This window comes from Micromonospora sp. MP36, from assembly GCF_008119785.1.
Classification (GTDB): Bacteria; Actinomycetota; Actinomycetes; order Mycobacteriales; family Micromonosporaceae; genus Micromonospora.
Map to the genome: position 1 here is coordinate 1 of NZ_VSFA01000064.1, position 40,522 is coordinate 40,522.

Below are 40,522 nucleotides of genomic sequence, written 5' to 3' on the forward strand. Positions count from 1 at the left end.
TCAGCTTCAGCGTGCCGCCGTGGTCCCGGTTGGCCAGGTCGATGGCCTCGACGAGCTTCTCGTCGCTGCAGGGCACCTCCCGCGCCCGACCGTGCTCGTCCCGCTCCTCGCCACGCTTGCCCTGGTCCCGGTCCTTGCCGTCCCGGCCCTGCTCGTCCGCCTTGTTCTGCTCCTCGTGGGCGTCCTTCTCGCCGCCCTTGCCGGCATCGCTCGCGTTCTGCGGCGCGGCCGCGTGGTTCTCCGCGACGCGCTGCGCGTCGTCGGACTTGTCGTTGCGAGCGGCGAGGCCACCCAGCGCCGCCAGACCGACGACACCGGTCAGTCCGGCCACGCCGGTAGCGACCCAGATCGCGCGCCGCCTGCTCGTCGGCGGGCTCATCGGGGCCCCGCCGTCGGAAGTGGTTACGTCCTTGGACATCAGAGCCTTCCGCCCTTTCGGTTGCACAAAGGGGTCGCACCACCCCTCGTGGGGCGACCAGCTACAAACCGGTTGTAGCCTCTGATCGACACCGTATGAGAAGGATCCTCACGAGGCGGACGTATCTGAAAAAACCCCACATTCGCCTCACAGGAGGCGGCGGAAGACCGTTCGGCGCGTGCCGGCGAGGAGGGTGCCGAGCAGCGCAAACAGCGGCGGGCCCCACCACCGGCGGCAGAACGACGGAAACGTCGCAGCCGTCGGCGGTGGGGCCCGCCGTCAGGGTCGTACGGCCGGGATCAGCCCGGCAGGCGCGGACCGGCCTCGCGCTGCTCGGCCAGCCACGTCTCCACCTCGTCGGAGCGGCGCGGCAGGCCGGCCGAAAGGTTCACCGGGCCGCCGGCGGTGACCAGGATGTCGTCCTCGATCCGCACGCCGATGCCGCGCAGCTCCTCGGGGACCAGCTCGTCCTCGGGCTGGAAGTAAAGCCCCGGCTCGACGGTGAGCACGTAACCCTCGCCGAGCGCACCGTCCTTGTACATCTCCTTGCGGGCGTTGGCGCAGTCGTGGACGTCGATGCCGAGCATGTGGCTGGTGCCGTGCAGGGTCCACCGGCGGTAGACCGTCGAGGACGGGTCCATCGCCTCGTCCACGCTCACCGGCAGCAGGCCCAGGTCCTTCAGCGCCTCGGCGAGCACCCGCATGGCGGTGAGGTGCACGTCCCGGAACGCCACGCCCGGCTTGATCACCTCGATGCCGGCCTGCTGCGCGGCGTAAACGGCGTCGTACACCTGGCGCTGCAGCGGGGTGAACCGGCCGTTGACCGGCAGCACCCGGGTGACGTCCGCGGTGTAGAGGTTGCGGTTCTCCACGCCCATGTCCATGAGCAGCAGCTCACCCGGCCGGGTGGCGCCGTGGTTGTGCACCCAGTGCAGGATCGTGGCGTGCTCGCTGGCACCGACGATCGAGCCGTAGCCGACGTCGTTGCCGTCGTGCCGAGCGCGCAGCGCGAAGATGCCCTCCAGCAGCCGCTCGGAGACGCTCCGGTCGGCCGGGAGCGCCCGGGCCACGTCCTCGAACCCGCGCACGGTGGCGTCGCACGCCTCCTGCAGCTGCGCGATCTCCCACTCGTCCTTGACCAGCTTCAGCTCGGAGATGGCGATGGCCAGTTCCCGGTCGCGGCCCGGCTGCCCGTCGACCCGGGCCCCGTCGTACGGCCGCACCGCGGCGTCGACCCGGGCGTCGAAGCCGCGCAGCACCCGGGTACGCCCCGGCGCTAGGTCGGCCAGCGCCGCGTCCAGCTCGGTCAGGTCGGCGGTGGGCAGCCCCAGCTCGGTCGACCTCTCGTGCAGCGTGGGCCGGCGGCCCACCCACAGCTCGCCGTTGCGGCTGCGGAAGAACTCGTCGGTCTCCCGCGACGACCGGGGCCGCATGTACAGCGTGGCGTCGCCGTTCGGGCGCAGCACCAGCACGCTGTCCGGTTCGAGGTCGCCGGTCAGGTACGCGAAGTCGCTGCCCGCCCGGAACGGGTGGTCGGTGTCGTTGGCGCGTACCTTCTCGTTGCCGGTGGGGATGACCAGCGTCTCGCCGGGGAAGGCCGCGGCGAGCGCGGCGCGCCGCTTGGCGTAGTTGGGCACCTCGGGGCGGGGACCGACCGGCAGTTCGCTGTCCCGCCAGCCCTGCCGCATGAACGCCAGGAACGCCTCCGGGAAGTCGGGGTCGTGTGATTCGGTGCCGTCCGCCGGCTTGCCCTGCTGGGTCCGCTCCTCGGCCATGTCCGCCTCCTCGAGCCTCGTCGCTGGTGCAGACGGTACCGCGCGCACGGGAGCGGGGAGAGCCTGCGGTGCCGCGACGGCCGCTCCGGCCGCGTGGAAAGATGGCCATCATGTGCGGACTCCTGGCCTTTTTCAGCGCGCGCGGTGACGCCGCTGCCCATCGCGACCACATCGCAAGCGCACTGGAGTGCCTGCACCACCGCGGCCCGGACGAGACCGGGGTCGAGGTGGTGGGCGACGCCTCCGGCCGCTACGCGGACGGCGTGTTCGCGCACAAGCGCCTGGCGATCATCGACGTGGCCCTCAGTCACGAGCCCCTGCCGTACGCGAACGGTCGTTACCTGCTCACCTTCAACGGTGAGATCTACAACTACATCGAGCTGCGGGACGAGCTGATCCGGGACTTCGGCGCCCAGTTCGCCACGAACGGCGACGGTGAGGTGATCGTCGCCGGCTACCACTACTGGGGCGAGCAGGTGCTCACCCGGCTGCGCGGCATGTTCGCCTTCGTGATCTGGGACCGGCAGGAGCGGCGGGCGTTCGGCGCCCGGGACTACTTCGGCATCAAGCCGCTGCACTACCTGCAGACCCAGGACGGCCTCTACCTCGCCTCGGAGAAGAAGGCACTGCTGCCGTTCGCGCAGTCCGCGTACCAGGGCGACGCCGGGATCGACACCGCCAACCTGAGCCACTACCTGACCCTGCAGTACGTGCCGGAGCCGGGCACCCTGCACAAGGGGATCAGCCGGATCGGGTCGGGGGAGTACCTGACCTGGACCCCCGGCGGCCGGATCGAGGTACGCCGGTGGTACCGGCCGGTGTTCCGGCCGGCGCCGGTGGCCGACGAGCAGAAGCTCTACCACGAGATCCGGGAGACGCTGCGGGAGAGCGTCCGGATGCACATGCGCTCGGACGTGCCGGTCGGCTCCTTCCTCTCCAGCGGCATCGACTCCACCGCCGTGGTCGCCCTGGCCCGGGAGTTCAACCCGAACATCCTCACCTTTACCGTCGGGTACGACGTGCCCGGCTACTCCGAGATCGACGTGGCCCAGGACTCGGCCCGGCACCTCGACGTGACCACCATCCCGACCAAGATCGGGCCGCAGGACATGATGGAGGCGCTGCCCAAGATCGTCTGGCACCTGGACGACCCGGTGGCCGACCCGGCGCTGGTGCCGCTCTACTTCGTGGCGAAGAAGGCCGCCGAGCACGTCACGGTGGTGCTCTCCGGCGAGGGCGCCGACGAGTTCTTCGGCGGCTACACCATCTACCGCGAGCCGCTGTCACTGAGCACCGTGAACGGCCTGCCGGGCGGGGTGCAGAAGGGCCTGCGGGCGGTGTCGAAGGCCATCCCCCAGGGCGTCAAGGGCAAGAGCTTCCTGGAGCGCGGCACCACCCCGATCGAGGAGCGCTACTACGGCAACGCCCGGATGTTCACCGAGGAGGAGAAGCAGCACCTGCTGCGTCGCTACGACCCCTCGGTCCGCTACACCGACGTCACCGCGCCGATCTACGCCGAGTGCACCGAGCTGGACGACGTCACCAAGATGCAGTACGTCGACCTCTACACCTGGCTGCGCGGCGACATCCTGGTCAAGGCCGACCGGATCTCGATGGCGCACTCGCTGGAGGTGCGGGTGCCCTTCCTGGACCGCGAGGTGTTCAACGTGGCGGCCGGCATCCCGGTCGACCTGAAGCTGCCGCCGCGCTCCGAGGCCACCAAGTACGCCATGCGCCAGGCGCTGCAGGGCGTCGTCCCGCCGGCCATCGTCAACCGCAAGAAGCTCGGCTTCCCGACCCCGACCCGGGTCTGGTTGCGCGGCGAGATGTACGAGTGGGCCCGGCACGTGCTGGCCACCTCCGGCGCCGGTGACCTTATCGACCTGTCGTACGCGATGCGGCTGCTGGAGGAGCACAAGCGGGAGGAGGCGGACCACTCCCGCAAGGTGTGGACGGTGCTGATCTTCTGCATCTGGCACGCCATCTTCGTGGCCAAGACCCTCGACCCGGGCATCCAACGCAACCAGTCCGCCCTGCTCACGAAGCCGGTGGTCGGCAGCATGGTCCGCTGACCCAGGTGTGCGAAGGGCCCCCGGTCGAACCGGGGGCCCTTTCTCACGTCCCGGCGCGGCCCGAAATGCGCCAGGATCGGGGGTACGACCGACAGAGGAGGCAGGCAGGATGGGCTACGCGGTGGTGCTCGGCGAGGCGTTGGTCGACCTGCTCGAGACCAGTCATGACGGGCAACCCTGCTACCGGCAGGCGATCGGCGGCGGGCCGCTCAACGTGGCGGTGGCGGTGGCCCGGCTGGGCGGCGACGTCGAGTTCGTCGGGTCGCTCGGCGACGACGCGCTCGCCGAGCGGATTCGCGCCTTCCTCGGCGAGGCCGGCGTCGGGCTGGCCGGAGCGGTCACCGTACCGGCGCCGACGGCGTTGGCGGTGGCCACCTTCGCTGGCCCGGAACCGGATTTTCGTTTCTACGGTGAGCCCCGCTCGTACGGGCTGCTCACCGCCGACCACCTGGACGTGGCCCTGGTCGAGGGCGCCGACGTGCTCTACTGCGGCTCGATCGTGCTGCTCCACCCGCCGGTGCTGGCCGCCGCCCGGCGCGCCTGGGCGACCGCCGGGGCGCTGCGGGTGTTCGACCCGAACGTCCGTCCCCGGCTGCTTGACGGGTCCGGCGCGCTGGACGGGCTGCGCGAGGTGGTCGCCGAGTTCGCCGCGAGCGCGCACCTGGTGAAGCTGAGCACCGCCGACGCGGCCGTGCTCTACCCGCACCAGCCGGTGGAGGGGGTCGCCGCGTACCTGCGAGAGTTGGGGGCGGCCACCGTGGTGGTCACCCTGGGCGCGGACGGCGCGCTGGTCGCCGCCGCCGACGACGTGGTCCGCGTCCCCGCCCCGAAGGTCCAGGCGGTGGACGCGACCGGCGCCGGGGACTCGGTGATGGGCGCGTTGATCGCCGAGTTGCTGGCCGCCGGCGAACCGGTGGACCCGGTCGGTTGGCGGGACCGGGTCGCCTTCGCCCTGCGCGTCGCCGGGGTGGTCTGCGAGTCTCCCGGCGGCGCCGTCGCCATGCCCACCCGCGCCGCCGTGCTCGCCCGCTTCCCTGCCTGACCGGCCCCGGTCAGCGGGCGCGGGTGAGGGTGTGCACGGCGGCCAGGGAGAGCGCGGCGGTGGCGGTCAGGACGGCGGCCATCGGCACCGCGCTGCCCTCGCCGCCCAGCCCGACCAGCGGCGCGGCGAGCGCGCCGACCACCGACTGGATGCTGCCCAGCAGCGCGGCGGCGGTGCCGGCGTGCCGGGCGTGCGCGTCCAGCGCCAGCGCGGTGCTGTTCGGCGTCACCATGCCCAGCGAGCCGACGAAGGCCAGCAGGGGCACGGCGACCAGAGCCAGGCTGCCGGCGAGCGCCCCGGTCAGCACCCCGACCGCGGCGACGGCGCTGACCAGCAGGGTGGTGATCAGCAGCCGGCGCGGCTCGAACCGGTCGAGCAGCCGGGCGTTGACCTGCCCGGTGGCGACCAGGGCGAGTGCGTTCAGCCCGAAGACCAGGCTGAATGTGGCCCCCGACACGCCGAAGACGTCCTGGAACACGAACGACGACCCGGAGATGTACGCGAAGAGCCCGGCGAAGGCGAAGCCCTGGGTCAGCGCGTACCCCAGGTAGACCCGGTCGGCGGCCAGCGACCGCATGGTCCGGGCGGTGGCGGCCAGGCCGCCGGTGCTGCGCCGCTCGGCGGGCAGGGTCTCCGGCAGCCGCAGGGCGACCGCGACGGCGAGCAGCAGCCCGATCGCCGCCAGGGTGAGGAAGACCGCCCGCCAGGACCCGAACCGCAGGACCAGGCTGCCGACGCTGGGCGCGGCCACCGGCGCCACGCCGAAGATCAGGGTGAGCCGGGAGAAGTACTTCGCCGCGGCTCGGCCGGCGTAGAGGTCGCGGACCACCGCCCGGGCGACCACCACCCCCATGCCACCCGCCAGGCCCTGGGCGAAGCGCGCGGCGGCCAGCGTGGGGGCGGTCGGCGCCGCCGCGCAGAGCAGCGCCAGCAACGCGTACGCGGTGACGCCGACCAGGACCGGGCGCCGCCGGCCCCAGCGGTCGCTGAGCGGGCCGGTGACGAGCTGGCCGAGGGCGAGACCGATCAGGCAGCTCGTCAGGGAGAGCTGGATCTGGGCCTGGTCGGCGCCGAGATCGCGGGTCATCGCCGGGAACGCTGGTAGGTACATGTCCAGCGAGAGCGGGCCGATCGCGGTGAGGGTGCCGAGCAGCACGAGCAGCGTCGCGCCTCCGTCGCGTGGGTCCGCCGCGACGGTGGACGGCGGCGCGGTCGGCTGGACGGTCTGGCTCAACGCGGTTCCCCCAGGGTCGATGATCGCCGGCTAACCTTAGCTCTGTAGGCAGAACTATTGCGCTGTGAAGTAGGTGACCTTGTGTCGAGCGAGGAGGGCGTCGCCCGGCTCGGCGCCGTGGTGGGGGAGCTGCACCGGCTGCTGCGGCGCAGCGCTGCCGGCCGGGCAAACCGGGAGGTCCTCCCGGAGGCCCAGGTGGAGCTGCTCCTGCTGGTCCGCGCCGAGCCCGGGATCAGCGGCAAGGAGGCGGCCCGACGGCTCGGCACCGCGCCGAACACGGTGAGCACCCTGGTCGGCGACCTCGCCGACGCGGGGCTGCTGGCGCGGGAACGCGACCCGGCCGACCGTCGGGTCGTCCGCCTCCGGCTCACCGACGCCGCCCAGGCCCGGATGACGGATCACGCGGCGCACCGCAGCGCCCTGCTCACCGAGGCGCTGGCCGCGCTGGATCCGGCCGCCCGGAACGCGGTCCTGGGCGCCGTCCCGCAGTTGGACGCCCTGCTCACCCACCTGCGCGGGACCCGCGACGACGACCGCCCGGGCGGGGCCCAAGATCATGCTCGAACCGTGAAGTAGGGGCCTCCCGGGCGGCGAGGAGGCCCCTGTTTCCTGGATCGAGCGCGATCCCGATGTGGCCTCTCGCCGGGCGGCGGCGTCAGGCGGTGCCGTCGAGCTCGGCGTAGCCGCGGCGGGCGGCGAGCAGGCCGGGGCGGGCGCCGAAGGGCGACTCCGCCGCCACCCGCTCGGGCGGGGCGTTGCCGGTGTGGCCGGCCCGGATCAGCCAGGCCTGCTGGACCAACTGGGCGTGCTGGGCCCGGACGAACTCCACGTCGACCGGCGTGCCGTGCCCGGGCACCACGACCGTGCCGGGGGTGGTCAGCCGCAGCAGGTCGGCCACCGCGTCCGGCCACTGCAGCGGGTACGACTCCTCGAAGGCCGGCGGACCGCTCTGCTCCACCAGATCGCCGGCGACCAGCACGTCCGCGTCCGGCACGTGCACCACCAGGTCGGCGTCGGTGTGCCCGTGCCCCGGGTGCCGCAGCAGCACCCGCCGGCCGCCGACGTCGAGCACCGTTTCCTCGCGCACCGGGTGGGTCGGGGCCAGCAGTTCGGTGCCGGTCAGCTCGGCGGCGAGCGCCGGCTGCTCGTCGCGCATCTCCTCGTACGCCGCGCGGCGCAGCTCGTCGGGGCGGTCGCGCAGCGCGGCGGCGGCCAGCTCGTGGGCGTAGACCGGGCGGGGCGGGTCGGCGGCCAGGGTGGCGTTGCCGAAGCAGTGGTCGAAGTGGTGGTGGGTGTTGACGATCGTCCACGGGTGCGCGGTGACCGCCCGGGCGGCCTCGGCCAGCTCCCGGGCCTGTCCGGCGGTGGAGAGGGTGTCCACCAGCAGGGCCGCGTCGTCGCCCACCACCAGCGTCGCGTTGACCTGCAGCAGCGGCTCGCGCAGCAGGTGGACGCCGTCGGCGATCTCGACGAATCGGGCGGTCATGACGCCCGCGAGGCGCGCTCCAGGAAGCGCTGCCGGTCGACCAGCACGCGCTCGACCCGGCCATCGGCCACGATCTCGTCGCCTTCGGCGACCGTCACCTCGAACAGCAGGCGCCGGCCGTCGACCTTGGCCAGCCGGGCCCAGGCGACCACCGTCCGCCCGACCGGGGTCGGCGCCCGGTGGTCCAGTTCGACGCGGAGCCCGACGGTGGTCTGTCCGGTCGGCATCCGCGTCGCGGTGGCCGCCACGGTCGCCGCCTCGACGAGGGCGAGCACCCGCGGCGTGCCGAGCACCGGCACGTCACCGGAGCCGACCGCCTGCGCGGTGTCGGCGTCCGTGACGGTCAGCTCGACCCGGGCGGCGAGGCCCGGCGCGAAGGGCGTCTCCGGCTGCTCCTGCATGCCCCGAGCCTAGACGAGGCGGGGCGGGGACGCCCGCTCTCCGTACCGTCGTTCCTTCGGCCGGCGGGTGGTCGCCGTCAGTCGATTCGTGGCCCGCCGTTAACCTTGACCGCGATGGCCGTCGTGACAGACCCCCAGCCCCCCGCCCGGACCGGTACCACCTCCTCGCCCGACGGCGGACGCCGCCGGGTGGTGGCCATGACGATCTGGGCGCTCGGCTTCGTGGCCGCGTGGTTCGCCATCGGCTTGCCGACCGACCCCGCGTACGCCTTCCTCTGGATCTGGGCGGGCACCATCGCCTGGCACTCCGCCCGGCCGTGGCGCAGCCACCTGCGCTTCGCCCGGGACTGGATCCCGGTGGTGCTGCTGTTGGCCGCGTACAACCTCTCCCGGGGGTTCGCCGACAACGGCGCGACGCCGCACGCCATGGAGTTGATCGTCGCCGACCGGTTCATGCTGGGCTGGGCCACCGGCGGCGAGGTGCCCACGGTCTGGCTCCAGCAGCACCTCTACCGGCCTGAGGTGCACTGGTGGGACGTGCTGGTCAGCTGGGTCTACTTCTCCCACTTCGTGGCGACGCTGGCCGCCGCGGCGGTGCTCTGGCTGCGCGACCGCGCGCGCTGGGGGGCGTACATGCGGCGCTGGGGCTTCCTCTGCGCGGCCGGGCTGGCCACCTACTTCCTCTACCCGGCCGCCCCGCCGTGGTGGGCCGCGCAGAACGGCCTGCTCACCGAGGTCGCCCGGATCTCCACCCGGGGCTGGAAGGAGATCGGCATGCACGGCGCGGGCAACCTGCTCAACGCCGGGCAGATCGCCTCCAACCCGGTCGCCGCCATGCCCTCGCTGCACACCGCGTTCGCCCTCTTCGTGGTGCTGTTCTTCCTGGGTTCGGTGCGGAAGCGCTGGTGGCCGCTGTTGCTCGCGTACCCGCTGGCGATGACCTTCACCCTCATCTACAGCGGCGAGCACTACCTGATCGACGTGCTGGTCGGCTGGGCGTACGTCGGGCTGACCTTCCTGGTGGTCGGCCTGGCCGAGCGCTGGTGGGCGGCCCGCCGGGCGCGGCCCGCGGCGGCCGCCGGTGGCCCGCAGCAGGCCGTGCCGGCCCCGGCCGCCCCGGTCGACGCCGAGCTGCCCGTCGCCGACCCGGTGCCCGCCGAACGCTGACGTGTCGCGGGCCGGGCGCCGGCGCGGTGCCGGCCGGGAACGCCCCGGTCAGCGTCGCCGGCCCCGGTCGGCGTGCCGGGCCGCGTGCGCCCGCGCGGTCAGCTCGGCCGCCAGGTCCCACGCCTCGGCCAGGTCCCGGTCGGGTGCGGCCGCGCCCGACCCGCCGGCGGTGTCGGCGTGCACCGTGGCCAGCCGCAGCCGCCGCTGTGCCGGACCCTGGGTCACCCGGACGCTCTGGATCCGGGCGTACGGCACCAGCGTCAGCTGGCGGGTGAGCAGCCCGGAGCGGGCGACGAACACCCGCTCGTCGAGGCCGGCGCCGACCGCCGCGCGGGTCAGCGGACGCAGCCAGCGCGCCCGCCGTGGCGGCGCCGTCGACGGCAGCGCGGCCAGCCGTACGCCGGGCAGCACCTCCGCGACGATCAGCTCGCCGGTCCGCGCGTCGCCGACCGGCAGCAGCCGGTCCGGCCGGTTCCGGTCGTCCGGCTCGGCGGCCGAGTAGCCGGCCACCTCCAGCCGCAGCCGCAGCCACCCCTTCATCCGCCAGAGCAGGGGCCAGGTCACCCGGACGGTCTGCACCCGGTGCAGCGGGACGGTCTGCACCCGGGTCTCCAGCAGGCCGTTGTGGACGCGCAGCGTGCCGTCGTCCCGGTCGAGCCGGAACGCCCAGTCGTCGAGCACCCGGCGCACCGGTTGCAGCACGACGCCGGCCATCGCGGTGAGGGTGCTGGCCACCGCGATGAACGACCAGGACCCCTCGGAGAGGAACTGCGCCACCACGAAGGCGACGCCGAACGGGAGCAGGAACGCCTGCGGGGTGAGTAGCTGGCTGACCAGCAGGTCCTGGTTGCGTACGGTGTGCAGTCGGCGCCCGGCCGGCGCCGGTGGCGGCGGCGCGCCGGCTGCGGGCGGGACGACCTCGGGCGCGCGGCCGGCGACGGCGAGCAGCCGCTGCCGCAGCGCGCCGGCCTCGGCCACCCCCAGGTACGCCAGCGGCGCCTCGGTCTTGCCCCCGCCGACCACCTCCAGCCGCAGCTCGGCCAGCCCGGTCAGCTGCGCCAGCAGCGGCCGGACCACCTCCACGGCCTGCAACCGCTCCAACGGGATCGCCCGGGTACGCCGCCAGAGCAGGCCCTCGTGCACCCGCAGTTCGCGGCCCACCACGTGGTAGCCGGTGTTCCACCAACTCACCACGGCCAGCACGGTGGCCCCGGCCACGAAGACCGCCACCAGCACGGTGAACCAGCCGAAGCCGACCCGGGACAGCGTCGACCAGGACAGGCCGGCGATGACCACGACCAGGGACTTGGCGCCGTGCAGCACCGGGCTCAGCGGATGCAGCCGCTGCCGCGGCTCCTCGCCGCCGGGCGGCGGCAGGGTGGGACTTCCCGGCCAGCCGGGAGCGGCCCCGGGCGGTGTCCATGGGCCGGGTCCGGGTGGCGTCCACGGGCCGGGGCTGGGCGGGCCGGCTCCCGGCTGGCCGCGCCCCGCGGGCCCGGGCTGTCCGTAGCCGGGCGGCGGGGCGGCCTGTCCGTAGCCGGGGGGAGGCGGGGCGGGCTGTCCGTAGCCGGGCGGTGGAATGGGCTGGCCGTGGCCGGGCGGAGGCGGCCCGGGCCGGTCAGACGGCGGCCAGGTGGGGCCGGCGTGCCCCGGCGCGGGCGGCGCGGGCTGGCCGTACCCGGGGTGGGACCACGGGGCCGGAGCGGCGGGCCGGTCGTCCGCGGCCGGCCGCGGCAGCGGGCCGGGCTCCGGGTCGGCCTGGTGCGGTGCCGGGTCGGCCGGGTGCGGGATCGGGGCGCCGGGCTCGGGGTCGGCCGGGCCGTGGCTCACAGCCCCTCCGCCCGGTCCTCGCCCAGTGCGGTCAGCCGGTCCCGCAGCCGGGACGCCTCCGCCGGCCGCAGGCCGGGCACCCGGGCGTCGCTCGCCGCCGCGGCCGTGTGCAGCTGCACCGTGGCCAGGTCGAACGCCCGCTCCAGCGGGCCCGCGGTCACGTCGACGAACTGCATCCGCGAATACGGAACGATGGACAGCCGCCGGACCAGCAGCCCGTGCCGGACCAGCAGGTCGTTCTCCCGCTCGGCGTAACCCCACGCGTGCACGGCCCGGACGATGGTGACCGCCCGCCAGGCGGCCAGCAGGACCGCGACGCCGAGGACGACGCCGGGCAGCCAGTGGCCGGTGATCGCCCAGGCCACGCCGAGCACCACCAGCGCCACGGCGAACCCGATGCCGAGCCGGATCAGCTCCACCCAGATCAGGTCGCGGGAGATCGGCTGCCACTGGACGGTGTCCGGCCAGGGCTCCAGGGGGCCGGGCCGGGTCGGCGGGCGGCCGGCGAGGTCGTCACCGTTCACCGGGGGTGATCCGTTCCGCTGGCGCACGCGGCCGCCTCGCTTCGCCCGACGTCGGCGCGAGGCGCCCGGTTGCTGAGCTGAATGGTTCCCTCGCTCCGCTCGCTCACGCTTCGAGCGTAGGCGATTCCGGCACCGCCACCACCTCGCGGAGGAAGCCGCGTGCGTCGAGGAACGCCCCGAGGGACTCGCGGTGCTCGGCGCAGGCGAGCCAGGTCTTGCGCCGGTCGGCGTCGTGCAGGCGGGGATTGTTCCAGCGCAGGGCCCAGACGGCGAGGGCGCGGCACCCCCGCGCGGAGCAGACCAGCGCCTCGTCGGCGGGAGTGGGAATGGTCACCGGAGCGAGTCTAGGCCCGCACGCCCGGGAAGCTTAGCGCCGGGCGGCCACGGGGGGAGCCGCCCGGCGACGGGGTGAATCGTACACACGCTGGACCCCTTGTTGTCCACCCGTGTTCAGCGTTTTCCGTGCGGTGGGACGGCGCGGCGAAAATCGTCCCTCTCCCGCCCTCGGCTCTCAGCCGGGCATGACAGTCTTGATACGCACCAGCCGCGACGACCAAGCTGTGGAGGACCGGTGGCCCAGCCGACCACGCCCGACGCCCCGACCCCGACCGAGGCCGTGCCGGGCGCGCCGCCCCCGGCGATCACCACCCCGGCCCAGGACGCCACCTTGCTGGAGCGGGCGCTGTTCGAGATCAAGCGGGTCATCGTCGGCCAGGACCGGATGGTCGAGCGGATGTTCGTGGCCCTGCTCGCCCGAGGGCACTGCCTGCTGGAGGGGGTGCCCGGCGTGGCCAAGACCCTCGCCGTGGAGACCCTGGCCAAGGTGGTCGGCGGATCGTTCGCCCGGGTGCAGTTCACCCCGGACCTCGTGCCGGCCGACATCATGGGCACCCGGATCTACCGGCAGTCCAGCGAGAAGTTCGACGTCGAGTTGGGCCCGGTGTTCGTGAACTTCCTGCTCGCCGACGAGATCAACCGAGCCCCGGCGAAGGTGCAGTCGGCGCTGCTGGAGGTGATGAGCGAGCGCCAGGTGTCCATCGGCGGGGAGACCCATCGGGTGCCCGACCCGTTCCTGGTGATGGCGACCCAGAACCCGATCGAGCAGGAGGGGGTCTACCCGCTGCCGGAGGCGCAGCGGGACCGCTTCCTCATGAAGATCGTGGTTGGTTATCCGACCGACGCCGAGGAGCGGGAGATCGTCTACCGGATGGGCGTGGCCCCGCCCGAGCCGGCCCGGGTCTTCGACACCCCGGATCTGATCGCCCTGCAGCGCAAGGCCGACCAGGTCTTCGTGCACAACGCCCTGGTCGACTACGCGGTCCGGCTGGTGCTCGCCACCCGCGCCCCCGCCGAGCACGGCATGCCGGACGTCGCGCAGCTGATCCAGTACGGCGCCAGCCCGCGCGCCTCGCTCGGCCTGGTGCGGGCCACCCGGGCGTTGGCGCTGCTGCGCGGCCGGGACTACGCGCTGCCCCAGGACGTGCAGGACATCGCCCCGGACATCCTGCGGCACCGGCTGGTGCTCAGCTACGACGCGCTCGCCGACGACGTGCCGGCCGACCACATCGTGCACCGGGTGATGTCGACCATCCCGCTGCCGGCGGTCGCGCCCCGGCAGCAGGCCACGCCGTCGCCACCGGCCGCGCCGCCCGGTGCCGGCTGGCCCGGGCAGCGGCCGTGACGCCACCCACCCGGCTGCCGGCCACCGGCGACCGCTCCGGGGCCGTCCTCGCCCGGTTGCAGCTGATGGTCACCCGCAAGCTCGACGGGTTGCTCCAGGGCGACTACGCCGGGCTGCTGCCCGGGCCGGGCAGTGAGGCGGGGGAGTCCCGCGAGTACCGCCCCGGCGACGACGTACGCCGGATGGACTGGCCGGTCACCGCGCGGACCACGACGCCGCACGTGCGGCGTACGGTGGCCGACCGGGAGCTGGAGACCTGGCTGGCGGTGGACCTCTCGGCCAGCCTGGACTTCGGCACCGGGCAGTGGCTCAAGCGGGATGTGGTGGTGGCCGCCGCGGCCGCCCTGGTCCACCTGACCGTCCGCGGCGGCAACCGGATCGGCGCGGTGGTCGGCACCGGGAGTGCGGTGCCCGCGCCCACCGGCCGGTGGCGGGGCGGCCCGCCGGCCGGCGGCCCGGGCACGCTGCTGCGGCTGCCGGCGCGGGCCGGCCGCAAGGAGGCGCAGGGGATGCTCCGGGCCATCGCCGGGACGGAGATCCGGCCGGGGCGCAGCGACCTCGGCGCGCTGGTCGACATGCTCAACCGGCCGCCCCGGCGGCGGGGGGTGGCGGTGGTCATCTCCGACTTCCTCGCACCGCCGCAGCAGTGGGGCCGGCCGCTCCGTAAGCTGCGGGTCCGGCACGACGTGCTGGCGATCGAGGTGGTCGACCCGCGCGAGCTGGAGCTGCCCGACGTGGGGGTGCTGCCGGTGGTCGACCCGGAGACGGGGGAGCTGCACGAGGTGCAGACCGCCGACCCGGGCCTGCGCCGCCGGTACGCCGACGCGGCCACCGCCCAGCGCGCGGCCGTCGCCGCCGAGCTGCGCGCCGCCGGCGCGGCCCACCTGCGACTGCGTACCGACCGAGACTGGCTGCTGGACATGGTGCGGTTCGTGGCCGCGCAGCGGCACGCCCGGACCCGAGGGACGACCCGATGATCCGTTTTCTGCAACCGTGGTGGCTGCTGGCCGTGCTGCCGGTGCTCGCCCTGGCCGCCGCGTACGTTTGGCGGCAGCTGCACCGCCGGGCGTACGCGATGCGGTTCACCAACGTCGACCTGCTGCGTACCCTCGCGCCCAAGGGGCTGGGCTGGCGGCGGCACGTGGCGGCCACCGCGTTCCTGCTCTGCCTGCTGGTGCTGTCCACCGCGCTGGCCCGGCCGGCGATCGACACCCGGGAGCCGCTGGAGCGGGCCACCGTGATGCTGGCCATCGACGTGTCGCTGTCGATGCAGGCCGACGACGTGGCGCCGAACCGCCTCGAAGCCGCCCAGGAGGCGGCCAAGCAGTTCGTCGGGGAGCTGCCGGAGACCTACAACCTCGGGCTGGTCTCCTTCGCCAAGTCGGCGAACGTGCTGGTCCCGCCGACCAAGGACCGGGCCGCCGTGACCACCGCCATCGACGGGCTGGTGCTGGCCGAGGCGACCGCCACCGGCGAGGCCGTCTTCACCTGCCTGGAGGCGATCCGCTCGGTGCCCGCCGATGGCACGGCCGGCATCCCGCCGGCCCGGATCGTGCTCCTCTCCGACGGCTACCGCACCTCGGGGCGGTCGGTGGAGGAGGCGGCTGCGGCGGCGCAGGCGGCCAACGTGCCGGTGTCCACCATCGCGTTCGGCACCGACTCGGGCCAGGTCGACATCGGCGGGCAGTTGCAGCGGGTGCCGGTGGACCGGGCGGCGCTGTCCCAGCTCGCGGAGACCACCCAGGGCTACTTCTACGAGGCCGCCTCGGTGAGCGAGTTGAAGCGGGTCTACCAGGACATGGGCAGCTCGATCGGGTTCCGGACCGAGCCGCGGGAGATCACCCAGTGGTACGCGGGGATCGCGCTGCTGCTCGCCCTCTGCGCGGGTGCGCTGAGCCTGCTCTGGTCGTCCCGCCTGGTCTGAGGCGGGACGGCCGGCGGGGCGGGCGCTGGGGCCGGCCGGGGTTGTGCCCCGGTCGGCGGTCAGCGACCGCCGGCGAGGACGAAGAGGACGGCCACCCAGAGAGCGGCGAGGGTGAAGCCCAGCGGGGCGACGTAACGGCTCATGGGACTGCTCCGTGGCGACGGGACGGTCCGGGCGGCGCGGGCCGGGACCGCGGGGATGGATCAGGACGTACGCACACGAAGTCGTGACCGGGTTGCTCCGCCACCGGCGGGCCGCGCACCAGGATCGCCCGGCCGGCGGCCGAGGAGGCGGGCGGTGCACCGAGGCGGGAAGCGGGTCAGCTACGCCGACTGAGTCGCGGCTCAGCGGGGCTGACGGTCGGCCCGGCCACGACTGGAAGGATCGCCATCTCGCACGGCGATCACCTCCTCCGGTCGGCGGGGCACGAAGGTCACGGGCGATCCCGCCCGCAAACGGGGATCATCGTACACCCGGCGCGCCGGCACCCCGTACTCGGCCGACCGGTCCGCCCGCGCCGTCCGGCCGACCGCGCCAGCGACGGCTCCCGATCGGGAGCGCACCAGTACCGCCAGGACCAGCGCGAGCAGCGGCAGCCAGCACAGCCGCGCCGCCAGCCAGCCGGGACCGTCGGGCGGGGTGTGCAGCCCGGGCTGCGGGCCGGCGAACCGGGCGGTCAGCGCGCTGACCCCGACCAGGACCGGCTGGTGGCAGAGGTAGACGCGCATGGCGTGCCGGTTCACCCCGCGGACCAGGCGGGCCGGCGCGGGCCGGTCGCCCAGCCGGCGCAGGGCCGGTCCGGCCAGCAGCCCGGCGCCGACCTGCGCCACGGCCAGGGCGATGGCGAACAGCGAGGGCGGGCTCAGGTTCGACCGGCCGGCACCGGGCACCCCGACCGCGCTGGCCGGGTAGCCCAGGGCGAGCAGTGCGGCCAGCGCGACGGCCCCGACGGCGACCAGCGCCACGGCCGGGCGACGCCCGGCGAGCCGTCCCTCGGCGTGCGCCAGCCCGAGCAGGTAGGGCACCGACCACGCGGCGAGGACGGCGACCGGCAGCAGCCAGGGGCGCGCCGCCGGCAGGCGTACGGCGAGGTCCGTCCCGGCGACTACGGCGACGGCGGGCAGCACGCAGCGCACCGGTCCCCAGCGTCGTACGGCGGCGCGCAGCGGCGCGGTGAGCGCGGAGAGGGCGACCAGGGGCAGCAGGAACCACAGCGGGCTGGCGGTCAGCGTCACCGCGACGCTGAGGATGTCGTCCCGGGTGCCCAGCACGATGGCGACCAGCAGCCCGGCGGCGCCCAGGCCGAGCAGCGCCAGGGCGGGCAGCACCAGGCGGCCCAGCCGACGGAGCAGCCACCGCGCGGGGTGGCCGGGAAAGCCGGCCAGCGAGTGGGCGGCGGCGTGACCGGCGGTGAAGAAGAAGAGGCCGAGCGTCTGGAACAGCCAGCTGGCCGGGGCCAGCGCCGGCATGGTGGCCAGCGGGCTGATCTGGTGCACGGTTCCGTCGGGTGTCAGCACCAGGGCGGTGACCAGCCAGTGGCCCAGCACCACGCCGCCGATGGCGTACGCCCGCAGCGCGTCCACGGCGCGATCCCTCATCGCGCGACCCCCGCCCGGGCCTCGCCGCCCAGCACCACCGCGGCGACCGCCGGCAGCGTCGCCGTGCCGGGCACCAGGTAGCCGTCGTGCCCGGCGACGCCGTCGACCGGCAGCGGCCGGGCGCCGAAGGCGGGGTCGCCGGGGCGGGTGCCGTGTCCCAGGCCGGGCAGCCGTACCTGCGGCACCCGGCGGATCCAGTCGGTCGGCGCCTCGGCCGCCCACACCCGGACGCCGCCGAGCTGACCGGCCCGGTCCACGCCGGTGCCGATGCCGCCGAGGGTCACCAGATCGGTGACCTGCGCCGGGGCGCGCCGTGCGGCCCGCCCGGCCACCAGCGCCCCGTAGCTGTGCCCGATCAGGGTGACCGCCGCGTCGGGCCGGTGGGCGGCCAGGGTGCGCAGCGTGCCGAGCAGCGCCGTCGCGCCCCGGTCGGCGCTGGCGGGCCCGGCCGCGGTGAGGATCCCGTCCGGCGCGTCGTAGCCCAGCCAGGCCAGCACCGCCACCCGGGCCGCCGGGTTGTCCGCCCGCAGCTCCCGGTACAGGTCGCGGGCCTGGCGGGCCGGGGCGCGCCGGGCCACCCCGCCGAGGCCGCGGTCGAAGTCCCGCAGCGTGCTGCCCACCCCTAGCACCAGCACCGCGATCCGGTCGGCGGTGGCCAGGTCGCCCAGCACCTCCACGGCGAGGCCGTCGCCGCGCGGGTCGAAGGCCAGGAACTGCCGGCCGTCCGCGGCCCACCGGTCGTACGGCGGGCCGCCCGCGCGAAGCTGTGCGGCCACCGCCGGGTACGCCTCGACGTACGCCGCCGGCGCGACCGGACCGGGCCGGTCCGGTGCCAGCAGGCCGAGTCCGAGCAGCGCGGTCGCCGCCGCCCGGGCGGGTCGGGTCCAGTGCATTCTCGTGCTCCCTCCGGAAGTGGTCCGGCGGAAGCGTGCGGTGCGGGCGGGTCGGAGATCGTCACCCTGCGGACTGGTTCCCGGCGTGCTACCGGGGAGCTACTCGCCGGCGGCCACCAGACCCGTCTCGTAGGCCAGCACGACGGCCTGGGCGCGGTCGCGGAGCTGGAGCTTGGCCAGGATCCGCCCGACATGCGTCTTCACGGTCTGCTCGGCGACCACGAGGTCCGCGGCGATCTCCGTGTTGGAGCGGCCCCGGGCGATCAGCCGGAGCACGTCGGTCTCCCGGGGGGTCAGCGCGGCCAGGTCGGTCGGGCGGGGCCGGCGCCGGCCGGGGCGGGCGGCGAACTCGGCGATCAGCCGCCGGGTCACCGACGGGGCGAGCAGCGCGTCGCCGGCCGCCACCACCCGGACGGCGTGCACCAGGTCGGCGGCGGGGGCGTCCTTGAGCAGGAAGCCGCTCGCCCCGGCGCGCAGCGCCTCGTAGACGTAGTCGTCCAGGTCGAAGGTGGTCAGGATGAGCACCCGGGGGCGGTCGGTCCGGCGGTCGCCGAGCAGTTGGCGGGTGGCGGCGAGCCCGTCCAGCACCGGCATCCGCACGTCCATCAGCACCACGTCCGGGTCCAGCCGGCGGGACGCCTCGACCGCCGCTGCGCCGTCCGCGGCGTCCCCGACGACGAGCAGGTCCGGCTGGGCGGCCAGCAGCGCGCCGAAGCCCTGCCGGACCATCGCCTGATCGTCCGCGATCAGCACCCGGATCATCCGCCTGCACCCTCCGTGTCGTACGGCAACTCCGCGACGACGGTGTAGCCGCCGCCGGGGACCGGCCCGGCGGCGAACGTACCGCCCAGCGCGAGGGCCCGTTCCCGCATCCCGGTCAGCCCGTGTCCGGCGCCCCGCTCGGCCACCGTCGGCCCGCCGGTGCCGGCGGTGTTCTCCACTCGTACGGCCAGGGCGTGCGGGCCGGGACGGACGGTGACCCGCACCGCGGCGCCGGCGGCGTGCCGGGCGGCGTTCGCCAGCCCCTCCTGCACGATCCGGTACGCGGCCAGCCCGACCGGCGTCGGCGTCCTGGCGGCGGGTGCCGGGCTGTCCAGGGTGACCGCGAGGCCGGCCCGCCGGGCGGCCTCCACCATGGCCGGCAGGTCCGTCAGGCCGGGCTGGGGCGCGGTCTCCGGGCCTGCTGTCTCGCTGCGCAGCACACCCAGCAGGCGGCGCATGTCGGTCAACGCCTCCCGGGCCGAACCGGCGACGGCGGCGAACTCGGCCCGGGCCGGCTCCGGCAGGTCGCCGAGGCGGTAGGGCGCGGTCTCCGCCTGCACGGCGATCATCGACATGTGGTGGGCCACCACGTCGTGCATCTCGCGGGCGATCCGGGTGCGCTCCTCCAGCACCGCCCGGCGCTCCTTCTCCCGCTCGCTGAGTTCGGTCTGCTCGGCCAGGGCGCGGCGGCCGGCGCGGTTGCCGCGGACTAGGTCGCCGAGCACCAGCAGGGCCACGACCAGCACCACCACGCCGGCCCGGTGGCTGGGCCGGACCAGGTCGAGGACCGGCACCATGGTGATCAGGCCGACCCAGACCAGCACCGGCCGGTCCACCCGGGCCGCCACCACCGCGAGCACGAGCAGCGACCCGAGCACCAGGACCGGGTTCCACGGCCACGCCTGGCCGGGCGGCGCGTTGAAGGTGCAGGTGAGCAGGGCCACGATGGTGAGCCGCCAGGCGAGCAGCGGACGCCGGGGCAGCGCGAGCAGCGGTGCGACGGTCAGCGCCGCGAACAGGATCGCCACCACCCCGGGCAGCCGTCGGTCGGTCTCCCAGGCCAGGGTGGCGGCGAACAGACCGACCACGGCGAGCAGGCCGGCGGGGCGTGCGTACCGGGCCAGCCGGGGCCAGCGCTGCACCGGCAGCCGGGCGGGCGGGAAGTCCGGCCCCGCGACGGTCCGCCGCAGCGCCTGCCAGGCGGCCCGGACAGGGTGCTTCTCCATCAGCGGCAGCGTACGGGTAGCCCCCGTCACCGTCGTCCCACCAGGGGGTGAGCCACCGCGTCGTACCCCGGTGTGACCTGGCCGCGTTAGCGCTTACCTGCCGGTAACCCCTAGGCTCGCCAGCGATTGGGAGATCAGCTGAGCAGAGGGGGAACCGTGGCCCGTACCGTGCTGGTGACCGGCGGAAACCGGGGGATCGGCCTGGCCATCGCGCAGGCCTTCGCCAAGCAGGGCGACCGGGTGGCGGTGACCTACCGCAGCGGCGACGCTCCCGCCGGCCTGTTCGGCGTGAAGTGCGACGTCACCGACGCCGAGTCCGTCGACGCCGCGTTCGCCGCCGTCGAGGCCGAGCTCGGCCCGGTCGAGGTGCTGGTCGCCAACGCCGGCATCACCGACGACACCCTGATCATGCGGATGTCCGAGGAGCAGTTCACCCGGGTGCTCGACACGAACCTGACCGGCGCGTTCCGCTGCGCCAAGCGGGCCTCGACCAAGATGCTCCGGGCCAAGTGGGGTCGGATGATCTTCATCTCCTCGGTGGTCGGCCTCTCCGGCGGTGCCGGCCAGGTCAACTACGCGGCCAGCAAGGCGGGCCTGGTCGGCGTGGCCCGTTCGATCACCCGCGAGCTGGGCAGCCGCAACATCACCGCGAACGTGGTGGCGCCCGGCTTCATCGACACCGACATGACCGCCGTGCTGCCCGAGGAGCGCAAGGCGGAGATCCACAAGTCGATCCCAGCCGGCCGGATGGCCAGCCCGGAGGAGGTGGCCGGGGTCGTCACCTGGCTCGCCTCGGACGCGGCCGCGTACGTCACCGGCGCCGTCATCCCGGTCGACGGCGGCCTGGGCATGGGTCACTGAGCAGAGCACGGAGGAATTGCGCAATGTCCGGACTTCTGGCCGGTAAGCGGCTGCTGGTCACCGGCGTCATCACCGACGCCTCGATCGCCTTCTCGGTGGCGAAGCTCGCCCAGGAGAACGGCGCCCAGGTCGTGCTCACCGGCTACGGCCGGCTCTCCCTGGTCGAGCGGATCGCCAAGCGGCTGCCCGAGCCGGCGCCGGTGATCGAGTTGGACGTGACCAACGCCGAGCACCTGGCCGGCCTCGCGGACAAGGTGCGCGAGCACGTCGACGGCCTCGACGGGGTGGTGCACTCGATCGGCTTCGCCCCGCAGAGCTGCCTCGGCGGCGGGTTCCTCGACGCGCCGTGGGAGGACGTGGCCACCGCGATGCACGTCTCGACCTACTCGTACAAGTCCCTGGCCATGGCGGCGCTGCCGCTGATGTCGGCGGGCGGCGCGGTGGTCGGCCTCACCTTCGACGCCACCAAGGCGTGGCCGGTGTACGACTGGATGGGCGTGGCCAAGGCCGGGCTGGAGTCCGCCTCCCGCTACCTGGCGCTGCACCTGGGCAAGCGGGGCATCCGCAGCAACCTGGTCGCCGCCGGCCCGCTGCGCACCATCGCCGCCAAGTCGATCCCCGGCTTCGAGCAGTTCGAGGAGGCCTGGGCCGAGCGGGCCCCGCTGGGCTGGAACCTCACCGACCAGGAGCCGGCCGCCCGGGCCTGCCTGGCGCTGCTGTCGGACTGGTTCCCCGCCACCACCGGTGAGATCGTCCACGTCGACGGCGGCTACCACGCGCTCGGCGCCTGAGCCGCGAGGCGGGGCCCCTGTTTGACGTTCCGGCGGAGGAGGGGGCCCTGCCAACGCCCCGACCCGGGGTGGTCGCGGGGCCGTCACGGCCGTCGGGGGAGAATGGGCGCATGGCGTACGACGCGTTGGTGCTGGTCTCCTTCGGCGGCCCGGAGCGGCCCGAGGACGTGCTGCCCTTCCTGCAGAACGTCACCCGGGGGCGGGGCGTGCCGCCGGAGCGGCTCGCCGAGGTCGCCGAGCACTACCTGCACTTCGGCGGGGTGTCCCCGATCAACCAGCAGTGCCGGGACCTGCTCGCGGCGATCCGCGCGGACTTCGCCGCCAACGGCGTCGACCTGCCGGTCTACTGGGGCAACCGGAACTGGGACCCGATGCTCGCCGACACCGTGGCGCGGATGCGCGACGACGGGATCAAGCGGGCCCTCGCCTTCGTCACCAGCGCGTACGGCGGCTACTCGTCGTGCCGCCAGTACCAGGAGGACATCGTCGCCGCCCGCGCCGCGGTCGGCCCGGACGCCCCGCTGATCGAGAAGCTGCGCCAGTTCTGGGACCACCCCGGCTTCGTCGAGCCGCACGCCGACGCGGTACGCGTGGCGCTGGCCCAGCTCGACCCGGCGAAGCGGGAGACCACCCGGCTGGTGTTCACCGCGCACTCCATCCCGGTCTCGGCGGCCGCCACCGCCGGCCCGCATGGCGGCCGGTACACCGCCCAGCTCGAGGAGACGGCCCGGCTGGTGCACGCCGCCGCCGCGCCGGACCTGCCGTACGACCTGGTCTGGCAGAGCCGCTCCGGGCCGCCGCAGGTGCCGTGGCTGGAGCCGGACATCAACGACCACCTGGCCGCCCTCGCCGAGCAGGGCGTGACCGGCGTGGTGGTCAGCCCGATCGGGTTCGTCTCCGACCACCTGGAGGTGGTCTGGGACCTGGACACCGAGGCGCTGGAGACGGCCAAGCAGCTCGGCCTGGACTTCGTCCGCGCCGCCACCCCGGGCACCGACCCGCGCTTCGTGGCGATGGTCCGCGAGCTGGTCGGAGAACGCACCGCCCCGGCCGGCGAGCGGCCCGTCCGGCGCCTCGGCGAGCTGCCCATGTGGGGCACCTGCCCGGCGCTGTGCTGCGTGCCCCCGGCCCGCCGGCCCTGAGCCCGACCGACCTCCGACACCCCTGGGGACGACAGATGCATGACCGCAAGCCGGTGCAGAGCTGGCTCACTGACATGGACGGCGTGCTGGTGCACGAGGGCCAGCCGGTGCCCGGTGCGCCCGAGTTCATCAAGAAGCTGCGCGCCTCCGGCAAGCCGTTCCTGGTGCTGACCAACAACTCGATCTACACCCCGCGCGACCTGCAGGCCCGGCTGGCCCGGATGGGGCTCGACGTGCCGGAGGAGGCGATCTGGTCGTCCGCGCTGGCCACCGCCCAGTTCCTGGCCGACCAGCGGCCGGGCGGCACCGCGTACGCGATCGGTGAGGCCGGGCTGACCACGGCCCTGCACGCGGTTGGCTACGTGCTCAGCGACTTCGCCCCCGACTACGTGGTGCTCGGGGAGACCCGCACCTACAGCTTCGAGGCGATCACCAAGGCGATCCGGCTGATCAACGACGGGGCGCGGTTCATCTGCACCAATCCGGACGCGACCGGCCCGTCCGTCGAGGGCGCGCTGCCGGCCGCCGGCTCGGTGGCCGCGATGATCTCCAAGGCGACCGGGGTGGAGCCGTACTTCGTCGGCAAGCCCAACCCGATGATGATGCGCTCGGCGTTGAACACCATCGACGCGCACTCGGAGAGCACCGCGATGATCGGCGACCGGATGGACACCGACGTCCTCTGCGGCCTGGAGGCGGGGCTGGAGACGATCCTGGTGCTCACCGGGATCAGCTCGCGGGCCGAGGCGGAACGCTACCCGTACCGGCCGTCCCGGATCGTCGACTCGGTCGCCGACCTGATCGACGAGGTCTGACCGGCAGCGGGCCCGGCCGGCCCGCGGCCCGCGGTCAGGGGCGCAGCGGGGCGTTGCAGGCGGCCACCAGCGCCTGCCGGCAGGCGGTGGTCAGCGGGCGCAGCGCCGCGTCCCGCTGCTGCGCCTCGTAGGTGTTCACCGCCCCGCCCGGGGCGCTCTCCCCGGCGAGGGCCAGCACCCGGTCCAGCACCGCGGCACGGGCGAAGAGTCGGCGGGCCCGCGGGTCGAACCCGGGCGGCAGGTCGGTCGCGCCGTCGGGGCGGCGCAGCGCCGCGAGGGCGCCGGCCAGCTCCGGCCGCCACTGGGCCACGTCGAGCCGGGTGAGCGCGGCGGTCGTCTCGGCGAGCGCGACCGCCAGCTCGGCCTCGGCCTCGGCCGCGCCGGGCACCGCGAGGGACGCCTTCGGCGCGTCCGCCGGCAGCGGGTACACCCGCCACAGCACCGTCTCCCAGGTCATCCCGGATCCGGAGGTGTGGCTGCGCACCTCCGGGACCAGCCCGAGCCCGCTGGCCACCACCGCCTCGCCGGCGAGCAGCGCCGCGCCGGCGAAGTCGCCGGGACCGGGCAGCCCGCGCGGGTCGCCCGGGGCGGGCAGCACCAGCCGGATCTCGTCCGGGGAGAGCTTCGCCAGGCTGGGCAGCGCCTCCCGCAGGGACACGTCGGTCCAGGTGCCGGGGGCGTCGGCGACCAGGTGCTCCTCGTCGCCGGCGATCGCGTCGGCGACCTCGTCGAACGGCACCAGGCCGGCCCGCCAGGCGCGTACCCAGGCAACGAACCGGCTCGACCGGCGCGGAGCCAGGGTGGCCGCGCCCGTTGCGGGGGAGGACATGCCGAAAGGGTACGTGTTCCCCGCCGCCCCTGTCTCGACTGCCGCTCCGGTGGCGTGACCTGCCCCCAACTGCCCGCTTCGCCCGGTTCTTCGCCGGCGCCGGCCGTCGCGGAGCGGTCGGGGCGGCGCGTCGGCGGGCGGCGCGCCGGGCCGGCGATTAGCGTGATCGACATGGCGGGGCGATACGGCGAGGACGTGCTGGCGGGGGACTGGCGGCGGCGGAAGGTCACCCCGGAGGTGGACGCCGAACCGGACCTGGTCGTCGAGGACGCCGACTCCGGGTTCTGCGGTGCGGTGGTCGGCTTCGAGTCCGGCGCGGTGGTGCTGGAGGACCGGCACGGCCGGCGGCGCAACTTCCCGCTGCTCCCGGCCGCGTTCCTGCTCGACGGCCGGCCGGTCACCCTGCGCCGGCCGGTACGCGCTCCGGTGCCCGCCGCCCGCCGGCGGACCGCCTCCGGCTCGATCGCGGTCGACAACGTCCGGGCGCAGGTCGCCAAGGCCAGCCGGATCTGGGTCGAGGGCGTGCACGACGCCGCGCTGGTCGAGCGGATCTGGGGCGACGACCTGCGGATCGAGGGCGTGGTGGTGGAGCCGCTGGACGGCATCGACGCCCTGGCCGCCGAGGTGCGCGCCTTCGGCCCCGGCCCGGGTCGCCGGCTCGGCGTGCTCGTCGACCACCTCGTGCCGGGTTCCAAGGAGAGCCGGATCGTGGCGGCCGTGACCTCGCCGCACGTGCTGGTCACCGGCCACCCGTACGTGGACGTGTGGCAGGCGGTGAAGCCGAAGGCGCTGGGCATCCCCGCCTGGCCGGTGGTGCCACCGGGGCGGCCCTGGAAGGAGGGGGTCTGCGCGGCCCTCGGGGTGGCCGAGCCGGCGGACATGTGGCGGCACATCCTGTCCCGGGTGGACAGCTTCGCCGACGTGGAGACGCCCCTGATCAATGCCATGGAACGGTTGATCGACTTCGTCACGGAGCCCGGTTGAGCGGTCGCGTCCCGAGTCGGGCCGGATTACCGACACCTATTGACATTCGATAGGAAGCGGACCTCGCCTACCTGAGGTGGCCGCTGACTGCCGTCACGGTGTTCTGGGTGCTGTGCGTCCAGGTGGTGATCGTGGCCACCTGGAAGTTGCTCACCCTGGTCAGGAACGACCGCATCTTCAGCACCGCCTCGCTGGGGTGGGTCGACGCGATCGTGTGGGCCATCGCCGCCGCGTGGGTGGTGCTCGTGGGCGTGTTCCGCTACATCGGCTTCACCGTGGACGACCCTGGCCTACCGCTCCTGCTGTTCCTGATGGTCGTCGGCGTCGCCGCGCTGGGGCTCCTGATGGTGGTCATGCGCGCCCTGCTACGGCAGGCCACCACGCTGCGCACCGACATGGAAGCGGTGATCTGATGCCAGCCCGGCGACCTGCTCGAGTGGGTCGAGGACGAGCCATCGGGCGCACCCGGTGTCGGGGACTGACCACGCAGTAGGTAGCGATCCAGTGCCCGGACGGCCCGGGCCGGCCACCTCCGGCCGGGCGGCCCGGGGCCGGCTGTGGCGGGGTCAGGGTTCCTGGTCGGGGGTCCGGGTGAAGACGAAGGTGGCGATGTCGAGGGCGACCGGGTGCCCGGCGGAGTCCCGGATCACGGTGAGGATCTCACCGTCCTGCGAGCCGGAGCGGCCCCGCCAGCGGTCCGGGCCCTCGGCGGTGAACCGGAGGATCGGCCGACCCACCGGTCCGCCGACGAGGTCGCCGGACGGGTCGGGACGGAACTCGTACTCCAGACCCATCCACCACCAGCGGCCGGTCAGCTCGGCCAGTCCCGCCGCGGGCTCCGCGGCCGGGAGCCACGGGGTGGGCGGGGTCGGCTCGGCGTCCAGCACCAGGGTGAGCACCTCGCGGGCGAGGCCGACCACGTGGTGGCCGCGGCTGAGGCCGTACGCGTTGGCGAAGTCGACCACGGCGGCCCGGCCGGGCCGGTACACCGCGAGGCCGGCGACGTACCCGGGCATCGAGCCGCCGTGCCCCACGTACACCCGGTCGCCGACCCGGTAGAGCTCCAGGCCGAGGCCGTGCCCGCCGGTCCAGGAGTCCAGGTCGCTGATCACCACGGGCGCGCACATCTCGGTGAGGGTGGCCGGCGCGAGCACGTCCGGGGCCGGGTCGGCGAGGAACGCCGCCCACCGGCCCAGGTCCGCCACCGTCGACCAGAGCTGGCCGGCGGGGGCCATGGCGCCGGTGTCGGTGCGGGGCTCCTCGCGCAGGGTGTCGTGCCAGGGGTGGACCACGTAGCCCCGGGCGTACGGCTCGGTCGGGTGGTAGGTGGTGCGCCGCATGCCCAGCGGTTCGAGGATCCGCTCGCGGAGCAGGTCGGCCCACGGGGTACCGGTGATCCGCTCCAGCACCCCGCCGAGCAGCCCGTACGCCAGGTTGGAATAGTGGTAGACCCGGTGCGGCGGGTGCGCGATCTTCTCCGGCGTCAGCCCGGCGAGCAGGGTGGCCAGGTCGGCGCCCGCGGTCCGCTCCCACCACTGCCCGTCCGGCTCGCGCTGCAGCCCGCTGGCGTGCCCGAGCAGTTGGCGCAGGGTGAGCGCGCCCACCGGGGTGCCCGGCAGGTGCCGCTCCAGCGGGTCGTCCAGGGCCAGCCTGCCGGCATCGCGCTGCTGCATGACCAGCACGGCGGTCATGGTCTTGCTGATCGACCCGATCCGGTACTGCAGGTCCTCGTCGGGGCGGGGCTGCTCGCCGGCGACCGCGAGGTGGGCGAGCGCGCCGTCCCGGATCACCCCGAGGGCGAGGGAGGGTGCGCGCCCCTCGGCCTGGGCCCGCGCGACCAGCGCGTCCACCTGTCGGGCGGTCTCCGGCAGCAGAGCCATGGTGGGGTCCTCCTCGTCGCGGTTCGGCGGTGCCGAGCTTAGGAGATCATCTCGGGTCGTTGCCGCGTGCGTCGACGTGTCACGATCGTGGGGTGGACGCCGTGTTCTGGATCGTGTTGGGTGTGTTGCTGGCGGTCGCCGAGATCTTCACGACGACGCTGTTCCTGATCATGTTCGCGGCCGGGGCGTTCGCTGCCGCCGGCGCTGCCGCCCTCGGTGCCCCGGTCGCGCTCCAGGCGCTGGTCTTCGCCGTGGTCTCCGCGCTGTGCGTGGCGGTGGTCCGGCCGGTGATCCGGCGGCACGCCCGGCCGGCGCTGGAGAGCGGCGAGCAGCCGTTCGGCATCGAGGCGCTCGAGGGGGCCACGGCCCTGGTGCTGGAGCCGGTGACCGCCGAGCGGGGGCTTGTCAAGATCGACGGTGAGCTGTGGAGTGCCCGGGCGTACGACGCGACGCGGAGTTACGCCGCCGGTGAGCGGGTGCAGGTGATAAAGGTCCAGGGCGCCATCGCCCTGGTCTGGCAGGACGACATTTCCACCCCGGGCGGGTTGCCCGAAGCGAAAAGGTGAAGGGTATGGAGTTTGCCGCGATCGTGTTGATCGCTGTAGCGGTGATCGTCGTGGTGACGCTGGTGAAGGCGGTGCGGGTCGTGCCGCAGCAGCGCCAGGACGTGGTGGAGCGCCTGGGGAAGTACAAGCGGACCTTGAACCCGGGGCTGAACCTGTTGGTGCCGTACATCGACAAGGTGCGTACCAAGGTCGACATGCGGGAGCAGGTGGTCAGCTTCCCGCCGCAGCCGGTGATCACCTCGGACAACCTCGTCGTCTCGATCGACACCGTGCTCTACTTCAAGGTGGTCGACTCGGTCCGGGCCACCTACGAGATCTCCAACTTCCTCCAGGCCATCGAGCAGCTCACCGTCACCACGCTGCGCAACGTGATCGGTTCGCTGGACCTGGAGCGGGCGCTGACCAGCCGCGAGGAGATCAACCGGCACCTCTCCGGCGTGCTCGACGAGACCACCGGCCGGTGGGGCATCAAGGTCACCCGGGTCGAGATCAAGGCGATCGAGCCGCCGCCGAGCATCCGCGACTCGATGGAGAAGCAGATGCGCGCCGAGCGGGACCGCCGGGCCGCGATCCTCAACGCCGAGGGTCTCAAGCAGTCGCAGATCCTCACCGCCGAGGGCGAGAAGCAGGCCGCGGTGCTGCGCGCCGACGGTGACCGGCAGGCCCGGATCCTCCAGGCGGAGGGCCAGGCCAAGGCGATCCGTACCGTCTTCGACGCGATCCACCAGGCCAACCCGAGCCAGAAGGTGCTCGCCTACCAGTACCTCCAGGCGCTGCCGCAGATCGCCAACGGCTCGGCCAACAAGGTCTGGATCGTCCCGGCCGAGCTGACCAAGGCCCTGGAGGGGATGGGCGGCGCGCTGGGCGGGCTGGCCAACATGGTCGGTGACGTGCCGTCGCCGGAGGCCAGCAAGGGCGCCGGCGAGGTGGAGCGCGAGGCCGCCGAGGCCGCGCAGGCTGCCGCGACCGCCGCCCAGGAGATCCACAACGAGGTACGCGTCGCCGAGGCGCAGGCCACCGGCGGCAAGGGCCCGCAGGGGCTGCCGGCCCCCGAGCCGGTCTCCCCGGAGAGCCTGCTCAACGACCCGTCGGACCAGCGCGAACGGGGCTGATCCGGACGGCCGTCCGCCCCGGACGGCAAATGCGAGAAAGCCTCATGCGGCGCCCCGGTGCCTGCCACGATCGGTCTGAGGACGGGTGGTGAGCAGGACCGGGGCGCCGTACGCGTCCCGCGCCGCCCGTGGGCGGAGCGAGGTGAGGCATGAAGGATCCGGCGAACAGGCTGTTCTCCAAGGACCTCTTCTCCAAGGAGCTGTTCTCCAAGGACCAGTTCCCCGGCGCGCACGATCCCGCCGGACCGCTCGGCACCCGGCGTACCGGGGGCGGGTTCGGGGTGCTGCCGTTCGTCTCGGAGCCGGGGCCGGCCGCCCCGGCCACCAACGCGAGCTGGGCCTGGTCCGTACGCCGGTTCGCCCGCGCGGCGGTCTGGCTGCTGCCCGCGTACGCGATCCTCTACGGCCTGGTGGCGATGGCCAGCGATGGCGGGGTGGGCAACGATCCCTACCCGGCCGACGGCAACCCGCTCTACCTGGTGGGCTGGGTGGCCGCGGTATGGCTGGGGCTGCTCGCGCTGCTGGCCCTCACCGGCCTGCTGGCGGCCACCCGGTGCCGGCGGATCGCCGCGGCCGGGCTGCTGGTGAGCATCGCTGGCACGGTGCTGATGCTGCCCTTCGCCGGGATGGCCCAGGAGGCGCCCGTCTTCGGCACCACCGCGCGCACCCTCGTCCTGTTCGGTGCCACCTGCTACAGCGTGGGCTGGTTCCTCACCGGCTGGTCGGTCGCCCGGTCCGGGATGTTCTCCTACGGCGACGGGATCATGCTGATGATCGCCGCCCCGCTGCTCGGTCTGGCCGGCGCGCTGATCGGCTCGTTGCAGACCTTCGGTGCGATCTTCGCGCTGGTCTCGGGGATCGGCATCGGCTACCGCTCCGGCCGCCTGGTGCCCGCCGCCATCGCCCGCGACGCGCTCGCCGCCAGTGCCCTCGCCACCCCCACCGCCCCCACCAACCCCACCAGGCCCACCTGACGGCGGCCTGCCAGCGGCGACCATGAGGTGGCGGCGGTCCGGGAGATCCCCATCGCCGCCAACCTCGTGATCAACCAGGTGCCGGCGTGGCTGGGAGGTCGCCGTGAGGTAACTGACAGTTGCCTGGCGGGGTGGCCGGTTGGCGGTGTTTGCGGCAATCCTGGGGGCCATGCCGTCTCCCCGGTCGCCGCTGTCGCGCCTGTTCACCGTGCTCCTCGCCGGCGTCCTCGCCGGGCTCGTCGTCGCGGTCGCCGCCCTGCCCGGCAATCTGCTCGGCGGGCTGGTCACCAAGTCGGTGCTGGGCGCGTACGCGCAACTGCCCGACGCGCTGCGTACCCCCGCGCAGCCGCAGCGCTCCTACCTCTACGCCAACGACGGCAAGACGCTGATCACGACGTTCTACGACGTCAACCGGACCGACGTCCCGCTGGCGGAGATCGCCCCGGTGATGCGCCAGGCGATCGTGGCCGCCGAGGACCGCCGGTTCTACTCCCACGGCGGTGCCGACCTGCGCGGCATGGTCCGTGCCCTGGTCGCCAACGTGAAGGGCGGCGGCACCGAGCAGGGCGGTTCCACGCTGACCATGCAGTACGTCCGCAACGTGCTCAAGACCGACCCGACCCGCACGGCGGAGGAGCGGCAGGCGGCCACCGAGCAGACCGTCGGGCGCAAGCTCCAGGAGATCCGGTACGCGTCTGCGCTGGAGAAGACCCTCAGCAAGGACGAGATCCTCAACCGCTACCTCAACATCGCCTACTTCGGCTCCGGCGCGTACGGCGTCGCCGCGGCCAGCCAGCGCTACTTCGGCAAGCCGCCGGCCGACCTGACCCTGGGCGAGGCGGCCCTGCTCGCCGGCCTGGTCCAGTCGCCCGACGAGTACAGCCCGATCGACGGGAACAAGGACAAGGCGCTCCAGCGCCGGACGTACGTGCTCGACTCGATGGTGGCGACCCACGCGATCACCGCGCAGCAGGCCGCCGCGGCCAAGGCGGAGCCGCTCACCCTGCACCCGACCGCCCAGCCCAACGGCTGCACGGCGGTCGCCCAGGGCCACGACGACTGGGGCTTCTTCTGCGACTACCTGCGCCAGTGGTGGCTGACCCAGCCGGCCTTCGGCAACACCGTCAAGGAGCGCGAGCAGGCGCTGCGGCGCGGCGGCTACACGGTCGTCACCACGCTGGACCCGAAGATCCAGGCGACCGCGCAGCAGCAGGCCACCAAGGTCTACGGGTACGACAACAAGCGCGCCCTGCCGATCGCGGCGGTCGAGCCGGGCACCGGCCGGGTGCTGGCCATGGCGGTCAACCGGCACTACAGCCTGGCCGACAACCCGGCCGGGCAGACCAACTACCCGAACACCGTCAACCCGCTGATCTCCGGCGGCGCCAGCGTCGACGGCTACCAGGCCGGGTCGACCTTCAAGCTGTTCACCATGCTCGCCGCGCTGGAGGCCGGCAAGCCGCTCGCCACCGGCTTCGACGCCCCGGCCAAGCTGCCCACCCGCTACGCCTCCGACGCCGACGGCAACTGCGATGGCAAGTGGTGCCCGGCCAACGCCAACCCGCAGTGGATGGACGGCTACCGGATGATGTGGGACGGCTTCGGCCGCTCCGTGAACACGTACTTCGTCTGGCTGGCCGAGCAGGTCGGCGAGGACAAGGTGGTGGAGATGGCGCAGCGGCTCGGCATCACCTTCCGGGCCGACTCCGACGCCGCCTTCGCCAAGGACAACGCCGCCAACTGGGGCGCGTTCACCCTGGGCGTCGCCGCCACCACCCCGCTCGACCTGGCCAACGCGTACGCCACCGTGGCCGCCGAGGGGACGTACTGCTCCCCGCTGCCGGTCGCCTCGGTGACCGCGGCCAACGGCGAGAAGGTCGACGTCGGCCAGCCGTCCTGCAAGAAGGTCCTGGAACCGGACATCGCCCGGGCCGCCACCGACGCCGCCCGCTGCCCGGTCGGCCAGCAGTCCGCGTACGGGCAGTGCAACGGCGGCACCGCCACCGGGGTAAACGGGATCGTCGGCCGGCCGGTCGCCGGCAAGACCGGTAGCTCCGAGCAGAACGCCACCGAGACCTTCGTCGGGTTCACCCCGCAGGTCGCCGTCGCCGGCATCGCGGCCAACCCCGACGACTCGACCGACCTGGTCGGCTCGGCGGTGCAGGCGAAGGTGATCGACGCGGTGGCCCGGGTGATCCGGACCGCGGTGAACGGCAAGCCGGTGCAGGACTTCACCGCGCCGAGCCAGGACCTGGCCGGCGACCCGCAGCGCCCCCAGCCACAGCCGACCCCGCAGCCACAGCAGCGGCAGCAGCAGGACCGGGGCCTCCCGCAGGACCTCCTGCGCTGGCTCCAGAACCGCGGCCGCGGCTGAGCGGTCAGGAAGGGGCCCCTGCCATGCCGGAGGCGTTGACCGGCGGCCCCTCCTTACCGCTCAGCCCGCTCCGGCGGGGCGGTGGGGGCCGACGTGGAACATGCCGGTCATCTCGTCGTGGACGGCGTAGCCGAAGCGCCGGTACAGGCTGATCGACTCGCTGGTGGCGAACAGGCCGACGAAGGTGCGGGACGAGGCCCGGCCAGCGATCCACTCCTCCAGCCGGCCGAGGATCGCCGCGCCCACGCCGCGCCGCTGCCGCTCCGGCACCACGGCGAGGTCCTGCAGGTAGTAGTAGATCGCGCCGTCGCCGATCAGCCGGCCGATCCCGATCACCCGGTCGCCCTCGACCGCCACCACCCCGTGCAGCGAGGCGGCCAGCGAGGCCGGGATCGCCGCCGGGTCGTACGCCTCGGTCCAGCCGACGGCGGTGGTGACGGCGACGAACTCCTCGACCGTGGGCAGCCGGTCGACCAGGTGGTAGTCCACCTTCGGAACTTAGCCCGGTCAGCGCCGGAGCAGGGGCGACACCACGCGGTCCAGCGCCGCGGCCACCTCGTCTAGGTCGCCGTCGCCGTCGACCACCACGAACGACCCGAACTCGGGCAGCGCCCGGTAGGCGGCGTCCAGCGCGCGCAGGTGCGCCAGCTCCTCCGTGTCGATGCCGCGGGCCAGGACCCGCCGCCGGGCCACCTCCGGCGAGGTCGCCAGGAAGCAGACGACGGTGGGTCGGGGAAAGAGGGCGTAGCAGGCCCGGACCGCGCGCCGTCCCCGGTCGCCGCGGGCCGCCATGATCACGTACTGGCACCAGGTCCACCGGTCGAGCACCGCCGTCCGCCCGGTCAGCCGGCTGACCAGCAGCGTGCGGGCCATCGCGACCGCGCGGACGGTCGCCTCCAATGCCGGATAGAGGGTACGGCCGAACAGCGCCACCCCGTCCGGCCGGCCGAGCGCCTGGGCGAGCCGGTTCCACAGCGGCCGCCCGCCAGCGTTCTCGAAGTACGTCGCCGGCACGCCCCCGGCGGTCAGCCGGCGGACCAGGGCCCGGGCTTGGGTGCTCTTGCCGGAGCCGTCGACACCGACCAGGGCGATCATCACGGGGTGGGTCACGGGTCGGCACGGTAGCCGCCGGCCGCAAACTCGGCGAAAAAATATCCGCGCGGGTGTCGGATCCCGTGCGGCGGCTCCGACTCACGGGTGAGCGCGCCCGCCGGGGCGCCACCGAGCAGGAGGACACCATGCGCAAGCTCGTCTACTGGGTGCACCAGTCCGTCGACGGCTTCATCGAGGGCCCGAACGGCGAATTCGACTGGCCGGTCATGGGGCCGGAGATCTCCGCGTACTCCTTGGAGCTGTGCGACGGGGCCGACGCCTTCCTCTACGGCCGCAAGGCGTCGGGGATGATGTCGTGGTACTGGCCGCGGGCGGAGCAGATCTCCCAGGACCCGCACAACCTGGGGTTCGCCCCGATCTGGCGGCGTACCCCGAAGATCGTCATCTCCCGGACGCTGGAGAGCGCCGAGTACGACGCCCGGGTGATCGGCCGCGACCTCGCCGCCGAGATCACCGAGCTGAAGGCCCAACCCGGCGGGGAACTGCTGCTGACCGGCGGCTCCGGTGCCGCGGCCGCGCTGACCGCGCTGGGCCTGATCGACGAGTACCAGGTGGTGGTGCACCCGGTGGTGCTCGGCGGTGGCACGCCGGTCTTCCCGGACAAGGACCGGCTCGACCTGCGGCTGGTGGAGACCCGGGGCTTCGACGGCCGGTCGGTGCTGCTGCGCTACGTGCGGGCGTGAGGTGGGTGGGGCGGCCCCGGGCCGCCCACCACCCGGCGGTGGCCGCCCGCCCGGCCCGGTGCCCGGGACCCGGCGGCCGGCCAGGCAGAATCGTCCGGTGCCCGTCCACGAGATCACCGACCCCGACGACGACCGGATCGCCGACTACCGCGCGCTGACCGACGTGGAGCTGCGTACCCGCTGGGAGCCCCCGCACGGCCTGTTCATCGCCGAGGGGGAGCTGGTGCTGCGGCGGGCGCTGCGGGCCGGCTACCCGGCCCGGTCGTACCTGGTCGACGCCAAGCGGGTCGACCAGCTCGCCGACCTCGACATCGGGGACGTCCCCGTGTACGCGGCCACCCCCGAGGTGCTTCAGCGGGCCACCGGCTTCCACGTGCACCGGGGGGTGCTCGCCTCGTTCCACCGCAAGCCGCTGCCCGCCGCCGCCGAGGTGCTGGCCGCCGCCCGCCGGGTGGTGATCCTGGAGGACGTCAACAACCACACGAACCTCGGCGCGATTTTCCGGGGGGCTGCCGCGCTCGGCATCGACGCGGTGCTGCTGTCGCCGTCTTGCGCCGATCCGCTCTACCGGCGCAGCGTGCGGGTCAGCATGGGGGAGGTCTTCGCGGTGCCGTACGCCAAGCTCGAACGCTGGCCCGCGGGTTTGGACCAGGTGCGGGAAGCGGGCTTCACCGTGCTTGCCATGACGCCGGCTCCGGACGCCGTACCGATCCAGCGGTTGACTTCGGCGCAGCGCGAGCGGGCGGCGCTGCTGCTGGGAGCCGAGGGCCCCGGCCTCACCGCGGCGGCCCAGTCCGCCAGCGATGTACGGGTGGTCATCCCGATGCGGCGCGGAGTGGACTCGTTGAACGTCGCCGCCGCTGCGGCGGTGGCGTTCTGGGAACTGGGTCGCGACGACCCATCGTTCGGCATCGGGTAGCCCCTGCCGGCGTCGAGCACTTCTGTTTGCATGATGATGCGGGCTGGTGCATAATCTTCCTCGTGTCCAAGGTTCTCACCTCCCTGCCCACCGGCGAACGCGTCGGCATCGCCTTTTCCGGCGGCCTCGACACCTCGGTAGCGGTCGCATGGATGCGCGACAAGGGCGCCGTTCCCTGCGCCTACACCGCCGACATCGGCCAATACGACGAGCCCGACATCGCCTCGGTGCCCGGTCGCGCGCTCAGCTACGGCGCCGAGGTCGCCCGCCTGGTCGACTGCCGCGCCGCCCTGGTCGAGGAGGGCCTGGCAGCGTTGACCTGCGGGGCCTTCCACATCCGCTCGGGCGGGCGAGCGTACTTCAACACCACCCCGCTGGGCCGGGCCGTGACCGGGACCCTGCTGGTGCGGGCGATGATCTCGGACGACGTCCAGATCTGGGGCGACGGCTCGACCTTCAAGGGCAATGACATCGAGCGGTTCTACCGGTACGGCCTGCTGGCCAACCCGCAGCTGCGCATCTACAAGCCGTGGCTCGACACCGACTTCGTCACCGAACTGGGCGGACGTAAGGAGATGTCGGAGTGGCTGCTCGAACGCGGCCTGCCGTACCGGGACAGCACCGAGAAGGCATACTCCACCGACGCCAACATCTGGGGCGCCACGCACGAGGCGAAGACCCTCGAGCACCTCGACACCGGCATCGAGACGGTCAACCCGATCATGGGAGTCCGGTTCTGGGACCTGTCGGTGGAGATCCCGACCGAGGATGTCACGATCGGCTTCGACCAGGGCCGTCCGGTGACGATCAACGGTAAGGAGTTCGCCAGCCCCGTCGACCTGGTGCTGGAGGCCAACGCGATCGGCGGCCGGCACGGCCTGGGCATGTCGGACCAGATCGAGAACCGGATCATCGAGGCCAAGAGCCGGGGCATCTACGAGGCGCCCGGCATGGCGCTGCTGCATGCCGCGTACGAACGGCTGGTCAACGCCATCCACAACGAGGACACGCTGGCGAACTACCACAACGAGGGCCGCCGCCTCGGTCGGCTGATGTACGAGGGGCGCTGGCTGGACCCGCAGGCGCTGATGCTGCGCGAGTCGTTGCAGCGCTGGGTCGGCACGGCGGTCACCGGCGAGGTGACGTTGCGGCTGCGCCGGGGCGAGGACTACTCGATCCTGGACACCACCGGCCCGGCGTTCAGCTACCACCCGGACAAGCTGTCGATGGAGCGTACCGAGGACTCGGCGTTCGGCCCGTCGGACCGGATCGGCCAGCTCACCATGCGCAACCTGGACATCGCCGACTCGCGGGCGAAGCTGGAGCAGTACGCCACCCTCGGCATGGTCGGCGGCGCGACCCCGCAACGGATGGTCGGCGCCGCACAGGCAGCCTCGACCGGGCTGATCGGTGCGATGCCCCAGGGCGGCGCGGAAGCCATCGCCTCCCGGGGCGTCTCCTCCGCCGACGACGAGGCACTCGACCGCGCCGCGATGGAGTTCGGCGTCGACTGAGCGACGCCTCGGGAACGGGATGCGCTGTGACGGCGGGGCGGTGACCGCCCCGCCGCCACATCGGTCAGCCGAAGTACGTGGACCAGAGGTTGTGGGTCGGCCAGCTGGTCACCGCGCGGGAGGCGGTCCAGAGCGCCGAGTCGATCGCGCCGTAGCTCAGCCCGGACTCGTCGTCGCGCTGGTTGAACACGGCCGCCCAGCTCATCCCGTGGTACGTGCGGACCATGATGCTGTACGTGCCGGCGAAGCTGCCCGTGTGCCAGGTGTTGCGGCCGGTGCCGCCGCTGACCGGGCGCACCTGCCAGCCCAGGCCGTAGTACCAGCCGTCGGCGTTCACCCCGGTGGGGTTGGGCACGGCGAAGACCCGGCCGAGCGAGGTGCTGTTCAGCACCGTGTTGCCACTGTCGAAGGTTGCCGCCCAGCGGACCAGGTCCACCGCGGAGGCGAGCCAGCCGCCGTTGGCGTCGTGGATGCGCATGCTGAACGTGCCGTACGGGGCGTCGACGATCGTGCCCGAGTTGTCCAGCACGGTCGGACCGGTGTACTGGGAGTGGTAGCCCACCTCGCCGCTGTGTCGGCTGATCGTCCAACCGGTCGCCATCCGGGTGATGCCCCGCGGGGCGAGCAGCTCCTGCTTCACGTACGTCTCGTACGGCAGGCCGGTGACCTTCTCGATGATCCGGCCGGCGAGCAGGTAGCCGTAATTGCTGTAGGAGACGGTCGAGCCGGGGTCGTGCATCAGCGGCTGGCCGGACATGAACCGGATGACGTCGGCGTGGGTCAGCTCCATCGGCACGCCCAGCGCGTTGGCGATGACCCGGTCCTTGAACACCGGGTCGAACGCGGTCAGGTCCCGGTCCCAGCCGCCGGTGTGCTGGAGCAGCCGCCAGAGGGTGACCTGGCTCAGCCGGGGGTCGGCGGTCTGCCCGGCCGGCGGAGTCAGGTTCAGGAACTTGGTGATGGGGTCACCGAGGTTGAGCTTGCCGTCCTGCGCGAGCCGGACGATCGCCGCCGCGGTCAACGACTTGGAGAGGCTGGCCACCCGGAACAACGAGGTGGGCTGGATGTACTGCGGCGAGTTGTTGCCGTAGCCCCGGGCCAGCACCAGCCGCCCCTGGTAAGTCACCGCGAGCTGGCCGGCCTCGATGTGCCGGGCCTGCATGAAGGCCTTCATGGTGTCGTCGAACGCGCTGAGCGAGCTGACCGCGGTGCCGGACGCCGTCCAGGTGTCCACCGCGGCGCTCGCCGGCACCGCCCCCAGCGCCCCCGCGCCGAGCGTGCCCACCCCCGCGGCACCCACCAGCTTCCCGAACGTCCGTCGGCTGACCGACCGTACCGTCGTCCCGTCCACGCCTCCCCCTCCGATTGATCACGATCAAGGCGACGCTACTCGACGGACTCGGGACGTGGCGGCGGCGGGTCTTCGAGATCGGCGGTGACGCAGGGTAGCGTGACGCCCGTGTTCCCTACCGTCCGTGAAGTGCTCGCCCTGGTGCCGGTACGCCACGGCGCCCCGCGCCTGGTCGCGGGCGACGCGGGGCTGGACCGCCCGGTCCGCTGGGTGCACGTGGCCGAGGTGCCGGACATCGCCACCCTGCTCGGCGGCGGGGAACTCGTGCTCACCACCGGCATCGGGCTACCTCCGGACGACGCGGGGCTGCGCGCGTTCATCGACGACCTGGCCGACGTCGGGGTGTCCGGGCTCGTCGTCGAGCTCGGTCGCCGCTACCTCAGCGGAGTGCCCCGGGTGATGGCCGCCGCCGCCGAGCGGCGCGGGCTGCCCCTGGTCGAGCTACGCCGGGCCACCCCGTTCGTCCGGATCACCGAGGCGGTGCACGCGCTGATCGTGGACGCCCAGCTCACCGAGCTGCGGGCCACCGAGGAGATCCACCAGCGGTTCACCGAGCTCTCCGTGGAGGGCGCCGGCCCGGAAGACGTGGTGCGGCAGGCCGCCGAGCTGGCCGGGTGCCCGGTGGTGCTGGAGAACCTGTCCCGGCGGGTGCTCGCGTACGACCCGGCGGGGGAGAGCGCCGAGCTGCTGCTCGACGGCTGGGAGCAGCACTCGCGGCGGATCCGGCCCGCCGGGCGGACCGCGTACGACCCGGACAGCGGGTGGCTGGTCACCACCGTCGGCGCCCGGGGCGAGGACTGGGGGCGACTGCTGCTGCGCTGGCCGGCCGGCGGCGAGCTGACCACGGGCGGCGCCGACCGGCTGCTGGCCACCGACGACCGCCCGCCGGAGAGCGTCCCGCTCGACGGGATCGACGGCACCCGGCCGACCCCGCCCACCCGGCTCACCATCCTCATCGAGCGGGCCGCCTCCACGCTCGCCCTCGGCCGGTTGATCCGGCGCGACGCCGAGGGGTTGGAACGGCAGATCCACCGGACCCTGCTCACCGCCCTGATCGACCACTCCCGTCCGGTCGACGAGGTCGCGCTGCGGGCCAAGGCCCTCGGCGTGACGCTGGACCGCCGCCACCTGGTCGGCGTCGTGGTGCGGTACCGGGCCGACGACGCGGCGGAGGCCGGGGAGTCCGGTCCGGAGGCCGGCCCAGCCCGGCTGCGCGACCTCGCCGAGTCGGTCGGCCAGGCGCTCCGGGAGGCCAGGCTCACCGCCCTGACCAGCGCCGTCGACGACCATGCGGTCGGCGCGCTGCTCGCCCTCGCCGACCCGGCCGCCGAGGAGAAGGCGCTCGCCGCGCTCGCCGCCGCGCTGCGCCGGGTACGCCTCGACGCCGTCCCGGCCCGCCCGCCGGGCCCCCGGCCCGCCCCCCGCCCGGTCGACGTGGCCACCCGTCCCGTCGCCGTCGGCGCGCCGCGTGCCGCCGACGGGCCGGCCCGTCCGACTGCCGTCCCGCCGCGGGCGGCCGCTCCGGCAGCGGTGATCATCGCGGCCGGGTCCGGGGTGGGCAGCCTACGGGAGGCGGGCCGCTCACTGGTCGAGGCGCGGCAGATCGCCGAGGCGGCCCGCCGGGACCGGCGGGATCTGCCGATCTTCCGGCTGCCGCACGTCGGGCTGGCCGGCCTGCTGCACCTGCTGCGGGACGAGCCGCGCCTGCAGACCTTCGTGGAGCGGGAACTCGGTGCGCTGCTGGCGTACGACGCCCGGCATCCCCGCGAGCAGTTGCTCGGCACCCTGCGGGCGTACCTGGAGCAGGGCCGGAACAAGTCGGCGGCGGCCGCGGCGGCGCACCTGTCCCGGCCGGCGTTCTACGAGCGGCTGGCCCGGATCGGCCGGATCCTCGACGTCGACCTCGACTCGGTCGAGGCCTGCCTCTCCCTCCACGTGGCCCTGCTGGCCCTGGACGCCGTACGCACCCCCTGACCCACCCACCCCCGCCTGCCCCGGGATCCTGCGGTGATCATGAAGTTGGCGGCGGCGAGTCGGAGGTGGTTTCTAGGCTTCAGTGCAACTGATCTTGGTTGGGCTGGGGGTGCTGGTGGCGAGGCCGGGTGTGTTGACGTTCGGGCATCGGCAGGTGTTGGAGCATCTGTGGGGTTCAGGGCGGACGATCACGCAGATCGCGGGCCTGTTAGGGGTGCCGGTGTGCACGGTGTCGCGGGAGGTTGCCCGTTATCACAGTGCGCGGCATGGGACGAAGAACCCGCTCGGGCGGTCGTTGCCGCCGGGGCGGGCTCGGGCGCCGTATCGGTGGGGGTATCAGGCGCAGTGGGCGCAGCGGCGGGCTGACGCGGCCAGGCGTCGGCCGAAGGCGTCGAAGCTGGGGATGGGCACGCGGCTGCGGCAGGTGGTGGCGGGGAAACTGGCTCGTAGGTGGTCTCCGAAGCAGATCGCCGCGTGGTTGCGGGCCACGTTCGCCGACCGGCCGGAGTTGCAGGTGTCCCACGAGACGATCTACCAGGCGATCTACGTGCAGTCGCGGGGGAGCCTGCGGGCCGAGTTGACCCGGCAGGTGGGGCGTGTCAGATGG

General features: G+C 73.9%; 37 protein-coding genes and 2 pseudogenes. 22 read left to right on the plus strand and 17 right to left on the minus strand.

Features of this window, described 5'->3' with window-relative positions:
• Window positions 1-418 (minus strand): annotated as a pseudogene (locus tag FXF52_RS28885) (hypothetical protein); the annotation flags it as partial.
• A gap of 299 nt (window positions 419-717) precedes the next feature.
• Window positions 718-2,193, minus strand: coding sequence for an aminopeptidase P family protein (locus FXF52_RS28890; protein WP_148801491.1), 1,476 nt, complete (start codon window positions 2,191-2,193; stop codon window positions 718-720).
• A 110-nt stretch (window positions 2,194-2,303) separates the two neighbouring features.
• On the opposite strand from FXF52_RS28890, the gene asnB reads away from it, so the two are divergent.
• Together asnB and FXF52_RS28900 are read left to right on the plus strand one after the other, a co-directional pair.
• Entirely contained in the window at window positions 2,304-4,265 is a 1,962-nt protein-coding gene (asnB, locus tag FXF52_RS28895) for an asparagine synthase (glutamine-hydrolyzing) (protein WP_148801492.1), read from the plus strand.
• Between the two features lie 109 nt (window positions 4,266-4,374).
• On the plus strand, window positions 4,375-5,307 hold the full coding sequence (locus FXF52_RS28900; RefSeq protein ID WP_148801493.1) for a carbohydrate kinase: 933 nt from the start codon (window positions 4,375-4,377) through the stop codon (window positions 5,305-5,307).
• A 10-nt stretch (window positions 5,308-5,317) separates the two neighbouring features.
• Here FXF52_RS28900 and FXF52_RS28905 read toward each other — a convergent pair whose 3' ends face one another.
• On the minus strand, window positions 5,318-6,541 hold the full coding sequence (locus FXF52_RS28905) for a multidrug effflux MFS transporter (protein WP_148801494.1): 1,224 nt from the start codon (window positions 6,539-6,541) through the stop codon (window positions 5,318-5,320).
• Window positions 6,542-6,622: 81 nt separating this feature from the next.
• Between FXF52_RS28905 and FXF52_RS28910 the strand changes: the two genes are divergently transcribed.
• Window positions 6,623-7,117, plus strand: a complete 495-nt coding sequence (locus tag FXF52_RS28910; RefSeq protein WP_148801495.1) for a MarR family winged helix-turn-helix transcriptional regulator — start codon at window positions 6,623-6,625, stop codon at window positions 7,115-7,117.
• A 79-nt stretch (window positions 7,118-7,196) separates the two neighbouring features.
• Here FXF52_RS28910 and FXF52_RS28915 read toward each other — a convergent pair whose 3' ends face one another.
• Window positions 7,197-8,027 carry an MBL fold metallo-hydrolase gene (locus FXF52_RS28915; RefSeq protein ID WP_148801496.1) on the minus strand — a complete coding sequence of 277 codons (831 nt, stop codon included), beginning with the start codon at window positions 8,025-8,027 and terminating at the stop codon, window positions 7,197-7,199.
• Window positions 8,024-8,428 carry a thioesterase family protein gene (locus tag FXF52_RS28920; RefSeq protein WP_148801497.1) on the minus strand — a complete coding sequence of 135 codons (405 nt, stop codon included), beginning with the start codon at window positions 8,426-8,428 and terminating at the stop codon, window positions 8,024-8,026. The genes FXF52_RS28915 and FXF52_RS28920 overlap by 4 nt, the downstream gene beginning before the upstream one ends.
• Window positions 8,429-8,542: 114 nt before the next feature.
• Here FXF52_RS28920 and FXF52_RS28925 point away from each other — a divergent pair, with 114 nt between their 5' ends.
• Window positions 8,543-9,595, plus strand: coding sequence for a phosphatase PAP2 family protein (locus tag FXF52_RS28925; RefSeq protein ID WP_148801498.1), 1,053 nt, complete (start codon window positions 8,543-8,545; stop codon window positions 9,593-9,595).
• A gap of 48 nt (window positions 9,596-9,643) precedes the next feature.
• On the opposite strand, the gene FXF52_RS28930 is transcribed toward FXF52_RS28925, so the two are convergent.
• From FXF52_RS28930 to FXF52_RS28940, 3 genes are all read right to left on the minus strand, one after another.
• On the minus strand, window positions 9,644-10,972 hold the full coding sequence (locus FXF52_RS28930) for a PH domain-containing protein (protein WP_255472448.1): 1,329 nt from the start codon (window positions 10,970-10,972) through the stop codon (window positions 9,644-9,646).
• Between the two features lie 449 nt (window positions 10,973-11,421).
• Entirely contained in the window at window positions 11,422-11,949 is a 528-nt protein-coding gene (locus tag FXF52_RS28935) for a PH domain-containing protein (RefSeq protein ID WP_148801499.1), read from the minus strand.
• 103 nt (window positions 11,950-12,052) lie between these two features.
• Window positions 12,053-12,283 (minus strand): hypothetical protein, encoded by a 231-nt coding sequence (locus tag FXF52_RS28940; protein ID WP_148801500.1) that lies wholly within the window; start codon window positions 12,281-12,283, stop codon window positions 12,053-12,055.
• A 237-nt stretch (window positions 12,284-12,520) separates the two neighbouring features.
• On the opposite strand from FXF52_RS28940, the gene FXF52_RS28945 reads away from it, so the two are divergent.
• Genes FXF52_RS28945 through FXF52_RS28955 form a run of 3 tightly spaced genes read left to right on the plus strand, consistent with a single transcriptional unit; the run spans window position 12,521 to window position 15,554 of the window.
• Window positions 12,521-13,630 carry a MoxR family ATPase gene (locus tag FXF52_RS28945; protein WP_148801501.1) on the plus strand — a complete coding sequence of 370 codons (1,110 nt, stop codon included), beginning with the start codon at window positions 12,521-12,523 and terminating at the stop codon, window positions 13,628-13,630.
• The gene (locus FXF52_RS28950) at window positions 13,609-14,607 is read left to right on the plus strand and encodes a DUF58 domain-containing protein (protein WP_187413769.1); all 999 of its coding nucleotides are present in this window, start codon (window positions 13,609-13,611) and stop codon (window positions 14,605-14,607) included. Before FXF52_RS28945 ends, FXF52_RS28950 begins: the two co-directional genes overlap by 22 nt.
• Window positions 14,604-15,554 carry a VWA domain-containing protein gene (locus FXF52_RS28955; RefSeq protein WP_148801503.1) on the plus strand — a complete coding sequence of 317 codons (951 nt, stop codon included), beginning with the start codon at window positions 14,604-14,606 and terminating at the stop codon, window positions 15,552-15,554. The genes FXF52_RS28950 and FXF52_RS28955 overlap by 4 nt, the downstream gene beginning before the upstream one ends.
• A 344-nt stretch (window positions 15,555-15,898) precedes the next feature.
• Here FXF52_RS28955 and FXF52_RS28960 read toward each other — a convergent pair whose 3' ends face one another.
• The 4 genes from FXF52_RS28960 to FXF52_RS28975 all read right to left on the minus strand — a co-directional run bounded on the left by FXF52_RS28960 (window position 15,899) and on the right by FXF52_RS28975 (window position 20,033).
• Window positions 15,899-17,152, minus strand: coding sequence for an acyltransferase (locus FXF52_RS28960; protein WP_148801504.1), 1,254 nt, complete (start codon window positions 17,150-17,152; stop codon window positions 15,899-15,901).
• On the minus strand, window positions 17,149-18,045 hold the full coding sequence (locus tag FXF52_RS28965) for an alpha/beta hydrolase (protein WP_148801505.1): 897 nt from the start codon (window positions 18,043-18,045) through the stop codon (window positions 17,149-17,151). Before FXF52_RS28965 ends, FXF52_RS28960 begins: the two co-directional genes overlap by 4 nt.
• Before the next feature lie 99 nt (window positions 18,046-18,144).
• On the minus strand, window positions 18,145-18,807 hold the full coding sequence (locus FXF52_RS28970) for a response regulator transcription factor (protein ID WP_148801506.1): 663 nt from the start codon (window positions 18,805-18,807) through the stop codon (window positions 18,145-18,147).
• Complete coding sequence (locus tag FXF52_RS28975) at window positions 18,804-20,033, minus strand: sensor histidine kinase (protein WP_148801507.1); 1,230 nt, start codon at window positions 20,031-20,033, stop codon at window positions 18,804-18,806. Before FXF52_RS28975 ends, FXF52_RS28970 begins: the two co-directional genes overlap by 4 nt.
• A gap of 156 nt (window positions 20,034-20,189) precedes the next feature.
• Here FXF52_RS28975 and fabG point away from each other — a divergent pair, with 156 nt between their 5' ends.
• The 4 genes from fabG (at window position 20,190) to FXF52_RS28995 (ending at window position 23,642) form a co-directional block, all read left to right on the plus strand.
• A complete protein-coding gene (gene fabG, locus FXF52_RS28980; protein ID WP_148801508.1) occupies window positions 20,190-20,894 on the plus strand; it encodes a beta-ketoacyl-ACP reductase in 705 nt (234 codons plus the stop codon).
• Between the two features lie 23 nt (window positions 20,895-20,917).
• Window positions 20,918-21,685, plus strand: a complete 768-nt coding sequence (fabI, locus tag FXF52_RS28985; protein WP_148801509.1) for an enoyl-ACP reductase FabI — start codon at window positions 20,918-20,920, stop codon at window positions 21,683-21,685.
• Between the two features lie 110 nt (window positions 21,686-21,795).
• Complete coding sequence (locus FXF52_RS28990) at window positions 21,796-22,827, plus strand: ferrochelatase (RefSeq protein ID WP_148801510.1); 1,032 nt, start codon at window positions 21,796-21,798, stop codon at window positions 22,825-22,827.
• Window positions 22,776-23,642 (plus strand): HAD-IIA family hydrolase, encoded by an 867-nt coding sequence (locus FXF52_RS28995; protein WP_187413767.1) that lies wholly within the window; start codon window positions 22,776-22,778, stop codon window positions 23,640-23,642. Before FXF52_RS28990 ends, FXF52_RS28995 begins: the two co-directional genes overlap by 52 nt.
• Before the next feature lie 34 nt (window positions 23,643-23,676).
• On the opposite strand, the gene FXF52_RS29000 is transcribed toward FXF52_RS28995, so the two are convergent.
• Window positions 23,677-24,471 carry a hypothetical protein gene (locus FXF52_RS29000; RefSeq protein ID WP_148801512.1) on the minus strand — a complete coding sequence of 265 codons (795 nt, stop codon included), beginning with the start codon at window positions 24,469-24,471 and terminating at the stop codon, window positions 23,677-23,679.
• Between the two features lie 171 nt (window positions 24,472-24,642).
• On the opposite strand from FXF52_RS29000, the gene FXF52_RS29005 reads away from it, so the two are divergent.
• Both FXF52_RS29005 and FXF52_RS29010 read left to right on the plus strand, forming a co-directional pair.
• On the plus strand, window positions 24,643-25,455 hold the full coding sequence (locus FXF52_RS29005) for a DUF3097 domain-containing protein (protein ID WP_148801513.1): 813 nt from the start codon (window positions 24,643-24,645) through the stop codon (window positions 25,453-25,455).
• 71 nt (window positions 25,456-25,526) lie between these two features.
• A complete protein-coding gene (locus FXF52_RS29010; RefSeq protein WP_148801514.1) occupies window positions 25,527-25,868 on the plus strand; it encodes a DUF2975 domain-containing protein in 342 nt (113 codons plus the stop codon).
• Between the two features lie 153 nt (window positions 25,869-26,021).
• Here FXF52_RS29010 and FXF52_RS29015 read toward each other — a convergent pair whose 3' ends face one another.
• Window positions 26,022-27,335, minus strand: a complete 1,314-nt coding sequence (locus tag FXF52_RS29015; protein ID WP_148801515.1) for a serine hydrolase — start codon at window positions 27,333-27,335, stop codon at window positions 26,022-26,024.
• A gap of 92 nt (window positions 27,336-27,427) precedes the next feature.
• On the opposite strand from FXF52_RS29015, the gene FXF52_RS29020 reads away from it, so the two are divergent.
• The 4 genes and pseudogenes from FXF52_RS29020 (at window position 27,428) to FXF52_RS29035 (ending at window position 32,361) form a co-directional block, all read left to right on the plus strand.
• Entirely contained in the window at window positions 27,428-27,901 is a 474-nt protein-coding gene (locus FXF52_RS29020; RefSeq protein WP_148801516.1) for an NfeD family protein, read from the plus strand.
• Between the two features lie 5 nt (window positions 27,902-27,906).
• Window positions 27,907-29,013 carry an SPFH domain-containing protein gene (locus tag FXF52_RS29025; protein ID WP_148801517.1) on the plus strand — a complete coding sequence of 369 codons (1,107 nt, stop codon included), beginning with the start codon at window positions 27,907-27,909 and terminating at the stop codon, window positions 29,011-29,013.
• Window positions 29,014-29,162: 149 nt separating this feature from the next.
• Window positions 29,163-30,057 (plus strand): annotated as a pseudogene (locus tag FXF52_RS29030) (hypothetical protein).
• A 99-nt stretch (window positions 30,058-30,156) separates the two neighbouring features.
• On the plus strand, window positions 30,157-32,361 hold the full coding sequence (locus FXF52_RS29035; protein ID WP_148801518.1) for a transglycosylase domain-containing protein: 2,205 nt from the start codon (window positions 30,157-30,159) through the stop codon (window positions 32,359-32,361).
• Between the two features lie 60 nt (window positions 32,362-32,421).
• On the opposite strand, the gene FXF52_RS29040 is transcribed toward FXF52_RS29035, so the two are convergent.
• Both FXF52_RS29040 and FXF52_RS29045 read right to left on the minus strand, forming a co-directional pair.
• Complete coding sequence (locus FXF52_RS29040) at window positions 32,422-32,850, minus strand: GNAT family N-acetyltransferase (RefSeq protein WP_148801519.1); 429 nt, start codon at window positions 32,848-32,850, stop codon at window positions 32,422-32,424.
• Window positions 32,851-32,868: 18 nt separating this feature from the next.
• Window positions 32,869-33,471: a thymidylate kinase gene (locus FXF52_RS29045; protein ID WP_148801520.1), complete on the minus strand. Its 603-nt coding sequence runs from the start codon at window positions 33,469-33,471 to the stop codon at window positions 32,869-32,871.
• A 53-nt stretch (window positions 33,472-33,524) separates the two neighbouring features.
• Here FXF52_RS29045 and FXF52_RS29050 point away from each other — a divergent pair, with 53 nt between their 5' ends.
• The 3 genes from FXF52_RS29050 (at window position 33,525) to argG (ending at window position 36,590) form a co-directional block, all read left to right on the plus strand.
• The gene (locus tag FXF52_RS29050) at window positions 33,525-34,157 is read left to right on the plus strand and encodes a dihydrofolate reductase family protein (RefSeq protein WP_255472446.1); all 633 of its coding nucleotides are present in this window, start codon (window positions 33,525-33,527) and stop codon (window positions 34,155-34,157) included.
• Window positions 34,158-34,215: 58 nt separating this feature from the next.
• Window positions 34,216-35,076 (plus strand): RNA methyltransferase, encoded by an 861-nt coding sequence (locus tag FXF52_RS29055; RefSeq protein ID WP_255472447.1) that lies wholly within the window; start codon window positions 34,216-34,218, stop codon window positions 35,074-35,076.
• A 62-nt stretch (window positions 35,077-35,138) separates the two neighbouring features.
• Window positions 35,139-36,590 (plus strand): argininosuccinate synthase, encoded by a 1,452-nt coding sequence (gene argG, locus FXF52_RS29060; RefSeq protein WP_148801522.1) that lies wholly within the window; start codon window positions 35,139-35,141, stop codon window positions 36,588-36,590.
• Window positions 36,591-36,654: 64 nt separating this feature from the next.
• On the opposite strand, the gene FXF52_RS29065 is transcribed toward argG, so the two are convergent.
• Entirely contained in the window at window positions 36,655-37,941 is a 1,287-nt protein-coding gene (locus tag FXF52_RS29065) for a serine hydrolase (protein WP_222870732.1), read from the minus strand.
• A gap of 99 nt (window positions 37,942-38,040) precedes the next feature.
• Here FXF52_RS29065 and FXF52_RS29070 point away from each other — a divergent pair, with 99 nt between their 5' ends.
• Window positions 38,041-39,915: a PucR family transcriptional regulator gene (locus tag FXF52_RS29070; RefSeq protein ID WP_148801524.1), complete on the plus strand. Its 1,875-nt coding sequence runs from the start codon at window positions 38,041-38,043 to the stop codon at window positions 39,913-39,915.
• Between the two features lie 82 nt (window positions 39,916-39,997).
• On the plus strand, window positions 39,998-40,522 hold a 525-nt coding region (locus tag FXF52_RS29075), incomplete at its 3' end, for a transposase (RefSeq protein WP_370518038.1).

Excerpts from the sequence above, each read along its gene's own strand:
- FXF52_RS28890 (WP_148801491.1), bottom strand. The coding sequence starts at position 2,193 with ATGGCCGAGGAGCGGACCCAGCAGGGCAAGCCGGCGGACGGCACCGAA.
- asnB (WP_148801492.1), top strand. The coding sequence starts at position 2,304 with ATGTGCGGACTCCTGGCCTTTTTCAGCGCGCGCGGTGACGCCGCTGCC.
- FXF52_RS28900 (WP_148801493.1), top strand. The coding sequence starts at position 4,375 with ATGGGCTACGCGGTGGTGCTCGGCGAGGCGTTGGTCGACCTGCTCGAG.
- FXF52_RS28915 (WP_148801496.1), bottom strand. The coding sequence starts at position 8,027 with ATGACCGCCCGATTCGTCGAGATCGCCGACGGCGTCCACCTGCTGCGC.
- FXF52_RS28920 (WP_148801497.1), bottom strand. The coding sequence starts at position 8,428 with ATGCAGGAGCAGCCGGAGACGCCCTTCGCGCCGGGCCTCGCCGCCCGG.
- FXF52_RS28925 (WP_148801498.1), top strand. The coding sequence starts at position 8,543 with ATGGCCGTCGTGACAGACCCCCAGCCCCCCGCCCGGACCGGTACCACC.
- FXF52_RS28955 (WP_148801503.1), top strand. The coding sequence starts at position 14,604 with ATGATCCGTTTTCTGCAACCGTGGTGGCTGCTGGCCGTGCTGCCGGTG.
- FXF52_RS28960 (WP_148801504.1), bottom strand. The coding sequence starts at position 17,152 with ATGAGGGATCGCGCCGTGGACGCGCTGCGGGCGTACGCCATCGGCGGC.
- FXF52_RS28965 (WP_148801505.1), bottom strand. The coding sequence starts at position 18,045 with ATGCACTGGACCCGACCCGCCCGGGCGGCGGCGACCGCGCTGCTCGGA.
- FXF52_RS28970 (WP_148801506.1), bottom strand. The coding sequence starts at position 18,807 with ATGATCCGGGTGCTGATCGCGGACGATCAGGCGATGGTCCGGCAGGGC.
- FXF52_RS28975 (WP_148801507.1), bottom strand. The coding sequence starts at position 20,033 with ATGGAGAAGCACCCTGTCCGGGCCGCCTGGCAGGCGCTGCGGCGGACC.
- fabI (WP_148801509.1), top strand. The coding sequence starts at position 20,918 with ATGTCCGGACTTCTGGCCGGTAAGCGGCTGCTGGTCACCGGCGTCATC.
- FXF52_RS28990 (WP_148801510.1), top strand. The coding sequence starts at position 21,796 with ATGGCGTACGACGCGTTGGTGCTGGTCTCCTTCGGCGGCCCGGAGCGG.
- FXF52_RS29000 (WP_148801512.1), bottom strand. The coding sequence starts at position 24,471 with ATGTCCTCCCCCGCAACGGGCGCGGCCACCCTGGCTCCGCGCCGGTCG.
- FXF52_RS29005 (WP_148801513.1), top strand. The coding sequence starts at position 24,643 with ATGGCGGGGCGATACGGCGAGGACGTGCTGGCGGGGGACTGGCGGCGG.
- FXF52_RS29015 (WP_148801515.1), bottom strand. The coding sequence starts at position 27,335 with ATGGCTCTGCTGCCGGAGACCGCCCGACAGGTGGACGCGCTGGTCGCG.
- FXF52_RS29025 (WP_148801517.1), top strand. The coding sequence starts at position 27,907 with ATGGAGTTTGCCGCGATCGTGTTGATCGCTGTAGCGGTGATCGTCGTG.
- FXF52_RS29035 (WP_148801518.1), top strand. The coding sequence starts at position 30,157 with ATGCCGTCTCCCCGGTCGCCGCTGTCGCGCCTGTTCACCGTGCTCCTC.